This is a genomic window from Domibacillus epiphyticus (assembly GCF_001975785.1).
Classification (GTDB): Bacteria; Bacillota; Bacilli; order Bacillales; family Domibacillaceae; genus Domibacillus; species Domibacillus epiphyticus.
Window position 1 is genome coordinate 1 of the sequence record NZ_MSFI01000031.1, and the last position, 55,935, is coordinate 55,935.

Consider the following 55,935-nt stretch of genomic DNA (forward strand, 5'->3'; position numbering starts at 1 on the left):
CGAATACCTGGCTTTTTTACTATATGGACTTTTTCAGTGCCCTCCGCAATGCACCGTCTCTTCTTTTTATTGTTCCCGCCAAGGTGCCAATTTTTTCTCAAAAATTTTTAATAATTCAGTCAATAAAACGGATAGCACCATCAATACGACGACATACGCTAAATATTCGGCCGTTTGGAACAGTTCTGAAGCATGTCTGATCGCATATCCGATTCCAATATTCCCAGCGAGCATTTCCGCGACCACTACAGCGATCAATGCCCGCCCTATTGCAAGTCGGATACCTGTAATGATAAATGGAATCGCTGAAGGAAAAATGACTTCCTTAAACATTTGCCGTTCACTTGCTCCGTATGAGCGTGCTGCTTTAATTAACGATAATTCCGTCATTTTCACTCCGGCCATCGTATTAATTAAAATTGGGAATATAGATAAAGCAAAAACCATCATGACTTTTGAAAGTGTTTCTAATCCAAACCATAATACAAACAACGGTGTTAGCGCAATCATTGGCGTCGTATAGAGCGCAGTAACGAATGGATCAAAAGCAAGTTCAAGTTTTTTCCAATACCCCATCATTAATCCTATAGGAATCCCGATGAGTGCCATGGCAAAGCCAAACCCCACCTCCATTCCACTAACCGCCAAGTGTGTGAATACTTCTCCGTTTACGAAAAAATTCTTTGCTTCTATAAAAATTCTGCTTGGCCAGCTGAACATAAACGGATCGATTAAGTTTAACCGTCCGCATGCCTCCCAAATAGTTAGAATGAGAACCAATGTGACTGACGGATAAGAAATACTTTGCGGGATCTTCCTTCCATTTTTTATAGTGGCAGAAGAAATTTTCATATTTCCAGATGCTTGTACTTTTTCCATTACGCTTCCCCTTTCCGGTATTGTCGTCTCACTTCTCCTTTAAGGTGATCCCATATCATTTGTTTATAATGCTGGTATTCTGGCAAAGCTTTCGTTTCCAATGTTCTTGGGTAAGGAATGTCAATTTTTACTTCTTCAACAATTTGTCCTGGCCGAACCGACATTAAGAAAATACGTGTTGATAAAAATACTGCTTCATCAATAGAGTGAGTAATAAAAATCACCGTCTTTTTCTCATGAAGCATAATCTTTAAAACTTCCTCCTGCATGATTTCACGAGTTTGTTCATCTATAGCAGAAAACGGTTCGTCCATGAGCAATACTTTTGGTTCAACGGCAAACCCACGCGCAATTCCCACACGCTGCTTCATTCCTCCAGAAAGTTGATGAGGATATTTTTGTTCAAACCCGTCCAATCCCACGAGCTTTATATAGTGCATCACCTTATCACGAATCTCTCTATCATGCTTTCCTGAAAGCCTCAATCCAAACGCGACATTTTGATAAACTGTTTGCCAAGGCATTAGAGCAAAATCTTGAAATACCATTGCTCGATCCCCATCCGGCCCATTAACTGGTGAACCATTTACATAAATACTCCCGGATGTCGGTTTAAGCAAACCGTCCAGCGTATGAAGCAATGTACTTTTTCCACAGCCGCTAGGACCGATAATCGAAATAAATTCTCCTTCATGAATCTCTCCAGAAACATCTTTCAATGCATGAACTTGATTCGGCTGCCCTTCGTTATAAATGACATTGAGCGAATCAAATTGTAGAATTGGGGTTTTCGTTTTTACAATTGTTTCAGTCATTGAACTCACCTCTCTCAGATTTAAGGGTCAAGCAGTTTCTTAATTGGAAGCTGTCAAATTCTCAATTAATTGATCTGTTGTCACATCACCTTTTAGCATGCCTGTTTCTTTCGTAGTATCGATTGCCCACTGTACACCGTCTATGTTGATTTCTCCCTTATCGGCCAATGATGGCAAGACAAAGTCAAAAGATACTTCAGCATCTGCTTGTTCCATTTGCAGTTCTTCCATAATCAGTTGAACCATTTCATCACGATTTTCCGGTTTTTTAGCGTATTCTGTGGCTTCAGCTATCGCCTTCATAAATCCTTTTGCGGCTTCAGGCTGGCTTTTCAAAAATTCACCATTCGCCATCAGCATATTATGGTTATAGGTTTTTAACTCATCGCGCATTAAGGCTAATTTTTTCATGCCAGATGCATCTGCTTTTAAATCAGTCGGCTGACTTAATATCGTTAGCTTAGCCTGACCCGTAAGTAATGACTGTAAACGAGTAGAATTTTCTCCTGCTTCAATAATGCGAACGTCCTTATCAGGTTCTAAACCATTATTTTTTAACCACCAGCGTAATTGAATATCCGTTCCATTTCCGGTTCTATTGGTCGCGACCACTTCCCCTTTTAAATCCTCTGGTTTTTTAATATCCTGTGTACTATATATACTGTACATTGATTGGTAATCCAGCGTACCAATCATCTTTACATCTGCACCTTGCGCCACCCCTGTGATGACAGATTCAGGCAAACTCGAGATGATTTGAAAATCATTCGTCTGTAAGCCCCGCAGTGCGGTTACGCCTCCTTGAACTTTGGAAAATGAAACATCCAGATTTTGTTTCTGAAAAAGTCCCTTTTTATCAGCTACAAATAACGGAAGATAGCTAGCGTTTGATGATGGAAGGCCCATTTTAATGGCCGTCATCCCTTTACTCTCTCCGGAAGCTTCTTTCACTTCATTTTCTGGCTTCGCGTTATTCGCTCCGCTGCAACCGCTTATCAATAATAAAAAGAGAAGAAAAAAAGCAGCTGCACTTGAAATAATTCTTTTCTTTAAATGATTCTTCATAAACCTATCCCCTCCCGATCCTCTTTTCTTTATGATTCAAATTACTTATTAAAAAGACACTTACATTCCAGAGATTAAGTAACCGCTTACAGTTTTGCATGACTTTCAATCTTGATTCTTTTACGACTGCGTAATTCAAAAATTTTCATTATTGCATTTTAATGTATCACAATTAGTTGAAATGAGAAGAACTGTATTCCTTTATAAGCAATACTAAAAAAAACAAGACAGAAATGAGTCATAAGTTACATCTGCACTGAATTAAATTTCGTTAAAAAAGAATATTTTAATGAAACTTTTTAATCATATTGCCGCTCCCCCTTTGTAATAGAATGATCAAATTTGTTTTTTTATTTTCTCACATACAATGGGGATAAAAATATCCCCGTTCTTTCATGCAGAACGATAATATAAGTTTTCATTAAACAGGAAAATAAACTCAAAAAAGCCTGCAGACAAAATTGTCTACAGGAAGAATGAAGAGGCCACTTAAATTAATACCCCATTCCTAACCGCTCTGTAATTAATCGGCTGCAATTTCTCATCTCTCTTACATATTGCTGTACCTGGTCAGGTTTAAAATGAAACTTCGAACCCGTTACACTAATTGCTGCGATCATTTTTCCTAAATCATTATGTACCGGTACAGCGGCAGAAGAAATCCCTTCTCTAAGTTCTTCTCTTGTAATGGCATATCCTTTTTGCTGGATTTCAAGTATTTGATTTTTTAATTGGAGTGGAGAGGTAATGGTTTTGTCTGTATATGCAGGTAAGCTGCCTTCCAAAACCCGATTAATTTCTTGTTCATTTTGATTTGCTAACAGCATTTTCCCTATTGCCGTACAATGACTTGGCGCCCTGTCACCAATTTTTGAAACGGTTCCATTGTCATCATCATGAACTCGCTTACACAAATACACAATTCCGCCATTATCATAAACAGCAAGCCTTGCCACTTTCCGAAGTGTAGATGAAAGCTTTTCTAATATAGGAAGGGCTACACGTCTTAGTTCCATTGAATGGTATACGGTAAATCCTAACTCAAATGCTGCAATGCCTAAATGATATTTTTGTGTCTCCTTATTTTGCTCAACTAAATTAGACTCGTTCAATGTTTTCATGAGGCGGTAAACCGTACTTTTTGCCAAGCCCAAACGAACACTCAGCTCGCTGATCCCTAATTCAGGCTCTGATAACGAGAATGTTTGTAAAATGCGAATTGCATTATGAACGGAAGACAAGACCTCAACTTTCTGTGACATAAAACCCCCCCTGTAAAATTAAAATTTTTATTTCTGAAATATAATTCAGATTATACTAATAATTCAAATTTAACAGAAAAAAATAATTGATTCAATATAGCGCTGGGTTCATTTCGCAAAAACAAAGATCAGCTCATTATTTGATACGTCATTTCATATAAAAGAACATGCAGGTTGTATAGCGTACACGTCTATTTACAATGAACCTATAAATAAATTTTCAGGAGGTGTGCAGCATGAAGAAGTTTACATGGGTAGACCAAGAAACTTGTATTGCTTGCGGTGCTTGCGGTGCAGCCGCTCCAGACATTTTCGATTATACTGATGAAGGCGTGGCATTTGTTTTGTTGGATAGCAATGAAGGCTCTGCGGAAATTCCGGAAGATTTATTGGAAGATTTAGATGAAGCATTTGAAGGATGTCCAACAGAATCGATAAAAATTGCCGATCAGCTTTTCACAGAAAAGATGAAAATATGGTAAACCCATCATAGACCTAACTGACATACAAAACGAAAGGACCATCACAACCAAATGTGGTTATTGGTCCTTTCGTTTTTTAATGAATCTCGTTTGTTTTTTTCGGGGTACTATCGTTTATTTCTTTTTCTAAAGCGGGCAGCTCCTCTGAATGCTGCCCTTGACTTCCTGTCGCGTGTACCGATTCCGCTTCCATCTTTCTCATACGGGTAAAATATGCTCCCAAGAGGAGAACGATTCCACTTGACCAGAAAATAGCCGAGACACCTGCAGCCCTTCCCACGGCACCAAAGAAAAAGGGGGAAACAAATTGAGAAAAACGATTAAAGGTGAGCCGCATTCCCAATACTTCACCCTGCTTGTCCAAAGGGCTTACGTTCATCGCATAGGTGAGACTAAGCGGCTGGCCGAGCCCTAGACCGATACCCAAAAATAAAGCGATTATGCCAAAAACTATGGGTATCGAGGTTAATTGAATACAGATAAAAGAAATTCCACTGATCACTAAAGTCGCGGTTAAAATCTCACCCCTTCCAAACATTTGAACAAGACGAAACTGAATGATCCTAACGACAATAGAGGAAGCCGCCACCAGAGATAAAACAAGTCCAATATCGCTCGCATTCATGCCTGCCTGCGTGCCTAAAATAGGGAAATATGCGACAAATAAGTCTTTTGAGTATAAAACTAGCCCACTGATGATAAGCGCCTTGCGAAGATTCGAGTGTTTTAACATATTCCATGAAGATGATGTATCCATCCTTTTTTTCATCTGTGAAGCAGCTGCACTTTTCCAAAAATCTTTTGGTACTATCATACAGCTGAGCAATGGAAATAAGACACAGATTGCGGCCATCGCAAAAGTAAAGCGAAAACCCATATATTCGTAGCCAAACCCGCTTGCCATGGGGCCAATCAATTCTCCTATTGACCCGGTAAGGCTAAACATCGTAATTAAATTGTCCCGGTTCCCCGGTAAGTTTCCGACCGTTTTTTGCAAGGAAACAAGGACACAAATTTGACAAAACCCCATTAATAATTGAGAAAAAAAGAGTGTCCAAACAAAAGGGAACAGCATTGGACCTACAATAGACACCAGCATGCCTATACTTCCAAGAAGACACATATGTCTAGCCCCATAAACATCAAGCCATTTTCCAGCCTTTACCGCTAAAAGCATTGGGAAAAATGCATAAGCAGATACTAAAAAACCAATCGTCGCTACTGATGCTCCTTGAGAATCAGCAAATAAAGAGACGATTGGCCGTGTACCCTGTACAGCGATTGAATACAGTGTTTGAATGACTAAAAAGTAAGTAAGAACCACTTAAACTCCTTCCTCCTAAATGAACAAGGATAAAAGATTACAAGCTTCAATACCAACTGTATTGAAGCCCGTTACTTTCATTTATTATTTTTATCGTAAAAAACACTATTTGGATACTCTGCGCAAAGATGGATCGGCAGCAACTTGATGAGACAAATATATTTCTTTTCGCTCCCTTGCTGATTCAAGGACAGCCTGGCATACTTCTAAATTTGCTTTTCCCCATCTTCCATCATGTACAGGAGGCTTGCCAAGAACAACGGCATCATAAAGTTCAGCTATCATGACATCTCGACCCGTCACATTTGGAAGCTGAATTTCATATTTTTCATCTTCACCATAAACAAATAATCCATTGGGCGATTGACGAATATCTCCACGCTCACAGCTCACAACCGTCAAGCCAAAAAATGGCTGATGATGTTTTTCTTCAAAGTAGTTTTTTGATTGATTTCCACCATACCCTTTTTGACTTTTTAATGTCCTTTCCTCATCACTGTTTTTTAATTTCTGAATTGCTTTTCTTGAAGCCGCGTATCCTTTTGGTTTTATGGAAGGACCTCCTTCGCCGATCCCAAACGTAAGCTCAGTAGTAAGAAAATGATCGTAACCATTGTATACAGCTGTCGCTGCAGTCCCGTCTTCAAACTCCAAAAAAGCTGCATGTGCTCCTTCCGTCGGGCGCAATTCATCCCACCGGCCTGTCATGGCTCGAACACTTCTGAGCATGCCGCCGCCAATATACCGAATAATATCAAACTGATGGGAGCCTTGACGATACGTGACTCCACCGCCCAATAAAGTGTCAAGTTCTTCCGGCGTTCTTGGGCGATACATCCAATCATTAAAATACCAGTTGTTGATCATGCGTACTTTTCCGAGCGTTTCTTCCTCAATCATTTCTCTCATTTTTCGAATAGGAGGTTCAAAACTAAACGAATGGCCAACAATCAAATGTATCCCCGCACGTTCAGCAGCGTGAATTAGCAAGTCTGCTTCCTCAACTGACACCGCTAATGGTTTTTCAACAATGATATGTTTCTTAAAATGAGTGGCAATTTGCACATGCTCAACATGTAATTCGGTGGGGCTGGCAATGTAAACAGCATCTACCTGTTCACTCCGGCATAAGTCTTCTACACTCAAATGGTAGTCTGCATTATAATCATGTGCAAACTTCTCCAGCCTCTCTTTATTTCTTCCACTTGCAGCTGTCACGATTACATTCTCATGTTTAGCGATGCTTGGCAGCAACGCACTCCCCGCGTTGCCAAGACCGATAATCCCTATTCTCAATTGAAGAGAATTATAATTCATCATTTCACTCCTTATTCAACAGGTTTTATTTTTATTTATTTCATGATACGGAATGCATTTCATTTTTGTTTTAAGAAATTATAGCACCTTTGCTTTTTATTTTCAATATCATTATTTAAATATTCTGAATAAAATGAAAGCACACAAGCCAAAGTAGCGTTTAGTGTGCTTGCTTTACAAAAATTATTTTACAACCTTTTCAGCATAGGGTAGTGACTGTTAACGTCGCTGTTTCCCATCGCTTCCGATATTTTATATGCCGTAAACATGACTGAATGGATAATAAAAGGCCGTCTCTCTTCTGATAAACGATGGATCGGTCCAGCTGCTGTCACACCGCCTATTAACTTCCCAATATGATTAAAGATAGGGGAGGCAATGGCAAATGAGCCTTTTAGACGATCATCAATAGCAAGGACATACCCTTGGCTGCGGATGACATCAAGCTCTTTTTCCAAAACCCCGATCTCCACCGGCAGCTGATGAAGCTTGTTCGCATCTTCTAAAATTCGACAACGTTCAGTTTCTTCCAAATGAGCAAGAAGAATTTTCCCCGAAGCGCCTACCCATAAAGCATTACGCTGCCCTACTTTCACAATATTACGAATTTGTTCGGAACTTTCTACCATTTCAATACAAACTCTTTGCCCTGATTCGATAATATTAAGATCAACTGTTTCTGATAATTCGTCACACAGCTTTTTCATAAATGGCAAGGCAGTATCTCTAAGTGACATATTTCCCGCCACCACTGCTCCTAAATTAAATAATTTGAATCCAAGACTGTACTTTTGCGTTACATCATCCTGCTTAATGTACCCGCATCGTGCCAGTGTTGCCAATAGACGATAAATCGTACTTTTTGAAAGATTCGTTTGGGCTGCCAATTCCCCTAATGTCTGTTGAGGCTTTTCTAAAGTAAAGCACTCCATAATCCTTAACGCTCTTTCCACTGATTGTACTGTTTGCGTTGAATCTTTCATCAATGCCCCCTGATCTTAGCCCTTATCCTTCATTTCCAATACATCTTGGAATATGTTTTCAATTTCTGCATTTGGATATTTAATATCAGACTTTTTGTTACATTGTATCTTACCATGTGTAAACGCTTTTTCAAAGTCCTCTTCACTCCTGACTGCCATTAAAAAATGATCCCGATAGAAAACGAGATCAATTGGTTTCCTTCAAAATTAGTTTTTTAAATCAATTAGCCTCCCGCTTTCATTACAGAAAATAGTAGATTTCAAACCCTACAACAAACGTTAAGTAAATAAATAACGTCACTCCAGCAGAGTATAAAACGGTCATCTTCCAGCTTTCCCCTGAAATCCATTTTAAATAAAGGAACATAGAAATGAGAATTCCCCAAATCATGCTTGTGACATAGACCAGAGAGATAAACAAGATCATCCAGCCGATAAATAGGTACCTCTTTTTAACGATCTCTTTTTCCTCTCTTTCATCTTCTACACGAGCTACCGTATCATTTTGTAAAATCTGTTCTTTTTTCTCTTTCTTCTTTAATCTTTCCTTAATTCCCGGAAACAAATCATATACCATTTGCCAACCAGAAAATAAGACTAAACAAATACTCATAATTTTTGGAATTAGAGCGATATCATTTCTCAATTCAAGCGTAGCGCTAAATATGAGAAGGCCAAATAGAAAAATCGCTATGGAGAATACATTCTTCTCATTTATTCGAGTCATGCTGCTAACTCCCCTTTAATCTGATTTTTCTTTTTTATTTTTTTAATAAAATGCCAAACAAGAGACGTTATGGTCAATATCACTAATGTAAGCGCAATTGGTCTAGTGACAAACCCCTCCGGACCAAATGTAGCCATCGTTTGATGGTAGGAAGACTCCATCAATTTGCCAAGTACCAATGCGATTATTAAGGCTATTCTTGAATAACCGTATTTCACCATATAGTAGCCAATTAATCCAAACAGTAACGCAACCATTATATCTCCAAACTTTCCGTCCGTCCCATATGCTCCAACCAAAGAAACGGTAATAATAGCAGGAGCCATGATTGAGCCACGGATTTTGGTGACAAAAACAAGTTTAGGTCCTAACAGTAACCCAATCAGCATGGCAACAATTTTCCCTACAATAGCTGCTGCAATTAAAAAGTAGGTAATATCCAAATTATTTGTGAGCATGTCGGGTCCAGGTGTCAGACCGTGAATCATGAGCCCGCCGATCAACACGGCCATCGAGGCTCCGCCAGGAATACCAAATGCCAATGTTGGCAAAAGGTTGCCGCCTTCTTTTGAATCATTAGCCGCTTCTACAGCGATTACCCCTTCAATAGCCCCTTTTCCAAACTTTTCTTTATCCTTAGCCATTTGCACAGCTGTTCCGTAAGCCATAAAACTGGCTACAGTACCTCCAACACCTGGGATCATACCCAAATATATACCAATAAAACAGGAACGTAAAAAAAGCCAAAAATTTTGAAAAACGGATTTTATCCCCAGCCATGTTCCTCCCTTTTTTACTTGAACATCATGTGCAATAGCTGTATTTTGTGTAAACAAAGAAAATGCTTCCGTAATCCCAAACATACCGATGATCACAGCAAGAAGCGGAATTCCGTCCCATAGATAATCCATTCCAAATGTAAAACGGTCTGATCCCATAATCGGGTCCGTTCCAATATAAGCAAACATTAATCCTATTAAACCCGATATTAAACCTTTAAACAAGCTTCCTGTGGTAACAACTGCGATAATGGTTAGACCAAAAATCGCTAACATGAAAAATTCAGGATAAGAAAAAGCAAGGATTAGCTTTCTCGCAACGGGGATCATTAAATCCAACACGATTAAACCAATTAATCCGCCAAGTGCGGAAGCGACCATCGCTGCTGCAATGGCCATTCCCGCCTTCCCTTTTTTCGCCAGCGGAAAGCCGTCAAAAGCCGTTGCAGCGTTTGAAGCATCTCCGGGAGTATTAATTAGAATCGACGTTAGTGAACCGCCAAAATTACTTGCTCCGTAAGCGGAGATGAGTAGCACGATTGCTTGTTCAGGCGTTAAATTAAATGTAAGAGGGATCAGCAGCGCCATTGCTATACTCCCTCCAAGACCCGGCAATATCCCAATAATCAACCCATACAAAACTCCCGCAACCAAGAATAGCATCATATCAATTTGCAGCACGTTCTCTACTTGTGATAGAAACCCCATTAATCCACCTCCAGTAGATGGTTCATATTTTCTTTATTCCCCTTTGTCGAAAAGATTTTTTACAATATCGGTATACTGAGAGTAATCATTCAATAACTTTTCTACCCGTTCTTCTGTCTCTTTTGCATTTAAATAGGAAGGTGTTCGATCCATTTTATCAAGGACTTTATGAAACTCTGGGTCGTCCATCGCCTTTTGGATCGCTTCTTCTAACGTGGCACTGACATCCTTTGGCAACCCTGGAGGTGCACCGATCATTTTATACGTATCAAAGATTTGGTCGAATTCAGGATGACCTAATTCGGATGGAATGGGTACATCAGGGTACTTCGGATTTCTCTCTGTTCCGAACCAAATCGCCGGTTTTAAATCTCCTGACTCTATATATTTCTGTTGGCTTTCATAGGAACCAAATAAAATATCAGCATCACCTCTAATAACTGACAAAACCGCTTCACTTGTCGCTTCATGATTCAATGGCTCCCATTTTACCCCCATCTCTGTCAAGCTAATAGCACCCACTATCGAGTCATTAGAAGCGAGTCCTCTTGTCGAAACGATATATTTTGGCTTCTCCTGTTTCAACATATTTTCTGCTGTATTCGTGCCTTTTGCCTGTACCGAGCCTACATTGTTATCAACTGCAACTGTTCCTAGCCATGAAACCTTTTTCAAATCAAATGAATCCGGCCGTGCAAGCTGAGTAGGAGCAAGCCCGTTCACATCATAGAGTCCAATTGTATATCCATCCGGCTTAGCCTTTTGAATATGGCTCGTGGCAATGACGCCCCCCGCACCCGGCATGTTTCTTACTGTCACATTCACCTTATTCGGCAAATGTTTTTCAATAAATGGAGCGATCGCCTGAGCCCATTCATTAAACCCTCCACCCGGCTTATATCCAACAACTAGTTCAATATTTCTCTCGGGATATGTGCTGGCAGAGTCTACTTTATCTGGTGTACTTTGCGATGAGCATCCGGCAGCTGTTAATCCAAAAGTAAAAACCAGCAACACGTTTAATAAAATTTTTGTTGTTTTTCGCATGCGCTTTCCTCCTTGAGTTCTTAATAGTGCCTCAAAAACCTAGACGATGATCACAAAATATATCCATCTATCAAACGATGACTTTTTTCCATTTCACTCCGTACTAGTAAGCGGACAGACTGCTGCACAAACTTCAACTCATTTTAAGGAAACCGCTTTCAAAAATTGCAACTACTTTTTTGCTTTTCTAAATTGATTCAACTACATTCCTCTCCTTCTTCAAGTTCCATCGCCGTAATATTTTTCATTTCAGTCAACTCCCAGCGGAATCCGCAAGAGTGACACCAGCAAAAATAAACGGATTGTTCCGAACTCCAATATTCCACTATAAAACTGCGTGGATCAATCATCGAATGGCCGCACCGATTGCAGAAATGAACAGGAGAAGCCCAGGAAGCTCCTCCCTCACCATTACGAATGAGAGAGGAATCAACCGCAAAATTGCCATTGATTTGCCTGTTGTCGGTCATGTTATTTAACCCCCACTTTACCAAACAGATCCACGACATCATCGATAATAGGAGAGAATCGCGTCTGAAATCTTTTGAACACGCTTTCAAATCCATCGCTGAAATGGTGCTTTTTCCGCTCTAAAGGCAGAACAATGAACTGGTTATCCTTTTCATTCCGTATCGTGCCAATAGGGTCTTCCCCGCGCTCTACTTTTTCTATTTCTTTTTTTAGCATTTGCCGGTAATAAATGATCCCCTTATCCGTTGTACCAAGACGTTCATCCATTCGATCCGCAATGGAACCCTGTGTAAGCCAGCACATAATATCCTGTCCATCAATATAATCCGTAATAAATTCTCCGGTCTCATCTCGATAAGGCACGTTATATAAAGGGATTTCTTTCAAGTGGTCCGGTATTGCCACCTCAGGACCTGGAGCATATGCCATGTACCATACATGCCATGTTGTTTCATCATCAATTGGGACTCTAATTTGGAACTGATAGGACCCTAATCCACCACTGCCGACGGCAAGCATAAATGGAAAGACAACAGGATGTCCAATGCGCCAATCATCACTATCTTCAGATTGACCTTCCAGGAGCCGGCGTTTCACAATGCCATACTCAAACGAATCAAACGCAATCTTGTTATGTTTTCTCTGAAATGCGACCTCTTGTGTTTCTCCTTTTAAACCTGTTACGTACGCGTGATAATGACCGTGCAGCCATTCCGTATGAATAGGATCTAATGAGTTCTCCATAATTTGCAGCCAATTGCAGGGAAGAACCGCATTTCCAATCATTCGAACGGCATTGCCGACGACAAATCCGTCAAAACGGGGCAGTAAAGGTGCGGGATCCGGTCCCATATAGGCAAATATAAGTCCGCCCATTTCTTGAACAGGATATGCCTTTGTTTTAATTCGGTTTTTAAATGTACTTGTCTCTGGCTCATTTGGCTGTTCTGTACATTGTCCATGCTGATTGAAACACCAGCCATGATATTGGCAGCGCAACCCATCTTTTTCCGGCATTCCGTATACAAGTGACACTTTACGGTGCGGACATTTCTCATTTATTAATCCAAGATTACCGGAAAGATCCCGGTACAGAACCAAATCCTCACAAAGAATTCTCACCTTCTTTGTTGCTTTCTTTTCAAGTTCACTTGTTGCAGCGACCGGAATCCAATACCGGCGTAAAAGATTCCCCATTGGCGTTCCTGGTCCTACACTTGTTAACAGTTTATTTTGCTCCTGGCTCATCATATTGATTTCCCCCTCCTCAAATTAAAGCTCAGAATGATATTTAGAAAAACCATGTATCGTTATTGAAGCAACTCTTCTTGCAGATCACCTTCTATTCCGATTAGAGCACCTTCCTTCAATGCTTTTTCTTCGTGATAGGTCCAAACTTTTTGTATAATGCTCGGCTGCCAGGCCGTATCTCTTGTCCGCACCAAATTTTCTCCGTTAAGCACCCTGATATCATGTCTCAAGAGCATGGCATCGTACTGTTTTTTTGCATTTTCTTCGAGAAAAATTGATTTTGCAAAAGCAGCTTTTACACTTTCGCCTACGGTAACGGTTCCATGATGCCTCAGCTGTATCGTTACTTCATCCCCAAGTAATTCAGCTAATTCTGCGCCCATTTCTGCTGTATTCACTAAGCTGGATTTTTCATAAACAGGTACGTTTTTAACAAACGAACCGATACCAAATACCGGCTTCATTGCAACGTCTGCAATTCCAAGTACGGTTTGATAATGTGGATGGTTATGAATAACACATAAAACTTCACTGCGCCTTTTAAAAATTTCTGTATGGATATGGTACTCACTAGGAGGCTCTGAATCCCCCTCCAAAAGCCTGCCATCCATATCGCACATCACGATGTCAGCTGCGGTTACCGATGCTCTGCTCGCCTTTCGTGAATTAATGAAAAATTGGTCTGTCCCCGCTATCCGATAACTGACATGCCCGTTCATATCAAGAAGACCTATTTTTTCTAACATTCGTACCGCTTTAGCAACGTCAAGTTTCACTACATTTTTATCCACTATGCCCATGAGAGCCCCCTTCTTCTTTTAATGAATCTCTTTGTTTCACGATACGGAATGCATACCGTATTGTGGAGTTAATTATACTATCGTATAAAAAGGAATTCAATACTGAAAATAAAATATTTTCAGAATAAATAGTTTTTTATGATGATGAAAATTCACTTCGTTGTTTTTCTCCATTTATCACTAAAAAGCACCCTTTTTCACCGATATAGTTTTTCACTATTGCGATAAGGGTGCTTTTCTTGTCTTTCATACTTCATTTTCTATGCTTTAACGGTCTATCTAATTTTACAACCATGGTGATACCGTGACTAAAAGCGGAGATGGTTCTCCCTCTCCCCCTGCCGTCTTTAGTGCCTGATCGACTTGCTGGAGTCCATAATTGTGTGAATGCATCTTATGAAGTGGAAATTTCTGAGATGAAATAAAATCAGCCGCCATTTTCACCGATTGATAACTATGTCCGCGAACTCCTTTTATCGTCAATGTTTTCTGGATGATTAAATCACTATTAAATTGAGGAATATCCTGATATTTATAAGCGCCAAGGATCACCATACCGCCTTTTTTGGCAATTTCCAAAGATGAGGTAATGGGAGCTGTCCCCCCCGATGTAACATCCAATACAATATCAGCCATTTTACCATTCGTGATTTCATGAATACGTGAAACAAGATCCTCAGTTTGAATATTGATAATATGGTCAGCACCCAGTTCACGGGCTAACTCCAGACGCCGAAGACTTGTCGTCCGGCCAGTGACAATGACTTCTGCACCCGCTGCCTTTGCAGCCAGTGCGCATGCCAATCCTTGCTGGCCTGGACCTTGGATCACCACGATTTTTCCGGGCCTCGCATTTCCTTCAATTATCATCCATTCAAATCCATTAGCTAATGGAAGTGTTAAGGCAGCTTCCACCGCTGGAACATGATCAGCCATTCGATGCACGACTGAATTCGGATGTAGATATAAATATTGGCTGAAACCTCCCCATAATGACGGTTTTAATGAATCGGGGGTTGCTCCATAGCGAATTCCACCCACTCTGGGGTCGGTGTATAAACATGCACGATAATTACCCGTTCGACAATGTTCACATTGGCCACATGGAATATATTCCTCTAAAACAACTCGATCTCCCTCTCGGACATTCCATTTGATTGCAGCAGCTTCACCTATTTTCTCAATATGACCAACAATGTGATGACCGAGAATCCGAGACTCTTGGCGTTTCTGATAATAAGAGACATCTGTTCCACAGACGCCCACTATTTCAACCCGTAAAATACCTTCTTCAGAGGATACATTCGGCATTTCAAATTCTTGAAGCTCTGTTTGCTTTTCACCTACCGCCACAGCCGACAATACTTTATGTTCCAACTTGACTCCTCCTCATACAGTTCATTTCTTTTAGATGAGCGTGTACTCTTCCAATGTTGAAGCCGCAAACAAATCTTCTATTCTTAATTTGTTTTTGATCATTCCCTGCTCGTAAGAATAGGTAACCGCAGCTTCTAATGTTTTCCGATTCTTCTCCAATCCGTATGGCCAGAAGTCATCTCCCATTAGTTTTTTCGTATTTTCCAATTCAGAAACGAACCATGGTAATGTTACTTTCAATGCCGCTGTCTGATTAAAACCTTCATATACTTTTTGCTTAGCTTCTACGAAAGCCTGATATAAATTGGCTGCTGCCCATGGATGCTCTTCTAAAATTTCATCTTTAATTGCTACAACATGCATAATTGGAAAAATGCCCGTCCGCTCATAATAATCCTTTTCAACAGATACATAGTCAGGAAACAGCCGCTGTACGTTGGTCGATCCATTTAAAAAGCAGGAAGGCGCCCGCGGAGCAATTAACGCATCAATTTCTCCATATTCAAGCATTTGATTTAATGTCTGGTCATTTTGAATTGGCTGAATATTTATTTCAGGCGGCAGAGAAAGCTTGATTTTCTCCACTCGTCCAGGCTCTTCTTGCCCACCAGTTAACCAATTCATTTCTTTCGGATGAACACCATAATCATGATGCAAAATTCCACGAATCCATAAACATGCAGTCAATTGGTATTCTGGGATGCCGACACGTTTCCCCCGCAAGTCAGCTGCTTCTTTTATGCCGGAATTTTTATTAATATATATACCGGAATGGCGAAAAAAGCGCGACATGAATACAGGAATTGCCGTGAAGTTTGGATATCCCCGGTCTTTTGCAATCAGGTAGGAAGAAAGTGATAATTCCGAGATATCAAACTCTTGGTAGCGCATCATTCTCCAGAATGTCTCTTCAACAGGCATGTTCAACCAGTTAAGATCAATTCCTTCCGCTTGGACAGTACCATTCGTTAATGATTGAATACGATCATAATCCCAACACCCAAAACTTAAATTTAGTTTTTTCATTTTTCCACCCTTCCCTTTATCTCGTTGTAAGGAGATAATTTATTTCATTATTATGGATTAATTTTTTTTTGATTTAAACGACCGGTTCTCTTATATGGCACATGTTCGTTTAATTTTAAATATTATTTCGATCTACTCATTTATATCTTTATACTTCTTTCTCGAAGGCAGATTTGCATAATAAGATAGCGAGATTACAATCAAACAAAGGTTTACACTCGCCAGATCATACAAGTGCAGCAAAAACAAAAATAGGATATGTATATGTAAGGATAAACAGTGGTGCGTTAAATGTAATAACCAGAGCAGGAAGTAGTAATTGTATTACCAATTACCGCTTATTCACAATCATCTATGAGGATTGTTCATCTTGAAAAAGATTATATTTGTTATGTTTTTGCGGTTATAATGCTGGTCATTACATCGTGCAATTCTGAAGAAACGGCACCTGTAATAGATTAAACAGCTGAGGAAGAAGCTGCAGAGGAAATGTTGAACCTGTTCTAGACAAAGAAAAAGAGGCAGCTTCCGATTATCAGTCCATTACTGACGATCAGCTGGATTTAAGTGAACAATCGCAAAATTTTATCACAACGAATCAAGATATTTTTCCCGCTAACGACAAAAAGCCCGTTTTCACCTACTTCGAAACGGGCTTTTTATTTATACGGCTATCCTTTATGGACTTTCAACATACTCATTCCATAGAATTTATTTTTTCAATTATAAATTAGGTGAACGGGCTATACCCAACAAGAGAAGTTACATATTCTATAGCTAACCGGATACTTTTTTATAAAGGTTTTAAGAAAGGATGGATATTTCCTATGATGAATAGACCAGACGGGCGCGTCAAAATTAACCTTAACGATGAATCGAGACTCTGGATTAATCCTAATTACGGGAAGGATCGAACAAATACTTTGATTGCCGATAAGTCGAAAAGTAGACTTCAACCGGATGAAGACATAAAAAACAATGCTGAAGAGAAAAAGGAAAGAAAGCGTCACGAACTTAGAAATCGAAATAAACGTCATTTCCACCTATGGTAAACTTTTTGTACTGATTCCTTGAGTTACTACGTAATCAAGGAGTTTTTTTGTTGTAGACAGATTTACAGATATAGTACAATCAACTTCTTGATCATTCTTTGTGAGAAAACCCCTTGAATCAAGGGGGAATAGTCTTTACAGGACGAGTTCCATTATTGAGCATTGGCCAGATTACTTTACATTTTAACTATTAGGTCATTTTATAAAATACATTCTTCCGAAATTATGAATAAAAACTTGACTGGATATGTTAAAACTAGAAAGCAGGATTAATTGTTTGCTAAAAACTCTATTTTCTTCCATGGATTTTCCCTAACCTTAATGTAATAGTCTCCAGATATCGGGAATTTAAAAAACTTAATTCCTACTAATTTTAATGGAGTCCAAACTTCCTTCATCTGATACAATGGCATATAATCTCCCTCTCTTTATAAATATTTTGGATGCTTTTTCGATTGGATAGTCTATACATTTAAAATAACACCCAACGTTGTGCACTACCGTGTTAAAAGGCAATGCTATTACTCATAATTCGAAGAATACACCTTTATTATAAATCATTACTCTCCATTTTTATGCAAGTTTTCATCGACAAATAATTTAGTGATGAACCGTGTATTTAAGATATATTTCGACAATGATTGGTTTTACCGCGGATGATAGCGCCCACAAATGCTGACTATTTAAAAAAGTGACCCGCAAGCATTTATTTAGCTCACGGATCACCCGGCATCCGATCAGATAGTTCACGGAACCACTTTTCATCATTGGCTACAATCGCCATATCGATCATTGTTTCCCAATCCTCTTTTGCAAGCGTTAGTCCAATTGGAACAACACTTCTAGTTTCAAATACACCAAGTACCGGCGTGATTCGAGTGATCCTTCTTTTAAAATAAGTCGATACCTGAACGATGTATACTTCATTACGTAATCGAGAAAAATCTCTTATAAATCCAATAATACGATCTGAGCCATTCGCCACAAGTACCCAGTCCCCTGCTTTGAGCATCGTGTTTCCTCCTATACTTCAGTTAATATACCCCCCTCAAATCTGAACACTGTTATTAACAGTAAATGCTCACGGGTAACCTTGTGCGACTGCTTGAGCGGATACAGAGGCTTAATAAATTAAAAATTACTCTGTCCATCTTATCAATAAGTACATAACTGCTCATTTTCAACTAATAATATTTGAATTTAACATATAAAGAATTTTGTTCAATATTTTTCTTTTTACCCACATATCACTGGCGCTTTCATTAAAAAAACCTGCACATGGCGGCAGGTTTTTAGCAAATATTTTGTCAAGCAGCAGCTTATCCTTGTAGTTTTTTCAGTTTATAATGTAACTTCTCTTCTTCTCAAATACTGTTCTAATTTTCTTTTTACACGCTGAATGGCATTATCAATTGACTTTACATGCGTGTTTAATTCTTTTGAAATTTCGATATAGGACCTGCCTTCCACGTATAAAGCCCATACCCTTTTTTCTAAATCGCTGAGAAGCTCGGTCATTTTCATTTCAATATCCAGTGATTCTTCCCTGGTAATGATTAATATTGCAGGATCCATTACGTTGGCTCCTGGTATGACGTCCATCAAAGTTTGGTCTGATCCATCATCATAAATAGGCTTGTCCAGTGAAATGTAAGAATTAAGAGGAGTGTGTTTTTGCCGTGTTGCCGTTTTGATCGCTGTTATGATCTGTCTTGTGATACAAAGTTCCGCAAAAGCGATAAAAGAAATCAGCTTTTCTTCTCGGAAATCACGAATGGCTTTATAAAGACCAATCATCCCTTCTTGCACAATATCTTCTTTATCTCCGCCAATTAAGAAATATCTACTTGCCTTTGCACGTACAAAATTCCGGTACTTGTTAATTAAAAATTCCGATGACTCCCTGTCTCCATTGTGAACTAATTCTACTAAATCCTCATCTTTTAATTTCTCATAATGATCAATCAGCTTTACTTCGAAGTTTATACTCACTCATATACCTCCGTGAAATTCAGTTGAGTTTTGATGTTTAATAGCTGCTTGCCCTATTCCTTAATTTAAAGGGCTTTCAGAATTAATAAACAACTCATCATTGTTATTCGCAAATTTATTTTAACTTATTTTTGTGTTGAAAGATATTTACAAATGTCGACTATACCTTACAGTCTGCGTCATAATTTTATCTATTAAATAGCAATTCTTTTATTTGCGTGTCACATTTCAATCTGATGTGATACTTGTTGTCGAGAAAAACTTTCCATACGCCACTTTTTTTACGAAAATGCGTGGACAAGAAGGTCGTATTTAATGGTGATTCTGATATTCTTCTTTCAAAACATAGTTTTTTAATTATGTGAACAAATGAATCCATTTTCATCAAGAATTTTTGTATAGGTTCGTCACCGCATCGACAAAATAAACAAGAGGTGAATGACATGCAAACCATCTTTTCCGGATTGCAACGAACGAGAACAAAACATAGCGCTGGCGGTAAACGCTGTTTACGCGTAGCGATTCAAAAGAAAGCAAAATGAAAATAATAAAGCCCATGCTTTTAACATCTGATGACAACGTTTTTTCTGATGCTGATTGGATTTTCGAACCTAAATATGATGGTTATCGCTTGTTGGTTGGAAATAAGTACTCTTATACAAAGTTTGGGACCGTTACAACGACCCGCCTTCCTGAATTGCAATTCGATCTGGGTTATGATGTCTTGTTGGATGGGGAATTAATAACGCCAAGTACAAATGCGCCGGATAATCATGCTGGCTCTACTTCTCGTTTTCATGGCAATATGGAACAGCCTATTTACTTTATGGCTTTTGATTTATTAGAGCAAGATCATGCCTCGATTATGACACTTCCCATTGAACGGCGAAAGGAGCTGCTTTCAAAAGTAATACGGGATATTAATTCCCCTTATATTAAACAGATCCTGCATATACCTGAAGAAGGAGAGCGATTGTTTTCGGTTATGAAAGAAAATAATATGGAAGGAATGATAGCGAAGAAAAAAGGGACTCCTTATTTACCAGGTATCCGGTCGCCTGATTGGCGGAATATTATCTGTTGGACTCAACATGATGTCTTTATTAAGAAAATCACACTTCGGCCTTTATCCGCACAACTTTTTGATTCACAAAGTAACTATATTGGAACTGTATGGGATGGATTTACAAAAGAGATAAAATCGGAATTGTATTCTAAATCACCTCCTTTTTCCTGTAAAGTGAAAGCAAGAGGCTGGACTTCCGGTCATCAGCTCCGGTTGCCACAAATCATCGAGATATATTAACTTTTAGAAAAAGAACCTTTTATGTGTAAATAGGGCCGCTCATATTGAGCAGCCCTTATCATTTTGTTCATATTTTTTATTGTGAATCTCCATGAGCCTTCGTCATCATTTATGGATTTGAACCGGTGTACCAACAGGTGCCATGGAAGAAAGTTCAAGAACATCATTATTATACATTCTGATACATCCATGTGATACATCTTTACCAATAGACGAAGGATTATTCGTTCCATGTATGCCATAATGAGGTTTCGATAAACCCATCCATAATACGCCAAAAGGACCGCCGGGATAAAGCTGTTTATTTATTATTTTAAAAACGCCAAAAGGTGTAGCAGTGACTATTTTTCCTACAGCAATCGGATATGTTTTTACCAGCCGATTCCCATCCAGCACCTTTAATTGATGTTTTTTGGTAGATATATCGATTTTGGGCTTCATAAAACCGCCTCCAAATAAAACAATTTTGTTTTTGTTTTATTGTATGAAGGGTTCTTATTTTTACGAATGTTTACCTTATTTATAGTCGTATTACTTTTTGTTTTGTATCATTTACACATCTGATTCACGCCAATCCCAATACAACGGATTAAATGTTCCATACGCTAGAAATTTACCGTTTTTATGAAACTCCATAAACCCATGCCGTTCCAGCCAGCGATAGGCTTCTCTTCTTTTCTCGTCATCGAAGCCAACAAATAAGTACTCATTGGGCTTTAACCGGTATCTAAATTGAAGGATGATATCTAAAGCCTTCTTTAAGCCTTCGAGGCCCCCTTTACCGGATGATATTTGCTTATTGCCTTTCGGATTGTGATTTTTCCATCGGTTTGCCTTTTTCCGAGAATCAGTGATGATAATCCCTGCATTCCACACATACACTACTCGACTGGAAACACTTTGTTTTTCGCGCCAAAAATACACGTGAAGCGATTGACCATTACTTAATGATTCGCAGTAACGAACTTCACTTTTTCTGTTCTTCACTAAATCACGCAGTTCAATCATCTCCCATTTTTAATGATTATCATTTATCTTCCCCTCCACTTTTTAAATCATTTATCTCCATAGACCCCCCTGTCTTTTTTTAAAAAAAGGGGCGAACCATTTAACCGGAGTTCCAGACTTGACCGCCCTGCTTAATCAAATTCCTTATATACTTTCCCAAATTTCAGCACTTCATAAATGCTTTGCCATCACTCGGATGTCCATAATCAACCGGGATTAAAAAAATAAACCTAGAGGTAGAAGAGGATATGCGCATGAAGGCAGCCTACATGAATAAGTCCGTTTATCAACAAATTGACAAGATATTGATTGCCGGTCCTACCGCTTACATTAGTGCATGTTTCCATCTCCGGTCATGCCGAATTTTATTATAACGACATGAAGCGTCTGTAAAATAGAACTTTCGGTTTTCAATTCTTTTTATCTTAACCAGCATGCTGCGGTGTCCGTTTGTTAAAGAGGTTTTCCCCAAAAACAAGGGCAAAAAATGCATGTCCGCTTGTATGAATGAAAAGAGTCAATGGAAGAGTGATAAAGAACGTCCACGCAAACGTCCCCATACCGTTTAACATAAACATGCAGTATCACTCCTTTACAGTTAATCTAATGCTACGGAATGGAGTTTCCCTCATGCGGAGTAATAAAAACGCAGGAAATCAATATTGTTAATAAAGTAATTTCTTTGCTTAACTTATGCAAGATTAACATTCATTTCGACTTTTTCGTATATTTTATTCAAAGATGGTTAAACTATAACTGTTCGATAATATCTCTCAACTCTCTGTAATTCCTTCCGATCCTATTATAGCCAGGGCAGCCTGGCCTTTTTTGCGTTAACCACCATACAGCGTATCCTTTTAAAAACTTGCTAAAATAAGGGACTTGCATCCGCAAGTCCCTTCATTATTCCAAACTATATTTTATATGCAATTTTTTTTAATATGGATCCGCTTCATGCCCCATTTTTCTAGCCTTATCAGCGGCTTTGTCTGCTTCAAATGAGCTGACGTGTTCATTAGAACCCATCTCTTCCCTGGCTTTAGCGAGCCCTTCTGATACACGTCTTCCATATTCTTTGTCCGCTTTTGTAAAATTTTCGATCATTTGATTCTGAATTCTGGGATCACAAATTTTAAGAGCATCCACCAGATTGCTGATCAATTCATCTTTTTCCCATTCTTCAAAATTGCGGTATGTTTCACCGGCTTGACCAAATTCATTCTTCCGGTCGATTGGTTCCCGAACTAGCTTGTCGTTGTAATGCGGCTGGTGTACCTTTCCAATTTGTTCAGCTTCCTTTAAGCCACCAAGAATTGAAGGCTCATAATTCACATGCGGATTTTGACCAGGAGCCATGTCTACACGATACGCGCTTTGACCATCACGCTGGTTGGTTGCAACTCGTTTTTTAGGAGAGTTTATCGGCAGCTGTAAATAATTAGCTCCAACACGGTACCGCTGTGTATCGGAGTATGAGAATGTGCGGCCTTGGAGCATTTTATCATCCGAAAAATCAAGGCCATCTACAAGGACGCCCGTTCCAAATGCAGCTTGCTCCACTTCTGCAAAATAGTTTTCCGGATTTTTATTTAGCACCATTTTTCCTACTGGAAGGAACGGGAACTTATCCGTCGGCCACAATTTTGTGTCATCCAATGGATCAAAATCAAGCTCTGGGTGTTCTTCATCACTCATAATTTGTACACAGAGCTCCCATTCAGGATAATCTCCTTTATCGATCGCCTCATATAGATCTTGAGTGGCATGACTCGTATTTATCGCTTGAATCTCGTTTGCTTCTTTTTGGGTAAGATTTCGAATTCCCTGCTTTAGCGGTTCCCAATGGTACTTGACTAAAACAGCTTCCCCTTTATCGTTTACCCATTTGTACGTATTTACTCCAGAACCCTGCATTTGGCGATAGTTGGCCGGGATGCCCCAAGGAGAGAATAGAAATGTAATCATATGAGTTGTCTCCGGCGACTGTGAAACAAAATCAAACATTCGTTCTGGATTCTGCACATTCGTCACCGGATCAGGCTTGAACGCATGAATCATATCTGGAAATTTCAGCGGATCACGAATAAAAAAGATCTTTAAGTTATTTCCTACAAGATCCCAGTTTCCATCTTCCGTATAAAATTTCACTGCAAATCCACGTGGATCACGAGCAGTTTCAGGAGATTCTTTCGCTCCAGCAACAGTTGAAAAACGGACAAATACTGGTGTCTTTTTCCCAGCTCCTTGAAATACCTTAGCACGGGTGTACTTCGAAACATCTTCATCTCCCGCTTTCCCGTATGTTTCAAAATAGCCGTGAGCACCTGCTCCACGTGCATGGACGACACGTTCTGGAATCCGTTCACGGTCAAAGTGCGAAATTTTCTCCAAAAAATCGTAATTCTCCAGTGTCCCTGGACCACGATTCCCCACCGTTCTTATATTTTGATTATCAGTGACCGGATGCCCTTGACGATTTGTTAACGATTCTTCATTTTCCCCGGTTCCTTTACGGCTGCCGTAGTCTTTTTTTTCATTATCCATTGTTTATCCTCCCAGGTGTAAAGTGAAAATCTCTATAATATTCATGCCCTTATGGAAAAGGAAGTAAACATTAGAATTAAATTCCCTTTAATACCGATAAGGAATCTTTGACCTGCTTATGGAAACATCAGATAGCCCGTTAAGAATTAAAAAATGTTTCAACCCTTCTTCTGCTATATCGAGACTGTTTTTCGGTCCAATCGTTATCCCTTTAATCGGCATATTAGTCCCGTGGTTTGAAATTGGAATTTTGATATATGGAATAAAAACGCCGTTGCTCAATCGGCATTGGTATGGGGGTTTTTCATTTTTATATGGATGAAAAACAGCGATTCGGAACTCTTCTTCCTGATGAAAACTGTGGTCTTTAAAAAAAATGGAATAGCATACGATATTGGCTAAAATTCTTTTCCCTTTTTGAAATTGAAATTGTTTTTCGCCGTTACAATAGTCGTAGAGAAACAATTTATACAAATTAATGATTTCTCTTTTCAGTAAATGAATTTGATCCTGTTTGTTGTATATCACAAAATACGGATAAACGGAAAATTCTTTATTGGGATAAACCATTTTTAAATTCTCTATAAAAATTTTACCAATCTCAGGGTAGCTAAACTCGATATTGTACCCATCATTATTTGAATAATTGGACCAAAGAAGGTTGGAATCACCATTTCTGCTGAAAGAAAGGGTAAAGATTTCAAAGGAAAATAAATCTTGTTCCATCATTTGTTTAAACCATTTGCTAAAAAGCAGCTCTTCATTATTCGGTTCAGGGGACAAAAATTCCTGTATTATGGACAATACGAGGTCTAGCGTATATTTTCTTTCCAGCTTGTCATTTAAAAATTCACTTTTTGACAGCCATATTTCCCTATTTTCAACAATACTTTTTACTCCATTTCCATTACTGTAGTGAAAAAGAGAGCATGAGCCCTCCAATAAAGGGAGCTGGTCCGCTTTAAGTGAAGAAAGAAACAAATGAATATCATCAATCCGCTTTATATCAGAAAATTTTTTTTCCAACATCCTCTCTCCTTCTCAGCTCAACCATATTATGCACCAAATGAGGCGCAAATATTGGCTGCAAGAGAGATCTCATTATTTATAAATAAAAAAACTTGCTAGGCAAGTTAGCGCCAGCGAGTTATACGGTAAAGGCTTTTACCTCTTTCTGTTAGCATTAATTAACGAATGTTTTCTACCTTTGCATTTATTTTACACGAACGGGTAAACTGTTTCTTGATTGGTTATGTTAGCTGCTTCTCTTGCCAACAGATGCCTTTCAAGCTTTAAGCCGGGATTCTCCCGGCTTTTTAATACATTTTTCTCAAAAAAGATCTTATTCTTTCATTTTCATTTTCCTAAAAACGAGCCTCTCTCGTTTTTTTAACAAATTTTTATTTAATCAGGGGACACCATTCCGCCAGATCCGGTTGAAGTAATATCAGATTGAACCTGAACACCGGCCTTTTTGATTGTCACACCTTCTTGCAGCATCTTGTTTTGTTCCGGAAGGTTATTCGTCAACCCGTTTACTTTTATTCCATGTTCTTGTAGTGCCTCTTTTACAATCGTTTCAATATCACCAGATTGTTTCATTTCATCAACTGTTAATTCTGCATATACTGTTTTCATTATTATTCCTCCTTTAAACCTTTTTAAAGAGACTATTCCCATTTTATTGATATGTAAACTCTTCCGTTATCATCGTTTTTCTGACAATCATTTTATAAAATTGAAGCCATTGGCTTCGCGTCTATTTTTTGAGTGAACAAAAAGAATTTTCAAGCGATTTATTTGAATGATTCTATACCCATCGACAAATATTAAAGACAAACAACAGAGGTGGTGAAGATCATGTCTAACTCACGAGGCAGCCGAAATCAATTGATTGTCCCCGGGGCAGAAAGAGTTCTTGAGCAATTCAAATTCGAAATAGCTGAAGAATTCGGAGTGACACTAGGCGCAGACACAACCGCCCGTGGCAACGGTTCAACCGGTGGCGAAATTACCAAGCGTTTAATTCGTATGGCTCAGCAAGAGCTCCGTGACCGTTAACGATTCTTTTTAAAATCCATCCCTTGCCGGGTGGATTTTTTCATGAAAAAGTCCCGTTCAATTGAACAGGACGTACTTACATTTTATTCTTTCTCTTCTTTATCCGTATACGGGTCATGTTCATATCCTGGCAGATCCCCATATGATGTCATGATTCCTTCTTCATCCAATTCATCTTCATACTGTTCATGTTGTTTATTTGGATAAACCCGAATATTTTTTCCGTTTATATCTACTCCAACAAAGTTCTCAAAATCTTCAACATATCCAACGTTCTCTCCTGCCTCTACATACATGTCATCATATTCCTTTGGCGGATCGGCAAAATCTGAAGGGGATTCAGACGTTCCATAATTTGCAACATCCTGCCACGAATCTTCAGAATCATACGCTACATTTTCGTCTTCCTCATCTAAATCAAACTTTCCAAACGGAGGGGTTAATACCTCTTCTTCAATGGGGCGATGGCGTGAGATTTCTTGATCCGATGTATGCTTTACACAGAAAAGTGCTGTTGGAATTGCTTCTAAACGTTCAAGCGGTATGTCTTCATTGCATGTTTGACATTTTCCGTATTTCCCATTTTTAATCGCTTCTAATGCTTTGTCAATTTCTTGAAGTTCCAGCATAGAATGTTCATTTAGCGCGATATCTTTTTCCCTCTCATATAACTCTGTTCCAATGTCTCCAGGGTGGTTGTCATAAACGGATAGTTCTCTCATGGAATCAGAAAGGCTTCTTTGTAAGTTATAATGATCATTATCCTCAAAGCGGTTCCCTAATTCTTTCTTCCTTTCAAGTAACTCAGTCTGAAGATTTGATAGTTGTTCTTTTGTCAGCATGTCATTCCCAACCTTTTCTCTGTCGTATTTATGTGATTACTTTATTTTCTGTTTTATGGATGAGCATCATGCATTTTTCTTCGCTTTAGATTGCCGCTTTCTCGGGGCAGGAGTTTTCTTCTTTGTTTTGTCAAGGGAAGCTTGAAGAGCTGCCATTAAATCGGTAACATTTGATGCTGCTGGCTGTTTCCCAATCGACGTTACCGTTTCCTTGCCCGCTTTTTTCTCCTCGATTAATTCCATTAATGCCGTTCGGTAGTCATCGTGATATTTTTCAGGTTCAAATGTGGTTGTTAACTGTTCAACTAACATAAGAGCCGTATCAAGCTCTTTTTTATTGACCGATGGATTGCTCGGGACATTCGGCACATCTTGAACATTCCGAACCTCGTCTGGAAAATGGATTGTTTCCATTAACAACGTCTCTTTATATACCCGGACAACTGCAAGCTGCTCCTTTGAACGAATCATGATTTTGGCAACACCTATTTTTCCAGATTCGACTAGTGCCTTCATTAAAAGCGAATAGGCTTTCCCTCCGCCAGTATCTGGAGCTAAAAAATAGCTTCGTTCAAAGTAAATAGGATCAATTTCTTCCAGTTTTACGAAATCGATGATTTCAACAGCTTTATCTTCATTTTCTTTTTTTAGTTTTTCCAAATCATCTTCATCCAGCACGACAAACTTTCCTTTTGTATACTCAAAGGCCTTAACTATATGCTCATCTTTTACTTCTTTTTCACATCCAGGACAAACTTTTTGATAATTGATTGGTGTATGACATTCTTTATGAAGCTGCCGCAGTTTAATGTCTTTATTTTCTGTCGCAGTGTGCAGCTTTACAGGTATATTAACAAGTCCAAAGCTAATGCTTCCTTTCCATACAGTGTGCATTTTCTCCACCTACTTTTTTCTTTTACTATGCAAAGATTTCTTCATATTTATGTATAGGAGCGAGAAATAATCAAACCATAAATACAAAACATATGGAGAGAAGGTTAATGTGATTGAAGCCAATGCTTTTAACTGCTGCAACTGAGATCCCCACAGGCAATGACTGGCTGTATGAAGCGAAATATGACGGTTTTCGCTGCGTCCTGGAATGGGAAAAGAACACACCCATTCTAAAGAGCAGGAACGGAAAAATTCTTAATCATGCATTTCCTGAAATCATTAGCTTCTGCCATGACATTTATGATAAAATGATCCCTTTTTTACCATTATCGCTGGATGGTGAATTGGTGTTTTTACGAAACAATTATCAAAGTCACTTTTCTACGGTTCAGTTGCGTGGCCGAATGCGAAAACGTAGTGTCATTACAAATCATGTTCAAAAATTTCCTTGCCATTACGTTATTTTTGATCTTTTAACATTAAAAGGCCAGAAATTAAGTGATTTTCCATTAACAATACGAAAGCAGAAGCTGAATAGTCTTTTTAAAGCAGCTGGTCTTCCATCTTACGTTAATTATGAAGATCCTAAGCGGTTACAAGCGATTAATGTGTATGAAGACAGCAGACGAATATGGAAGAATATTACCGTAAACAATGGGGAAGGAATTGTAGCCAAAAAAAAAGCAAGCACCTGGAACATTGATAAAAGAACCATTCATTGGTTAAAAATTAAAAATTGGCGATATGTCACTGTCATCCTGACAAAATATGATCAAAAAAATGGATTCTTTCATGGAGGTATATATAAAGGAACGACCATTAAGGAGATTGTTGTCTTCCGGCATGGTCTTACGAAAGAAGAGGAAAAAACATTAAAACAATTGTTTCAATCTAAAGGGAAACAAGTAACCAAAATGAGCTGGGAGATTGAACCGTCTATTTGTGTCGATATCGCCTGTATTGATTTTGATGGAGTGCAAGTTAGAGAACCTTTATTTCATGCGTTTAATTTTGAGATAGAACCGGAAGAATGTCATTGGCAGCACATGCAGCGTCAGCTCTTCCCTCTTCCGGAAACAGTACCGGTGACACATCCAGAAAAACCGATTGTGCCTATTCTAAACATACAAAAAAACGATTATTTATTATATTTACAAAACGCAGCACCGGCTCTTTTGCCCTTTTTACATGAAAGACTGCTTACTGTTATTCGATATCCACACGGCGTCATGGAAGAACACTTTTATCAAAAAAGCTGTCCGGATTATGCACCTGAATTCGTTACAGCGGAACAAGTGGATGATATTCGTTACATTATATGTAATGATATGGAAACGCTGCTATGGCTGGGAAATCAACTTGCACTTGAGTTTCACATCCCTTATCAAACTAGACATACCGTTAATCCGACGGAAATTGTTTTTGACTTGGATCCTCCTTCCGTAAACGAATTTCCTTTAGCCATCAAAGCAGCCTTGCAAATGAAAGCTATTTTTGATCAATTTGAACTTCGATCTTTTGTGAAAACCTCCGGGGGAAAAGGTCTGCAAGTCTATATTCCATTACCCGCAAACACTTTTTCGTATGAAGAAACACGTCTTTTCATAAAATTTGTATGTACTTTCCTATGTGAACAGGAGCCACATTCGTTTACGACTGAGCGGTTGAAGAAAAACCGTCAAAACAAATTGTATCTTGACTATATCCAGCATGATGAAGGAAAGACAATTATAGCGCCCTATTCTCCGAGAGGTAACAAACGCGGTCTTATTGCCACACCACTTTACTGGGAAGAAATAAATAGCTCGTTAAAACCGGATTTGTTTACAATGACTGCTGTTTTAGATCGATTAAAAAACGAAGGAAATCCTTTTCGTTCCTTTTGGGAAGCAGCAGAGACACAACGATTTAACAATGTAGTAACTCAACTAAAGGAGTTAACAAAATAAGATATGGAAACCTCGTAATATGTTTAGTGATGTATTTTTATTCAGAAAAAAATGGACATATACGAAAGACCTGATTAAAATATTCTTATGACATTACTTTTTAACCAGAATGGGGATTTAACATATGAGATTGGACACGATTGATATAAAAAAATTAGAAGAAATCGAGGTGTTTTTACTTATTAAAGAAATTGGCAGGTTACTAACAGATTACGGAAAATGTACAGACGAAACAATTAGAGAAAGAATTCATCAGGATATTTTACTTTTAAGCAGCGTGATCAATGTCAATTGCGAACAACATAATTGATTTCTAAAAATAAACCTTACACTCCTTCCTACTATACTTCATACGGTACAACGATAAGCTTTTGATACTTCATTGCCGATACCCTTGAACGGACAACATTGTTATTAACGAACCGCAAACCAATTGAATTATTTCGGAGTCATTCCGCAGGGGGGTGTTCAGCCCCCTTGCAGTGACTTCGTTCTGACAGGCATAAAAATCTACCCTTTTAAAATATTAATACAAAAATAGACCGCCAGCTGTACACAGCAAGCCCCTGCCAGTATATCCATATTGAACAATTATTCCATTTATCAGGAAACTTGGATGGATGGTATTGGATTAGCCTATTGTTGTTTTCTAACAACCAAAAAATGCAATTTGCTTTTGTTAGTATGGAACATATATTTAAGTCAATCTGGATTGCTATCTCCGCAAGTTCAGGTCTTATACCATTTATAATGGTGCGCATATCTAATAATTTCATCACACTATTTCCCTGCAATTATCATAAGATAATCCATTTTTGTATAAAATTTTTCTGAATTTGCCATACTGTTATTGTTCGATTCCCAGCCCTTTCCATGGGCACTATCATTTTTTGAGCCGGGTCTAACCGGCTTTTTTTATCAAGTTTTCTTTTTCCCACTAGGGAATTTAACTATGACATCTTCAACGATAACAATAGCCAGTCATTCTGCATTTATTTTTATGCAGTTAGCAGCCATAGGGTTTCATATTTCCATACCTGATGTCTTCCTGCAAAAAAACTCAACTTCAGTTGTTAAAAAGTAAAAAAGCCAGGTTTCCCTGGCAAAAAGACAAAACAATTATAATTTAAATTTCCCGACTACACTTTGCAGCTGTTCTGCCGTTACAGCTAAAGCACCCGCTGATGAATGGATTTCTTCTGTAGAAGCCAATTGTTCTTGCGTCGCTGCCGAAACATTTTGTGCGCCAGAGGCAGATTGCTCAGCAACCCTATTCACATCCTGAATGGAGTAAGACACTTGTTCAATTCCAGCCGATAGCTGCTGTACGGCAGATGTTATTTCTGTCATTTGATCAGTTACAGCATTTACGGCCTCTTGAATATGGGTAAATGTATCTCCCGCTCTATTTACAACTTGAATCCCATTTCCAACTTCATCCGTTGCAGAAGCCATTGAGTCGATAACGTCATTCGTATCTGCTTGTATTTGCAAGATCAAATTTGTAATATGGCTGGCTGAAGCAGAGGACTGTTCAGCCAAGTTCCTCACTTCATTAGCAACTACTGCAAATCCGAGTCCATGCTCTCCTGCTCGAGCAGCTTCAATGGCAGCGTTAAGTGCCAATAAATTCGTCTGATCGGAAATAGCGGTAATCACCTGCGTAATTTGTTCAATTTCCTTAGAACGTTCGCCAAGCCCCCGTATAGCACTTGATAAGTTTGTAACTTTGTTATTGATCGCAATCATCTGTGTAATGGAGTCTTGTATCGCACGGCTTCCTTCTTCTGATTGCTTCGCGGCCTCTATTGAATTATCAGAAATTTCCAGTGAGTTTTCAGCAATTTTTTGTGAACTTGCTGAAATTTCTTGTATAATTCTTGAGCTTTCTTGTACACTTTGCACTTGATTTTCGGCTCCTGCTGCTAACTCTTGGATGGTATAAGAAATGTTTTCTGCTGCTTGACTGCTTTGTTCAGAGCTTGAATTTAATTGCTCTGATGACGCTGCTACTTGTTCAGACGTATGGTTCACAGTAGAAATTATTTCCTTCAGTCCTTGAATCATCTTATTAAAAGAAAAGCTTAATGAACCAATTTCATCATTCGATTGATAATTGCTTTTTGCGGTCAGGTCACCAGCTGCAGCTTTCGTCATTAATCCTTCTATTTCTTTCACTGGGTTTGCTATGCTTTTGACAATAAGCCCTCCAACTACAACTGATACGATTATCCCAGCTAATGTAACGCTAGATAAAATAATAATTGAATTCTGTACATCCTCTTTATTCTCATTATTGACTTGTTTTGCATCATCGGAATTATATATCACAAGCTCCTGTATGACGTTTTCTAATTTATTTATTGAAGACGAAACTTCTTCTGTATAAATTTGATAGGCTTCTTCGTTTTTGCTATCCGCGCTTAACTTGATTACTTGATCTCTTATTGCTATGTATTTAACGACAATTTGATCCATTTCCTTAAGCTTTTCTAATTCATACGGACTATCTGTTTGGTACTGGCTTCTCAAAGCTCCGTTCTCTTCTGCGAGCTTTTCAATTTCGGATAACAACCTATCATGTTCACTCTGTTCTTTCGTCAGCATCATCTCTAATAAAGTTGCTTTAACCGATTGTTCATTCTCTTGAATCATCAGCAATTTCTCTATAGGAATTAATTTGCTATCATACATCTCCTCTAGTTTCTTTTGCATAGCAAGTTCCTGACTAATAGCTGTAAACCCAACGACAATGACGCTAATTGCTGAAATAAGAATCAGAACCATTAATTTTTGTGCGATCTTTAAATTTTGTATCATGTTCATCTGTCTACTCCTCTAATATTTTATATTATAATTATTATTAATAAAAATTAATTACAAAAAACCTTCGACCAATTATACATTCAATTAGGCATTATGTCTATTGGTAAATAGGTACAATTAACTATATTTCTATTTCCGTTTCAAAACCACTCATTCTGTAAAATTCATTGGACTAAAAATCTTATAAAAAAAAGACAGAAAAGCTTTTACCTAATAAAAGATAAAAGTTTTTCTGTCTACTTAAAATTCTATAATTATCCTTGATTCATTATTTAGTTGTTATTTCGACTGTTGGATCTTCCGCCTTTTTCGCCGATCTCCTCATAAAATTCTCTATCGTGATTTCTGGATGTAGCTTCTCCGCCTTTTTGACCGATTTCTTGATAAAATTCTTTATCATGGTTTTTTGACGTAGCTTCTCCGCCCATGCGACCTGCTTCCTCGCGACTCATTTTACCTTCATTATCGTTCCTGTTTGCCATCTTACATTCCTCCTTAGTGAGTATGATTGTGACACACTAGTTGGATTCCCGATTCTAAAAAGAATAAACTCTTTTTTAAATTTTAGTATTAGTTTCCCAATAATTATTTATTTTAATTCAATTAACTTACTAAGCTAATTTACCAAAAGTGGTGTATAATAGGGTTGTACTATTCTTTTTCTAATTTATATATTTAAGTATTGAGGAGAAAAAATGGAGAGAAATTTAACGAGTACGGTTCACGACGTAGAAATTGCCCCAAAAAACATATCCACTCTTCCTGCCGTTGTTCAGCATTTGCTCGCCAAGTCGGACAGTTCTGTTTCAGTTAAAATTGAGCGATCTCCTAACCGAAACACAATTGCCGGTGGAAAATATAGTTTATCAAATAACTGTATTACACTTTATCTAGATGGTATTCAAAAGCAATGCGAAATTCTTTATGGATCACTTAAACCGTATGAAAAGCATCTCGCCGCTGTCTTCGCCCACGAACTTGGCCACGCGGAAGATAAGGAGTTAACCGCGCTTTCCGAACAGCTGGAAAAGACCGTAGATCCATTGGAAAAAAAACGGATCGCGTTACGAATTGAAACAAACGCATGGCGCTATGCCAATCAATTGTTGAATAGTGAAAATGAAGATTTCATGAAGCTCCTTATGCATTTTTCATTGGAGCCATATCATGCTGCTTGTTAATTAAAAAATCTAAGCAAGACATAATGAAAGCAAGTTCTATAAAGTACCTCTCAAAGAAAACGAATAATCCGCTGTCGAGTTGACAGCGGATTATTCGTTTATGGGGTTGTTATACCGTTACTGTTTGACCGCCGTTTGAAAAGGAGGATATTTCGCATACATGCTTTCTCTCCGGGTCCTGTCGTAAAATGTTGTTGCCGCTCCTGACTTACGATTTTTATAGAGCTCATCAATATCAACTGTTCCTGTAATCACCGTATTTTGATTTGTACCCGCTTCTGTAACAACTCCATTGTATGGAAATGCTAGATCGCAAGGACTCAAAATTGAAGCCCTGCCATAGCCAGCCGCCGATACAGGAATAGCTGGATCACCAACTGTAGGACAATGAACAAAATATACTTGATTTTCAATGCTCCGCGCTTGCGCACAATGGCGCACTCTCCAAAAACCTGCTTCTGAAAACGTATAAGACGGGCAGAAAATAATTTCGGCGCCCTTTAAACTCAAGATTCTTGAGATCTCAGGAATTTCAGCCTCATAACAGATGGCGATCCCAATCTTTGCAGGTCCTATATCATACACTTCCAGCTCATTGCCTTCGCTCGTTTGCCAATCGGCTTCAGCCGGGAAAATGTGCGTTTTCTTATGTTCAATATTACGACCGTCTTTGTCGAACACATAACAAATATTAAAGTACTTATCCTCTCTTCTTTCCAGGTGGGATCCCGCAATAATGACTTGCTTTCTCTGGATGGCCAAATTCCTAAACAAGTTTTTATAGTCGTCTGTATACTCTGAGACTCTTACGAGGTCACTCGCTTCGAATTGATCTGAATTCGGAAAGCTATTTAAAAGACCTAACGTAACTAGCTCAGGAAATATGACATAATCCGATTCTTCCGGTACTTGATTAATCATCGACTTCACTTGAGATGCAAATTCCTCAAAATTTGTTAGCGGTTTAAGCTTAAGTTGACAAGCGGATATTTTAACGTTTCGCACGCCTGATGCCTCCTTATTTATCTAAATGTGCTATAGGCTTCCCGGCCCGTGAAAAACTTGTACAATTCTTCTACTTTATTAAGAATAATCAAATTTGAACTTCAAAGGATGTGCCTTTATAGGAACGATCCTCTACGAAATTATCATTGATTTCTCCTAGCGTGCAGAACCATGCACCTCGAGATTCCATATGGTTAATTAATTTTTCCAATCTTGTAATCATATGCGCACGCCCAATGGTTTGCGGATGAGTGGTCAGGACGACACAGGCACCTTCTTCATGATCAACCGCATAGTTAAATATATCTTGCCAGCGCTGGAACATTACATCCGGATCTGCTAATCCATCCATCGAACCAAATACAAGTTCTTGTGTTGGAAAATCATCTAAGTACCAGGAAACCGGTATTTCTAATATACTACTAGGCTCGCCATATTCACTCGCTTTATCCATATGAGGGATGATTGGACGCGGGCGGTATGGATGTAAATCGTTCGCCATTAAACTACTGTCATATTCAAACCCATACTTTTCAAGAATTGAAAGTGTATTCCGACTGTAATCCCAAGCAGGAGATCGATATCCTCGAGGCTTTACTCCAATTCGATCTAATGCTTCCAATCCTTTAATCATGATCGCTTCTTCTTCTTTATATTTCATATTCGTCGGGTTTTCATGTGCGTATCCATGATGCGTAATTTCATGCCCATGTGCGACAACTTCTTTACAAATATCAAAAAACGTATCAATCGTATGACCTGGAATACACCAGTTTCCTTTAATATGGTACTTGTCCATTAATTTGAGTAATCTTGGTGCCCCAACTGCTGCCCCAAATTCCCCTCTATGCAAATAGGATGGAGAAAATTTATTAAGTGATCCCATCCACACGGAATGTGCATCGAAATCTGAACCGATGTTTACCGCTACTTTCTTCCCGGGTGGCAGTTTGATTTTCCCTGAAACTTGTTTCATAAATGGTTTCCTCCCATTAATGGATTGGCACTACTAAGCAACATTATATTGATTGCCATCGTTTTATATGAGCAATTTTTTAAAAATGGCAGCGTTTCTCATTACTATGTTTGAAACAAAAAAAACCTGATGAATTTTCATCAGGTTAAATGCTAAAATCATTCTATCGTTGTCTTTCGGTCCTCCCGGCATTTTTCACAAACATGGAGGCTTCTCGAATGGCTCATTTCCCCATCTTGTTCATCCAATTCATCGATAGCGCCGCATATTTCACATACCTTCATTCTGGTTCACCTCTTTTGATAAATTTAATGGATCTTTTGAAATGCTATCGTTAAAGTCAATCCCAAAACCCGAATCCAGGACCGCTTGCTCGAAATCATGGGAAGAGGCCATACGTTCATCATAAGTAATCAATGCTTCGCTTTTTTTTAAGTTTATTTCTGCTCTGCCAATACCCCATACGCCGAGCAATGCATCCAATACTTTGTCCGCATCTTGCTGGTTATTCATGCCTTTCACTACGATTACGCCAGATTCCACTTCGATCATCCTTCCATTACTGGCTTTTGTTCCGGTTTTTTAAAAAAGCTTCTCCCATCCCTTCCATGAAATCAATCATAGTTGTCATGGCGGCTCTAATTTCCGGACTTTGAAGCCTTTTTCTCATTTTCCAAATGCTTTGCTTTTCTACTTGTTGACCCGTTTCCGACAGCCGTTTAAGACCTAGTCCCACACCAGCCATGATCGTATCCATTTGCCCGGGCTGGAGAGCACCGAGAAATTTTACACCGCTCATGCCATTTTTAATGACATTATGCATCGCCGGCTGATTCATTTGCTGGATGGCAATTGCCCCTACCTCAGTACGGTTATCTAACATGCCTCTTACCGCATCATATATCCCCATTTCCTGCATACCCTTCATCAACTGAATAGCGGCGATCACCGCATCTTTATTATTCGACAATTCCTTCATAATTTCTGCCGTGGCCTGATCCTGTTCTTCTTTTTGATTAGGAACTTCTTTTTTGATTTTCCTGATAGCCTGTGCCATTTTCATCCTCCTTTTGTTCGAGCAATTCATTAATCGAAGTAAAGTCTGGACGGTTCCATTTTTCCTCTACCTTAACGCTTATTTGTGGAACCCTATTCCCATACCGGTGGTTATGTTTTGGAAGCGGCGGTTCGCCTTTTTGCTCAAGCACTTCCATTTTTACTCCCATTTCTTTATAAGCCGGTGTATGAGTAATGAGATCATGATAGCTGCTCGTTAAGTAGTTCACAGCTTCATTATCCTCGCGTGTATTCATTGGCAAGTATAGTTCATTTCCTTTAACCCGGTCTGTGACAATCACCTTTACTTCCACATATCCGTATGGTGAAGTCAGCCCAACTAACGTTCCGTCTTCAAGATTGCGTTCTTTGGCAAGCTCATGTGAAACCTCCAACCATACTTCCGGTACTTTATGAGTCAGCCCCTCATTCCGATACGTCATATTGCCCTCATGGAAGTGTTCCAATATGCGTCCATTGTTCAGGTGTAAATCATATTCAGGACCCGCCTCAAATGGAGGTGTCCAGTCTACTGGTACGAGCCTTGCCTTTCCATCTGGAAATGCAAACTTCTCTGTATACAATAAAGGCGTATCTTTGCCATCAGCAGAAACAGGCCATACAAGTGATTTAAACCCTTCCAGCCGCTCATAACTTACACCTGCAAATAATGAAGCGAGACTAGCAACTTCATCCATGATTTCACTCGGGTGTTTGTAATTCCATTTTGCCCCAAACCGATTTGCCAGCTCCTGAAAAATTTCCCAGTCCGGTTTAGAATCACCTAGAGGCTCAAGGACCTTATAGAAACGCTGAATCCTCCGTTCAGTATTCACAAACGTTCCATCTTTCTCCAAGCTCGGAGCGGCCGGCAAAATCACATCCGCGTATTGCGCCGTTTTGCTGAAGAAAATGTCCTGGACAACAAAGAACTCCAATTTTTCAAAGGCAGCTTGAACGAAATTTGAATTGGCATCCACTAACGCCATTTCTTCTCCAAAGAGATAAAGTGCTTTTAGTCTGTCATCATGCATCGCTTCCACCATGTGGTGGTTATCATGCCCTGGTTCTGTTGGGAGCTTTGTTCCCCACGATTTTTCATACCGTTCACGCACCTTTGGATCCTGTACAGGTTCATACCCTGGGAACCATGCCGGCATCGTTCCAAAATCACAAGCCCCTTGAACATTGTTATGTCCGCGCAGAGGATAAGCTCCTGTGCCCTTGCGGCCGTAATTTCCTGTAATTAACAAGAGATTGGAAATAGACGTGCTTGCATCCGTTGCACCCTTATGCTGCGTAATGCCCATTGCCCAAAGAACACAAACCGATTTCGCTTCATGTATCATTGTTGCGATTTGAATTAATACTTCCTGTGATATACCGGTTTTTTCTTCCGCATATTGTAACGTGAATTTATCTAATGACTTTGCAAAATCCTCAAATCCATTGACCCTGTTCTGCAAAAACTCTTTTGCTTCCCATCCATTGTCAAGAATATACTTTGTTACCGCACTAATCCAGATAAGATCCGTACTTGGCTTAGGATGAACAAGTAGATCAGCCCGCTGCGCCAGTTCATTTTCCCTTAAATCGACGACTATTAATTTTTGCCCATTCAGCTTGTGCGCACGTTTCACACGTGTGGCAAGAACCGGGTGAGACTCAGCCGGGTTTGCCCCGATAACAATGATAAGTTCTGAGGAGGCAATATCATGGATCGTTCCCGCGTCTCCTCCATGGCCAACCGTCCTCATTAAGCCAGCTGTTGCAGGAGATTGACAATAGCGTGAACAGTTATCTACGTTGTTAGTCCCCATGATGCCGCGTGCGAATTTCTGGAATAAATAGTTTTCTTCGTTGGAACATTTGGACGACGCAATATATCCAATTGAATCAGGACCATACTTCTCTTTAATGCCGCCAAGTTTTTCAGCAACAAGATCAAGTGCTTCTTCCCACGTCGCCTCTACAAATTCGTCTCCTTTACGGATTAATGGTTTTGTTAAACGCTCCTCATGATTGACGTAATCCCACCCCCATTTTCCTTTAACGCAAGTGGAAATTCCATTCACTGGCGCCTCTTCAAGCGGCTGAACCCGTAAAATATCCCGGCCCTTTGTCCACATTTCAAAACTGCAGCCAACTCCGCAATACGTACAAACCGTTTTTGTGCGCTTAATTCGTGACTTCCTCATGGCCGCTTCCACTTCAGAAATTGCAAAAATTTCTTTATAACCCGGCTCAACCTCTTTCGTCATATCGATCATAGGCCCAAGAATCTTTGGCGGTATTCCTGTTAAATACCCCGCCTCTCCGAGCATTGATTTTTCCATTAATGCATTGCATGGGCATACATTTACACAATGGCCGCATGAAACACAGGATGATTCATTAATAGGCACGTCGTTGTCCCAAATTACCCTTGGGACTTCCCTGCTCCAATCAATCGTTAACGTTTCGTTTACCTGTAAGTCCTGACATGCTTCTACGCATCTGCCGCATAGTATGCATTGGTCAGGTTCATATCGGTAAAAAGGGTGAGAATTGTCAGGTGCATATGGTTTTGCTTCAAACGGATATTTTTGATGAGCAAGACCCATATGCTCCACTGTATTGTGAACCGTACAATTTCCGTTATTATTATCGCAAACCGTACAATAGAGTTCGTGATTTTTTAAAATGCGAGACATTCCTTCATATTGCGCTTCTTGCACAAGTGGTGATTCCGTGTCGACGACCAAACCCGGTATTGCCTTTGTCACACAAGATCTAACCAATTCGCCTCCCGCATTCACGTAGCAGGTGTCACATGTTTGAATGCTGCCAAGGTTAGGTGTATAACAAATTCCAGGTATAAAGACATCACTCGCCCTTGCAACATCCAGGATTGTTTGCCCTGGCATAGCGCTATATGTCTTTCCATTAATCTCAATTGAGAAAGATGATTCATTCATTCTATCGCCTCCATTTTTCTATTTGAATATTATGCTTTGTATGTTGCTTTTTTATTTGATAAGGTTGGCGAATCGGCCTTCAAATATGCGATCCAGTAAATCATGGCGACAAATAAAGATCCGCCGACCGCATTCCCTAAAAAAACAGGAATGAAGTTCTGGAAATAATCCATCCAGTTTCCATGTCCTGCAAAAATCGCTGCAGGAATGATAAACATATTCGCAATGACATGCTGAAAACCAATGGCTACAAAGCCCATAATCGGAAACCAAATCGCCAATATTTTCCCACTTATATCCTCTGAACCATATGAAAGCCAGACAGCCAATCCAACAAGCCAATTACAACCGATACCAGAAAAGAAACATTGCCAGAAATTTTCCTCTAATTTATGTTCTGCTGTGGCAATGGTCTTTGTTAAGTATGGATCAGTTTCTGTCAGCCCAACTAAATGTCCAAAAACATAAGCGACAAAGAGAGCGCCAATAAAATTACTAACTGTAATCCAGAACCAGTTGGCAAGCAGTTTATGTACCCTCACTTTTTTAGCCAAACAAGCGATCGTAACAGCCACCATATTGCCCGTTAACAGTTCCGCGCCAGCAACGACGACTAAAATTAGACCTAGTGGAAATACTGCTGCACCTAAAAATGTTCCGAATGACCCCCAATCCTCCGGCAAATTACCCGTGACCCTAATCGCCAAGAGATAGCCGATCGCAATAAATGCGCCTCCAAGAAATCCAAGAAGAAGCATGCTTTGCAGCGGGAGTTCCGCTTTGGTTTTACCAGCTTCTACCGCCAAATTCGCCATTTTTTTCGGGGGATGATAGCCCATTGATGACCCCTCCTAATCTTTTCATGCAATATTATTTACCTTTTTGGGGAAAATTATTTCATGTTACGAATCTTTATTAAAGAAAGAGGGATCCCATTGGATAAAGAAAAATTATTAAGCCGTGCACAATCCATGATTATGTCATCTAGTAAAAATCCTAAATATATGACCATATCCACTGTGAAAACAGCTGACCTTTTTGGCGTAGATCCATCTGAAATTGATCAAGGGTTAAACGAATTGGTAAAGGAAGGACGCTTAAAAAAAGAGAAAATGTCTAAACCTCCCCACCATGAAGTGTACTTATTGCCCTGACAATTGGCTGGACATAAAAAAACAGCACTTAAAAACTTAAATAAGTTTTTAAGTACTGTTATATAGCTTGTACCATATTAAATTAAAAGGAGACTAAAGGATTTTGATTATGAATGATAAAACCGTATTCAAATTGATCGTCTTTAAAATCAATATCCGTGTTTTTAATTAGATGAGTGTCAGCTGGATTAATTAATACACTAAAGCCATCAAAATCAATCGCAATATCCTGATCGTTTTTATTTGCAGATATACTTAATTCATATTTTAATTCACTACAGCATTCACTTTTAATACCATATCTCAAAAATGATTCTCCACCTGCTTTAGTTATCATTTCTCTAATTTTCTCTTGAGCTTTATCGGTAATAGTAAACATCGTTCTGCTCCTTTCATGAATGATCATTATTCTTGACACATAAAGGCAGTCATGAGTGCCTGACCAAACACCGTTTAATAAAAAAAGCAGGAGGATCATCCTCCCGCTCCGCAATTAACATACCAAAAATGGATGATCCGTTATTTTTATGAACCATTAGCCGCCAATGTATGACATATCAATTTTTGTACGATTCCGCACCGTTTGCTCGGTCCGTTCGTCCGAATAACGGTCTTGGCGCTTTTCCCACACGTCTCGAATAACAGAAGCAAGTTCTGCGTCTTGTGCATTTGATCTGATGAGTTTCCGAAGATCGTATCCAGATGCCGCAAACAAGCATGTGTAAAATTTTCCGTCTGATGATAGACGGGCTCGCGTGCATGATGAACAAAAAGACTCTGAAACAGACGTGATGAATCCGACTTCCGCTCCCTCATCCTCATATCGATAGCGGCCGGCCACTTCACCGAAATAATCCGCACCAACCGGAACAAGCTTATGATTTTCCTGAAGTTTTTCTAAAATCTCTTTTTTCGTTACAACCTGCTGAAAACTCCACCCATTGTCATTCCCGACATCCATAAATTCAATGAATCGAAGCGTGATACCGCGCTCCTTAAAATAAGAGGCCATCTGAACGACTTCATGATCGTTCACACCTTTTTGAACGACCATGTTAACCTTCACTTGAAAACCGATCGATTTTGCGTAATCAATATTGCTTAAAATCAATTCTGGTCCAATACCTCGTCCGTTCATTTTGCCAAACGTCTCTTTGGACAGTGAATCAAGGCTCACATTCAAACGGCGCAAACCAGCGTCATACAGTGCTTTGCCATGTTGCTTCAACAGTAAGCCGTTTGTCGTCAAACCAATATCTTCAAGACCGTCAATTTCACAAAGCATACGAATCAAATCTGGCAAATCTCTGCGAAGAAGCGGCTCTCCACCCGTTATGCGTATTTTTTTCACACCGAATGAAACAAAGATCTTCGCAAATCTTGTCATTTCTTCAAATGAAAGCAACTCGCTTTTTGGCATAAATTCATAATCATCACCAAATATTTCTTTCGGCATGCAATACGTACAGCGAAAATTGCACCGGTCTGTGACCGAAATACGCAAATCGCGCAAAGGACGCTTAAGCAAGTCGGTTACATGATGATTGGTCATTGCTATCAGTCCTTTTTAAAATAATTTTATCCTCCGCTGACAGGTGGAATAAACGCAACATGATCACCCGGTTTCACGGGTTCTGTTTCAAGAACATACTCTTCGTTGATTGCAATCTGCACACTTGAAAAATCAAAGGATGGATACGATTTTTTCGCCCATTTCAGTACATCTGCTGCTGTTCCATCTACCCAGTCAATGTCTTCTTCCGCTTTCCCTGCCACTTCTTTAATTCCTGCAAAATAATGAAGATGAATCAATATTGCTCACCTCCTGGTTTATACGCTTGGTCTCCTATCCATTCTTCCCCATCTTCCCATATTTCTTTTTTCCATATCGGGACAACCCTTTTGATCTGTTCAATTGCATATTCATTTGCTTCATATGCTGCTTTCCGATGTGGCGATGAAACGGCAATCACAACCGCTATATCCGAAATGGCCAGCGCTCCAATACGGTGAACAATTGCCACACGAGAGTTTGGCCACTTCTCTTCAATTTCTGATCCGATCTCAGCCAGTTTTTTTTCCGCCATCGGTTCGTACGCCTCATACTCTAAATGCATTGTCCGCTTTCCGTTCGTCCACTCACGAACGGTTCCGGCAAACAATGTTACAGCTCCCGCTCCAGGGTGAGTTACATATTCCATGTAACGAGCTGGTTCAAGAGGCTTTTTCGTCACTTCAAATGGTTTTATTAATCCAGCATCCATTGTTCCACTCCTTCTTCTGTTCCCAATAGCAGCACATCGACTTCATCACCTTTTTGAAAACCTCGCGTACCTCCCGGCAAGACGATAAACGAATTTCCGCGTGCAATGGATGTGACTGCATTTGATTTATTAAAACCGGCCGGCTTTACAAAGGCGCCGTTCGGTGTTGATTCGTAAACCGCCCGGATAAAACGGCTAAATGGATTGGCTTTTGTAAAATCTTCTGTCAAAATGGCTTTTTCATATGGCAAATATGGCTTATCACAGCCCATCATCAAAAGAAAAGCCGGACGTGCAAAAAGCTCAAAGCCTGTAAAACAGGCGGAAGGATTGCCTGATAAACCGAATAAGAATGTATTATTTACATGTGCAACAGTTGTCACACTGCCAGGGCGCATTGCAACTTTATTAAATAACACATCTGCACCCAGCCGTTTGTAAATAGCCGGCAGGAAATCAAAATCCCCGACTGAAACCCCGCCTGTTGTGATGACGGCATCGCATTCATCAACCGCTTTTTTGACCAGTTCATAACAAGCTTCCTCATCATCAGGCAATGTGCCGAGGAGCCGATATTCAATTCCCATACGGGCGAGCTGTGCCGCTATCATCGGTCCGTTTGAATTGCGAATTTTACCTGGTTCAAGCGGATCGCTTACTTCTAACAACTCAGTACCTGTTGCAAGAAGACCCACTACTGGTTTTTTTGACACGCTCACTTTCGCATAACCGAACGTAGCCATTACGGCGATGATACCAGGGTGTATGTATGTCCCTGCTTCGACAATCATTTCACCCTCTTTTGCATCTTCTCCTTTTAATGATACATTTTCAAGCGGAGAGAATGACTTGCGGATTGTGAATGTGTCTCCATCAATCACGGTCTGTTCCAGCATCACTACTGCATCTGCCCCATCCGGAAGCGGTGCACCCGTCATAATGCGAACGGCTTCCCGTTCTCCTATCGTATGCATCGATACAGTGCCTGCGCCAATATGGTCGACAACTTTAAAAGATATGCGAGAGTCTCCAGAGGCACCATTCGTATCTATAGAACGTACTGCAAAGCCATCGTATGGAGACCGATCAAAAGGGGGTACAGAATGACTTGCAATAATCGATTCAGCTAAAATGCGTCCGTAAGCGAGATCGAGCGGGACAATTTCACTATTTAACGGTCTGGCCCGTTCCATCACTCTCTCTATGGCTTCCTTTACGGGAATCGGCTGGCGTTTTTCTACCATACTAAAACGCCTCCTTTCTTTTCATGATATACTAAATGCATCTTCTACTTGAAAGGATGACTTTTATGTCTGAATTAACACATTTTAACGAGCAGGGACGAGCTAAAATGGTCGATGTCTCCAATAAATCTGAAACTGTACGGACAGCTATTGCACACTCATCAATTGAAGTGAATGAAACCATTTATAATCAAATTGCTTCCGGCACGAATAAAAAAGGAGATGTCTTCGCTGTCGCACAAGTTGCAGGCGTTATGGCAGCCAAGCAAACATCATCCATTATTCCGATGTGCCATCCCATTCCACTCACAGGTGTAAACATTATGTTTGAATGGGATATAAATTCTAAAGACGGCCATTACGTCATTTACATACAGGCAGAAGCAAAAACGAAAGGCGTCACAGGCGTAGAAATGGAAGCATTAACGGCTGCATCGGCTGCGGCTTTGACCATTTATGATATGTGTAAAGCCGCTGGAAAAGAGATGGTCATCGGTCCAACCTACTTAATGAAAAAATCAGGCGGGAAAAATGGCGACTACGAACGCGCACGCGATTAAGCGGCGTGTTTTCGTTTGTCTGCATATGTGAGAACATATAAAAAAAGCGCTGAAATGATCACACTGATCATCACGTACATCCACGCGGTCAAGTCTTCCCCTTTTTCAAATGCGGTATAAATCGCTGTCGGCATTGTCAGCGTTACACCCGGGATATTTCCGGCAAACATAAGGGTTGCTCCGAATTCCCCTAGTCCTCTTGCAAAGCTTAGCGTGAAGCCTGAAATGAGTCCATAACGAGCTGCTGGAATGTATGTGTAGCGCAGCAAATCAATCGGATTGTTTGTATATTGCTTCGTCACTTCTACATAACTTTCCGGCACAGCTAAAAATCCTGCTTTTGCAGCTTGGTACATTAGTGGAAAGGCAACAACAATGGCTGCCATAACCGCTGCTGTTACTGTAAACATGAACGAAATATTCAGCTGTTCATATAAAAAGGTGCCAATCAAGCCTGTCCTGCCGAACAACTTTACAAGTAAAAAACCAATAACCATTGGCGACAGCACAATTGGCAGCATAAATAACGTTTCCCACAACCACTTTACAGGAATATTATAATTTGTGAATAAAAAAGCAAAGATAATAGCGGTAAAAAAAACAACGAATGATGCCGAAGCTGTGACAAAAATAGATAATAAAATCGGTTCAAAAAATGTCATTTAAAAGATTCACCACCTGCGTCAAACCCGTACTGTTTAAATAGACGGATTGCTGTTTCTGACGTTAAAAACGCCTCAAATGTTTTCGCAGTTGAATGATTTGATTGAACGACTGTTCCTGCATTATAGACGATTTCATCATGGGAATGTTCTGGGAATACATAGGAAATACGAATCTCTTCAGATGATTTTGCATCTGTTTCATATAGAATACCCGCATCTGCTTCACCAGATGACACCCACATTAAAACTGAAGATGCATCCTTTGCATAAACACGTGTCCCTGTCCAGTTACTCTCACGCAAGGCTTGTTCTGCATAGGTTCCTACCGGTACTGCTCCAGGTGTTCCCATCACAAGAGTTTCTGCATCCATCCATATTTTTTTCTCCTGAACCGGCTGCACAACGACGAGGCGATTCGTTAAAAAACCAGTTGGATACTCCATATCAATAAGCCTCTGTTTTTGAAGAGAATCCGCTTCTTTTTTTGAAGCAAGCATAACGACGTCAATCGGCGCATGTGCCTCCACTTGGCGCGCGATCATACCCGATCCGCCTGTATGAAAGCGAAGGTCTACGTTCGGATAACGTTGTTCAAATGCCCTCTCTAGTTCAGTCAGCACCGGATTGAAGCTTGCCGCCGCACCGACAATGAGCAGCGATTCATCTTGTGCTCTTGTCTGAGCAATAAACCCGGTGATAAATATAAAGGAGAATGCAATTAGAATGATTGCTTTTTTCATTACTTTCTCGCTTCATTAAGAAGATGCGCTGCTTCTGGCAAAATAAGTTTCCTCATCGCGAGACTCACGGCACCACGTGAACCGGGTAAAGCAAAAAGGAGTTTACGTCCGGTAATCGTTCCCGCAATTGCTCGTGAAAGCATCGCCCTTGTCCCTATATCTTCTGTTAAGCTTAAATAGCGGAAAAATTCACCAAAACCTGGTATTTCTTTTTGCAGAAAAGGTTTTACCGTTTCAATCGTCACATCACGAGGCGCAATCCCTGTCCCGCCAGTCGCAATAATAAGATCGACCTCACCATCCGCTATCCATTCACGAATTTGTCCGCCAATTGCAGCCTGATCATCTGGCACAATCGCATAATGGATTACTGTATGCCCCGCCTGCTCCAATAATTCTATAATATGAGCACCACTTTTATCCGTTAGATTTGTTCGAGTATCACTTACGGTCAGCACGGCGGCTGAAAACGAAAGTTCACCGGAAAATTCGACTGACATATGAATGCCCCTCCGATTTAGCTAAATAATTGGTTATACAATTTTATCGCTTTGTTTACATCGTGCATCTCATGAAAAAAAAGCCGGCCGTTTTCAAATAATACAATTCGGCTGTCCTCATACTCTAGTTGTAAAAAGTATGGTGTTCGTGTTCGCTTTAGCTGGCGTTTTTCAGCCATCTTTTCAGCGTCATCCAGCGTTATTGACCTTCCAGCCAACGGGGTTAATTGTATGGTATTTCGACCGCACAATACAACTGCTTTTGTTTCTTCTGATTGATTTAATGATGGATATGCACGGTTTCCCCCGCAAGAGGGACAGTCCGGACGCTTCATTTTGTTCATGCCGAACTGGTTCATTTCATTCATCCACACGTCAACGCGGAGCAGTTCTTTTCTCATCGCATTTTGGTTTCCCGTCAGCCATTTGATAACTTCAGCACATTGATAAGATGCCGTAATGTGTACAGCAGGTGCGATCACACCTGCTGTATCACACGTTTCAGCTGACGACGGCAGCACCGGCAGCAAACAGCGAAAGCACGGACCTTCGTCAGGAATAAAAGGCATCACTACACTCGTTCCCCCGACACACGCCCCATACACCCAGGGAACATTATGTTTTAGACTCGCGTCATTGATGGTTAGGCGTGTTTCAAAATTATCAGTCCCATCAATTATGATATCACTAATGGCCGCAAGCTTCTCAATCAAAGCCGCATCCGCATGATCCATCCATGTTTCCACATTTACACTGCTATTCACTTTCAACAATCTTCTCTTCGCCGCGATCACCTTAGGAACCATATCAATGGCATCTTGCTCCGTATAAAGAGGCTGTCGGTGTAAATTTGATGCTTCGACATAATCCCGGTCTACGATCAGCAATGTTCCGACCCCTGCCCTCGCAAGCATATCTGCAGCAGCCGAACCTAGTGCGCCGCATCCAATAATCGCAACTGTTGAAGAAGAAAGCTGTTTCTGTCCTTCTTTGCCAATTGGAGAATACTTTTGCTGTTTTGCAAATCTATTATCCACTTAAAAACCTCCTTCCTATATGATTTTCAAGTTAAAAAATATTTCTGGACAGCCTTAAGGCTTCCCATATACAAACTCAAATGTTTAATTATTTACTAAAATGCGCTCTGGATGGGTATACACGTTTAAAGAATCATTCCGTATAAAGCCAACCGTCGTAATTCCGAGTTCTCCCGCCAATTGAAGCGCAAGTTCTGTCGGAGCCGATTTTGACAGGACCATCTCACAGCCGATTTTGGCAACTTTCAATAAAATTTCAGATGAAATTCGTCCACTGAAAACAAGCACTTTATCGCGGATTGAGATCTCATTTTTCAAACAGTATCCATATATTTTATCAAGAGCATTATGCCGTCCGATATCCATTCTCATTAATACAATACCATTCCGGTCGCATAGTGCCGCATTATGAACGCCTCCAGTTTGCTGGAACGTCTCCGCCGATTCCTGCATCTCACGCATCAATCGAAAACAATCTTCCGGTGATAGTGCTACACGAACATCGTTCATTTTTTTTGCTGTCAATTTATCATTTACAAAAACAAATCCTTGTCTGCTTGCCCCGCAGCATGATGTAATATATCGTTTATTTTGGAATTTTGCATAATATGGATTCGGTTTCTCTGTTTTAATATGGACAAACCCTTCGTCTTCCTGCACCCATAAATCATCGATCTCGTCATACTTGCGAATGACCCCCTCTGATGCCAAGTAACCGACTGCCATATCTTCGATGTATTCCGGTGTGCACACCATTGTAACAAACTCATCACCGTTGATTTTAATTGTCACCGGATACTCGGTAACAATCCGGTCTTCTTTATATTCGGCTTTCCCATTTGTATAATGAAGTATCTCTCTTTTCACTTCTGACTTATTCATCTCTATTTTCTCCATCCATCACGTAATATTTTTATCGAATACAAAGACGGAAACGGCAATATCTTCCTCCACCTTTATATCTGAAAATAAATTGATTAATTTTGCCCCAATTAACTCTTCCATTCCTTCTGGGGGAGCTTTTGAATAAACATCCTGAATCAGTTTTGTCCTTGCCGCATGAACCATTTCCCTTCCTTCCGGCGTCTGTGCAATAAACTTTTCCGTTGGTGTTAAGTTTCCATACAATGTAGCGATCGCCATATTCTCAACAAACACGCTGTGTATACGTTCCGGACCCTTTCCAAGCAGATCTTTGCGCAGCTTTCTAATCATGTCATTAAATTCATGAATCTTTTTTGACATACAAAAAGTCTCTCCATTCTTCAAAATTCATACAATTTCCTCACAAGATATTGTTTATTCTGTCGGTTACTACTATAATAGCATTGATGGAATTGTAGCAAAGCATGTTATGATCCTATCTCTACTTATAAACATGGGCTGGTTATTTAGTATGATCTACTAAAAAACTATTTCCACCATGACTACACACTGCTTATTATACAGCTATGTGTCTTCAAGGTGGATTTTTTTTGTGTGTTTACTTAAAAAAAGGAGGGTGCATTATGTCCGAAAAGCTGATGACAATTAGTATAAACGGCAAACAGCACGAAGCAACAGCTAATTCAACAATCTTAGAAATTATTAATCAAAACGAAATTGCCCATCCGCAAATTTGTTATGTTCCGGAAGTTGATCCGATCCAAACGTGCGATACGTGTATCGTGGAAGTGAACGGTGAACTTGTCCGGGCTTGTTCAACAAAAGTAACTGATGGAATGAATGTCCTATTAAACTCTCCACGTGCGAAAGAAGCACAAACAGAAGCGATGGACCGTCTATTGGAAAACCATTTACTTTACTGCACAGTGTGCGATAACAACAATGGTAACTGTACATTACATAATACAGCGGAATTGATGGGAATTGAACATCAAAAATATCCGTATGAACCTAAATGTGATGTCAATGCAGTGGACATGTCCCACCCGTTTTACCGCTATGATCCGAATCAATGTATTGCCTGCGGTCAATGCGTAGAAGTATGTCAAAATCTTCAAGTTAACGAAACACTTTCTATCGATTGGGAAGCTGAAAGACCACGCGTTATTTGGGATGATGGCGTTGCAATTAATGACTCTTCATGCGTCAGCTGCGGCCAATGTGTCACAGTATGCCCATGTAATGCACTAATGGAAAAATCAATGCTTGGTGAAGCTGGCTTTATGACTGGCCTAAAACAAGACATGCTTGATCCAATGATCGATCTTATTAAAGAAGTTGAGCCTGGTTACAGCGGCATCTTCGCCGTGTCAGAAGTGGAAGCAGCAATGCGTGACACACGCACGGAAAAAACGAAAACGGTCTGCACATTCTGTGGTGTCGGCTGTTCATTCGAAGTATGGACAAAAGATCGTAAAATTTTAAAAGTACAACCAGTTTCAGACGCGCCTGTTAATGCGATTTCGACATGTGTTAAAGGTAAATTCGGCTGGGATTTCGTCAACAGTGAAAAACGTATTACGAAGCCATTAATCCGTAAAAACGGAGAATTTGTTGAATCATCATGGGAAGAAGCGCTTGACCTAGTAGCAAGTAAATTAGGTTCAATTAAACAACAGCACGGCAAAGGTTCTGTTGGCTTTATCTCTTCTTCAAAGATTACAAATGAAGAAAACTATGTGATTCAAAAATTAGCACGTCAAGTATTTGAAACAAACGATGTCGACAACTGCTCTCGTTACTGTCAATCACCTGCTACAGACGGCTTGTTCCGCACAGTTGGTATGGGCGGTGATGCTGGTACAATTAAGGATATTGCACAAGCAGGCCTTGTTATAATCGTTGGTGCAAACCCAGCTGAAGGCCACCCTGTATTAGCTACACGCGTTAAGCGCGCTCATAAGCTTCATGATCAAAAACTAATTGTTGCCGATCTTCGCAGAAACGAGATGGCTGAGCGTTCTGATATCTTCATTAGTCCAAAACAAGGAACAGACCAAGTATGGCTAATGGCTGTAACGAAATACATCATCGACCAAGGCTGGCATGATCAGAAATTTATTGATGAAAATGTGAATTTCTTTGATGATTACAAAACAGTTCTTGAGAAATATACGCTTGAATACGCTGAAGAAATTACAGGTCTTTCAAAAGAAACGATAATTGAAATTGCGAAAATGGTTCGCGATGCAGATGGTACATGTATTCTTTGGGGAATGGGCGTAACACAAAATACAGGTGGTTCTGATACATCAGCTGCTATTTCCAACTTGCTTCTAGCAACAGGAAACTACCGCCGTCCAGGTGCTGGTGCCTACCCTCTTCGCGGCCATAATAACGTACAAGGCGCTTGCGATATGGGTACTCTTCCAGGCTGGCTTCCAGGCTATCAGCATATTACAGATGACGAGGCACGTGCGAAGTTTGAAAAAGCGTACGGTGTCAAAATCGAAGGTAAACCAGGTCTTGATAACATCCAAATGCTTCAATCAATTGATGAAGGCAAGATGAGAGCTATGTACCTTGTTGGTGAGGATATGGCACTTGTCGATTCAAATTCAAACCACGTACATGATGTATTATCAAAACTTGACTTCTTTGTTGTTCAAGATATCTTCCTTTCTAGAACAGCTCAATACGCTGACGTTGTATTACCAGGTGTTCCTTCACTTGAGAAAAATGGAACATTTACGAATACAGAACGCCGCGTTCAAAGATTGTATCAAGTACTTCCTGAACTTGGGGATGCAAAACAAGACTGGTGGATCATCCAGGAAGTTGCAAACCGTCTAGGTCAAAACTGGAATTACAGCCATCCAAGCGAAATTTATGCAGAAATGGCAAGCTTGTCACCAATATTCTCAGGTGCTAACTATGAAGTGCTTGAAGGCTGGAACAGCTTCCTTTGGGGCAGCCATACAGGAGAAAGCACACCGCTACTTTATGTAGACGGATTTAATTTCCCTGATAAAAAAGCACGTTTTGCCCTTGCGGATTGGGTTCTTCCTGCTGAATTCGATGAGGAATTTGACCTTCATATTAACAATGGCCGTATGCTTGAGCATTTCCATGAAGGAAACATGACAAATAAATCTAAAGGTATTCAGTCGAAAGTGCCTGAAATTTTCGTTGAAGTTTCACCTGAACTCGCTAAGGAACGTGGCGTGAAGGATGGATCAATCGTACGCTTAATCTCTCCTTTCGGCGCATTGAAATTACCAGCGTTAGTCACTGATCGCGTGAAGGCAAATGAATTGTTCCTTCCAATGAACTCGGTCGATAAAGATTCAGCAATCAATTTCTTAACAGGCCCTGCCGTTGATCAACGGACAAATACGCCTGCCTATAAACAAACAAAAGTACGCATGGAAGTATTGATTAAAGACGGCGGTGAAAATCCACTTCCAAAAACGAATCCTCGTAATAAAAAACGCCACCCGCAAAATGGCGTAGAGGTCAATCGTAAATGGAACCGTCCAGGGTATGAACATTTAACAACAAAATAATATAAGGAGGTAAAACCATGGCAGCACCAATTACATCAATTACAAAACAAGTACTAACTCCTGAAGAACAGCAGCAGCAAAAGCTTGCTGAACTTCAGACGCTACTGGCCGATAACGATGAGGCCATCCAAAAGATTCTCGGCATTGCCGGTGAATTAAACAGTATCGGGATCCTCGATGCAGCAGATTCGATGATTCAAGCGAAAGAAAAAATCGCTCATATCGCGCTGGGACAAGTTTCTCGTGAACCTGTAACAAACCTCATTAATCATTTAATGAATGCAAGTGCTGTAGCGACGAGAATAGATCCAGAATTAACGACAAAACTCGTCGGCAGTATGGAAAAAGGAATTAATGAAGGAATTGACTTTTTACAAACCGATCAAAAAACAAGTGTATTTGATCTCGCAAAGTCATTAAAGGATCCGGACATTAACCGCGCAATTGGATTCGGTCTTCATTTCTTAAAAGGTATGGGGAAAGGCTTAAACGAATAAAATATTACTTTTTAAGGTAAAGAAAAGGGGCTTCTGATATCCAGAAGCCCCTCTTTTCTTATCTATTCTTTTAATCAAACGATTTGTTTTTTAGTAATTCAAGCAGGAAATTGATATATTTCCCCTCATCATGAATGTTGAAAACGGGATACTCAACTTTATTTAACTCCACCCAACTGATTATGCATTGAATATTTTCAAGTTCAAGGAGCGGCATATCCTGTTCAGTCCGGATTAGCACGACTTTGGGATACATTTCTTTTTTGTACCCTTCCACTAAAATAAGATCAACGGGAAATGACTCGTACATCGCAAGAATCTCCTTAAGCGTCCAACTATCTCGCTTTATGTTTAGCTGCAGTGTTCCGTCCCCTTCTACACCTGCGATGATTGCACCAGCCTTCTGGTGGCGCGTGCTGTCTTTTGTATCCGGCTTTCCGCCGTGCCCATGATGTTTAATGGACGCTACATGAAAGCCATTAACTGACGCAGTATAAATGAGTTTTTCCATTAATGTAGTTTTACCGCTATTTTGATACCCGACGACTTGAAAAATCTTTTTCATTTTTTATTCCTCCGACGTTATAATAGAAATGGGAGTGTGAATTTGATGACTATTGCAGGAGTTGTGCTCGCCGGCGGACAATCGTCCCGCTATGGTGAGCCGAAGATGTTTGAACAGTACAATGGTAAACCGTTTTATCAATACAGTGTCAATGCACTCGCGCAAAATCATTTGTCTCCAATTATTATTTCAACAAATGAACTGCTCGCAACAGCCTTTCATGACTCACGTGCAACGCTTCTTATTGAAACTCAGTTTCATAACGGCCCCCTTTTTGCACTTCATAATGTAATGAGTCATACACCCGGACCAGAGTGGTTTTTTGTATTATCCGCTGATATACCTTTCATAACAGCTGATTTTATTTCCGAAATGATCGAGCTCATTCAACCTGGTTTTCAAGCCGTTGTTCCTAGGCAGGGAAACAAACTGAATCCTCTACTCGCTCTCTACCATTGCAGCTGCTTGCCTATGATGAATACGCTTATAATGGAAAATAAACGCAGTATGATGGCATTGCTGAATCAAGTAAAATTCAAAACGATTCAGTATGATCATCAAGAACGTCTATTCACGAATATCAATTCAAAAGATGATTTTAAAAAATACATTGGTGAATAATCTTTTTTATTTAAACTCCAATTGAGTCGAGGCAATTCCTGGTTGTTTTTTTGTATTGAAAACACTTGATTTACAAAATAAAGGTTTTTCACAGGGTAAAAGAACTTCCAGTTACAATTGATAAAAAACCCACTCGCTCGTGTATAAAAATCATTGGAAAGGGTATTCTATTTTTGTAAGTACAGTACTTACAACTCCATTAACTGTCAAGTTTTTATTTACCGGGGCTTCCCGGTTTTTTTAATTCTTTCATTTGATGATTAGACGATTATTAGACATCGAATCATTAACTGCCATCTTGATAAATCTTGGGATAAAGGTATCCTTCCCGACACTGTATTCCGTTTTCAAAAAATTTCTTCTGAGTAGTGCCTAATGAAAAAATCTCTGTCAACACCAATGATTCTAAATCCATATTTTTGATACCAGTTGACCTACACTAAAATTTCCTATGCCAATATTAATGGTTTTGCACCCTTTGAACCTTGCTTTTAAATCACATCGTTCAATAACTGTTTTCCTATCCCTTTACCTCTGTGATCACAGCAATATTAACTCCACCTTTTCGGGTTATAGGAAGCACATAAACCCCGATGTTACTGAAAGACCTTTTTCATTTTCATCACCTTTATAATTAAGATAACTTAATTTAAAGATGTTCTGCAATTCCAAATGAATAATGGTAATCAAATACCGTTTCGAAAAGTGGATGTGTATTAAAGAACCTATCGCCACCCGATAGTAGTTCCATATTATAAAATTCGCACATTCATAAATTCCATAAAGTATTGTTCCTAACTTTTTTTGAAATGCTCTCCTCTTGTTTCTGAATAACTGTTTCTTATATGTTGATACTATATATAATATAGCATTTAAAATTTCTAGAGGTGGTTAGATCATTGTATTTGGCATTTAACTGATGTACATGGCAGTATATTTATTCGTTATTAATATAACGCGGGTATTGTTGAAACTGGTCGGATCTTCAACTTCTAATGTAGTAAGCTGTAAAATCCATGTCTTATAGTCACTCCATGCTTGGCTCCCCAGGGGGAAGTTGAACACTTTTACTCCTCCCCTTCTTACTGAAAGAATCCCATTACTCCTAATAATCTTCCATTTATTTCATTATATCAGGGCTATATTGATTCAAACATCATGTGAAATAAGAATGAAAATTAAGGATTTTTTTATAAATTATGGATTCATTATTTATATTGTGGTAAATTCAAGCTTGTCGTTGCTTCTTACTTTAAAGGGGGAATTAACTTGGAACATAAAACACCAAGTATAAAAAAACAAAACCACGGGACTGTCACAATAAAAAAAGCTTTTGAATCATTTGGATTTATTCTTTTACTTTTGGCAAGCACCACTTCTCTTGGTTATGCCAGCAAGGCTGAAGCTTCTGAATTAAATGTTACTACTGAAAAATCAAACATAATTAGCTCCAATATGGAAGCGCATACCGTTGAAGGGAAAACGAAAACACTTCTTGATTTAGGTGTTGGAGTTGACATAAAAGTCCCAGTTGTAGGAGAAGTTGTTTTAGAGATTGAAATCGGTAATCCTTCTTCAGAAGAAGGCCAACCTTCTGAGGGGGACACTGGTTCTGATTCTCCTGCTGGCGGGGATTCTGGTTCGGGCTCTCCTGCTGGCGGGGACTTTGGTTCTG

The 55,935-nt window shown here is 39.6% G+C and carries 57 protein-coding genes and 1 pseudogene; 13 read left to right on the forward strand and 45 right to left on the reverse strand.

Annotated elements, in window-relative coordinates; genetic code table 11:
• Positions 1-66: 66 nt before the first annotated feature.
• The 4 genes from BTO28_RS15705 to BTO28_RS15720 all read right to left on the reverse strand — a co-directional run bounded on the left by BTO28_RS15705 (position 67) and on the right by BTO28_RS15720 (position 4,021).
• A complete protein-coding gene (locus BTO28_RS15705; protein ID WP_076768025.1) occupies positions 67-879 on the reverse strand; it encodes an ABC transporter permease in 813 nt (270 codons plus the stop codon).
• On the reverse strand, positions 879-1,694 hold the full coding sequence (locus tag BTO28_RS15710) for an ABC transporter ATP-binding protein (RefSeq protein WP_083711700.1): 816 nt from the start codon (positions 1,692-1,694) through the stop codon (positions 879-881). The genes BTO28_RS15705 and BTO28_RS15710 overlap by 1 nt, the downstream gene beginning before the upstream one ends.
• Positions 1,695-1,733: 39 nt before the next feature.
• On the reverse strand, positions 1,734-2,759 hold the full coding sequence (locus BTO28_RS15715) for an ABC transporter substrate-binding protein (protein WP_076768028.1): 1,026 nt from the start codon (positions 2,757-2,759) through the stop codon (positions 1,734-1,736).
• A 494-nt stretch (positions 2,760-3,253) separates the two neighbouring features.
• A complete protein-coding gene (locus BTO28_RS15720; protein WP_076768030.1) occupies positions 3,254-4,021 on the reverse strand; it encodes an IclR family transcriptional regulator in 768 nt (255 codons plus the stop codon).
• Between the two features lie 236 nt (positions 4,022-4,257).
• Here BTO28_RS15720 and BTO28_RS15725 point away from each other — a divergent pair, with 236 nt between their 5' ends.
• Positions 4,258-4,503 carry a ferredoxin gene (locus tag BTO28_RS15725; RefSeq protein WP_076768033.1) on the forward strand — a complete coding sequence of 82 codons (246 nt, stop codon included), beginning with the start codon at positions 4,258-4,260 and terminating at the stop codon, positions 4,501-4,503.
• Positions 4,504-4,579: 76 nt separating this feature from the next.
• Here BTO28_RS15725 and BTO28_RS15730 read toward each other — a convergent pair whose 3' ends face one another.
• The 11 genes from BTO28_RS15730 to BTO28_RS15780 all read right to left on the reverse strand — a co-directional run bounded on the left by BTO28_RS15730 (position 4,580) and on the right by BTO28_RS15780 (position 16,313).
• The gene (locus tag BTO28_RS15730; RefSeq protein WP_076768035.1) at positions 4,580-5,827 is read right to left on the reverse strand and encodes an MFS transporter; all 1,248 of its coding nucleotides are present in this window, start codon (positions 5,825-5,827) and stop codon (positions 4,580-4,582) included.
• A gap of 105 nt (positions 5,828-5,932) precedes the next feature.
• A complete protein-coding gene (locus tag BTO28_RS15735) occupies positions 5,933-7,144 on the reverse strand; it encodes a Gfo/Idh/MocA family oxidoreductase (protein WP_233129903.1) in 1,212 nt (403 codons plus the stop codon).
• A 188-nt stretch (positions 7,145-7,332) separates the two neighbouring features.
• Positions 7,333-8,127 carry an IclR family transcriptional regulator gene (locus BTO28_RS15740; protein ID WP_076768039.1) on the reverse strand — a complete coding sequence of 265 codons (795 nt, stop codon included), beginning with the start codon at positions 8,125-8,127 and terminating at the stop codon, positions 7,333-7,335.
• Positions 8,128-8,368: 241 nt separating this feature from the next.
• Entirely contained in the window at positions 8,369-8,854 is a 486-nt protein-coding gene (locus BTO28_RS15745; RefSeq protein WP_076768041.1) for a tripartite tricarboxylate transporter TctB family protein, read from the reverse strand.
• Complete coding sequence (locus BTO28_RS15750; RefSeq protein WP_076768043.1) at positions 8,851-10,341, reverse strand: tripartite tricarboxylate transporter permease; 1,491 nt, start codon at positions 10,339-10,341, stop codon at positions 8,851-8,853. The genes BTO28_RS15745 and BTO28_RS15750 overlap by 4 nt, the downstream gene beginning before the upstream one ends.
• Positions 10,342-10,374: 33 nt before the next feature.
• On the reverse strand, positions 10,375-11,388 hold the full coding sequence (locus tag BTO28_RS15755; protein ID WP_076768045.1) for a tripartite tricarboxylate transporter substrate binding protein: 1,014 nt from the start codon (positions 11,386-11,388) through the stop codon (positions 10,375-10,377).
• A gap of 197 nt (positions 11,389-11,585) precedes the next feature.
• Positions 11,586-11,858: a hypothetical protein gene (locus tag BTO28_RS15760; protein ID WP_076768047.1), complete on the reverse strand. Its 273-nt coding sequence runs from the start codon at positions 11,856-11,858 to the stop codon at positions 11,586-11,588.
• Position 11,859: 1 nt separating this feature from the next.
• Complete coding sequence (locus BTO28_RS15765) at positions 11,860-13,110, reverse strand: Rieske 2Fe-2S domain-containing protein (RefSeq protein ID WP_076768049.1); 1,251 nt, start codon at positions 13,108-13,110, stop codon at positions 11,860-11,862.
• A gap of 59 nt (positions 13,111-13,169) precedes the next feature.
• The gene (locus BTO28_RS15770; protein WP_076768050.1) at positions 13,170-13,910 is read right to left on the reverse strand and encodes a class II aldolase/adducin family protein; all 741 of its coding nucleotides are present in this window, start codon (positions 13,908-13,910) and stop codon (positions 13,170-13,172) included.
• 285 nt (positions 13,911-14,195) lie between these two features.
• Positions 14,196-15,287 carry a zinc-dependent alcohol dehydrogenase gene (locus BTO28_RS15775; RefSeq protein ID WP_076768052.1) on the reverse strand — a complete coding sequence of 364 codons (1,092 nt, stop codon included), beginning with the start codon at positions 15,285-15,287 and terminating at the stop codon, positions 14,196-14,198.
• Between the two features lie 30 nt (positions 15,288-15,317).
• The gene (locus BTO28_RS15780) at positions 15,318-16,313 is read right to left on the reverse strand and encodes a PhnD/SsuA/transferrin family substrate-binding protein (RefSeq protein WP_076768053.1); all 996 of its coding nucleotides are present in this window, start codon (positions 16,311-16,313) and stop codon (positions 15,318-15,320) included.
• An 827-nt stretch (positions 16,314-17,140) separates the two neighbouring features.
• On the opposite strand from BTO28_RS15780, the gene BTO28_RS17215 reads away from it, so the two are divergent.
• Positions 17,141-17,365 (forward strand): hypothetical protein, encoded by a 225-nt coding sequence (locus tag BTO28_RS17215; RefSeq protein ID WP_076768056.1) that lies wholly within the window; start codon positions 17,141-17,143, stop codon positions 17,363-17,365.
• Positions 17,366-18,080: 715 nt separating this feature from the next.
• On the opposite strand, the gene BTO28_RS15790 is transcribed toward BTO28_RS17215, so the two are convergent.
• Positions 18,081-18,377 carry a hypothetical protein gene (locus BTO28_RS15790; RefSeq protein WP_076768058.1) on the reverse strand — a complete coding sequence of 99 codons (297 nt, stop codon included), beginning with the start codon at positions 18,375-18,377 and terminating at the stop codon, positions 18,081-18,083.
• A gap of 329 nt (positions 18,378-18,706) precedes the next feature.
• A complete protein-coding gene (sigH, locus tag BTO28_RS15795; protein ID WP_076768060.1) occupies positions 18,707-19,357 on the reverse strand; it encodes an RNA polymerase sporulation sigma factor SigH in 651 nt (216 codons plus the stop codon).
• Positions 19,358-19,895: 538 nt separating this feature from the next.
• Between sigH and BTO28_RS15800 the strand changes: the two genes are divergently transcribed.
• Positions 19,896-20,663, forward strand: coding sequence for an ATP-dependent DNA ligase (locus BTO28_RS15800; protein WP_076768062.1), 768 nt, complete (start codon positions 19,896-19,898; stop codon positions 20,661-20,663).
• A gap of 105 nt (positions 20,664-20,768) precedes the next feature.
• Here BTO28_RS15800 and BTO28_RS15805 read toward each other — a convergent pair whose 3' ends face one another.
• From BTO28_RS15805 to BTO28_RS15825, 6 genes are all read right to left on the reverse strand, one after another.
• A complete protein-coding gene (locus BTO28_RS15805) occupies positions 20,769-21,104 on the reverse strand; it encodes a L,D-transpeptidase (protein WP_076768064.1) in 336 nt (111 codons plus the stop codon).
• Positions 21,105-21,215: 111 nt separating this feature from the next.
• On the reverse strand, positions 21,216-21,671 hold the full coding sequence (locus BTO28_RS15810) for a hypothetical protein (RefSeq protein ID WP_076768066.1): 456 nt from the start codon (positions 21,669-21,671) through the stop codon (positions 21,216-21,218).
• 425 nt (positions 21,672-22,096) lie between these two features.
• Entirely contained in the window at positions 22,097-22,249 is a 153-nt protein-coding gene (locus tag BTO28_RS17220; RefSeq protein WP_158068838.1) for a hypothetical protein, read from the reverse strand.
• 358 nt (positions 22,250-22,607) lie between these two features.
• Entirely contained in the window at positions 22,608-24,215 is a 1,608-nt protein-coding gene (locus BTO28_RS15815) for a catalase (RefSeq protein WP_076768068.1), read from the reverse strand.
• An 87-nt stretch (positions 24,216-24,302) separates the two neighbouring features.
• Positions 24,303-25,241 (reverse strand): DUF2971 domain-containing protein, encoded by a 939-nt coding sequence (locus BTO28_RS15820; RefSeq protein ID WP_158068839.1) that lies wholly within the window; start codon positions 25,239-25,241, stop codon positions 24,303-24,305.
• Positions 25,242-25,619: 378 nt separating this feature from the next.
• A complete protein-coding gene (locus BTO28_RS15825; RefSeq protein ID WP_076768072.1) occupies positions 25,620-25,853 on the reverse strand; it encodes a hypothetical protein in 234 nt (77 codons plus the stop codon).
• Positions 25,854-26,075: 222 nt separating this feature from the next.
• Between BTO28_RS15825 and BTO28_RS15830 the strand changes: the two genes are divergently transcribed.
• Positions 26,076-26,276 (forward strand): small, acid-soluble spore protein, alpha/beta type, encoded by a 201-nt coding sequence (locus BTO28_RS15830; RefSeq protein WP_083711702.1) that lies wholly within the window; start codon positions 26,076-26,078, stop codon positions 26,274-26,276.
• Between the two features lie 83 nt (positions 26,277-26,359).
• On the opposite strand, the gene BTO28_RS15835 is transcribed toward BTO28_RS15830, so the two are convergent.
• Together BTO28_RS15835 and ku are read right to left on the reverse strand one after the other, a co-directional pair.
• The gene (locus BTO28_RS15835) at positions 26,360-27,118 is read right to left on the reverse strand and encodes a TraR/DksA C4-type zinc finger protein (protein WP_076768073.1); all 759 of its coding nucleotides are present in this window, start codon (positions 27,116-27,118) and stop codon (positions 26,360-26,362) included.
• A 66-nt stretch (positions 27,119-27,184) separates the two neighbouring features.
• The gene (ku, locus tag BTO28_RS15840; protein ID WP_076768075.1) at positions 27,185-28,012 is read right to left on the reverse strand and encodes a non-homologous end joining protein Ku; all 828 of its coding nucleotides are present in this window, start codon (positions 28,010-28,012) and stop codon (positions 27,185-27,187) included.
• A 113-nt stretch (positions 28,013-28,125) separates the two neighbouring features.
• Between ku and BTO28_RS15845 the strand changes: the two genes are divergently transcribed.
• A complete protein-coding gene (locus BTO28_RS15845) occupies positions 28,126-29,961 on the forward strand; it encodes a DNA ligase D (protein WP_076768077.1) in 1,836 nt (611 codons plus the stop codon).
• A 124-nt stretch (positions 29,962-30,085) separates the two neighbouring features.
• Positions 30,086-30,271: a hypothetical protein gene (locus BTO28_RS15850; RefSeq protein WP_076768079.1), complete on the forward strand. Its 186-nt coding sequence runs from the start codon at positions 30,086-30,088 to the stop codon at positions 30,269-30,271.
• An 809-nt stretch (positions 30,272-31,080) separates the two neighbouring features.
• On the opposite strand, the gene BTO28_RS15855 is transcribed toward BTO28_RS15850, so the two are convergent.
• Complete coding sequence (locus BTO28_RS15855) at positions 31,081-32,787, reverse strand: methyl-accepting chemotaxis protein (protein WP_076768081.1); 1,707 nt, start codon at positions 32,785-32,787, stop codon at positions 31,081-31,083.
• Between the two features lie 275 nt (positions 32,788-33,062).
• A pseudogene (locus BTO28_RS15860) lies at positions 33,063-33,269 on the reverse strand (KGG domain-containing protein); the annotation flags it as partial.
• Between the two features lie 213 nt (positions 33,270-33,482).
• Here BTO28_RS15860 and BTO28_RS15865 point away from each other — a divergent pair.
• On the forward strand, positions 33,483-33,968 hold the full coding sequence (locus tag BTO28_RS15865; protein ID WP_083711704.1) for a hypothetical protein: 486 nt from the start codon (positions 33,483-33,485) through the stop codon (positions 33,966-33,968).
• Between the two features lie 117 nt (positions 33,969-34,085).
• Here the strand turns inward: BTO28_RS15865 and BTO28_RS15870 are convergent, their stop codons facing one another.
• The 6 genes from BTO28_RS15870 to BTO28_RS15895 form a co-directional block, all read right to left on the reverse strand.
• Positions 34,086-34,973, reverse strand: a complete 888-nt coding sequence (locus BTO28_RS15870; RefSeq protein ID WP_076768084.1) for a nitrilase-related carbon-nitrogen hydrolase — start codon at positions 34,971-34,973, stop codon at positions 34,086-34,088.
• Positions 34,974-35,061: 88 nt separating this feature from the next.
• A complete protein-coding gene (locus tag BTO28_RS15875) occupies positions 35,062-35,949 on the reverse strand; it encodes a polysaccharide deacetylase family protein (protein ID WP_076768086.1) in 888 nt (295 codons plus the stop codon).
• 270 nt (positions 35,950-36,219) lie between these two features.
• On the reverse strand, positions 36,220-36,501 hold the full coding sequence (locus BTO28_RS15880; protein ID WP_144289500.1) for a heavy-metal-associated domain-containing protein: 282 nt from the start codon (positions 36,499-36,501) through the stop codon (positions 36,220-36,222).
• A gap of 7 nt (positions 36,502-36,508) precedes the next feature.
• Positions 36,509-37,006: a DUF1641 domain-containing protein gene (locus BTO28_RS15885; RefSeq protein ID WP_076768090.1), complete on the reverse strand. Its 498-nt coding sequence runs from the start codon at positions 37,004-37,006 to the stop codon at positions 36,509-36,511.
• The gene (gene fdhF / locus BTO28_RS15890) at positions 36,966-39,962 is read right to left on the reverse strand and encodes a formate dehydrogenase subunit alpha (RefSeq protein ID WP_076768092.1); all 2,997 of its coding nucleotides are present in this window, start codon (positions 39,960-39,962) and stop codon (positions 36,966-36,968) included. The genes BTO28_RS15885 and fdhF (BTO28_RS15890) overlap by 41 nt, the downstream gene beginning before the upstream one ends.
• A 29-nt stretch (positions 39,963-39,991) precedes the next feature.
• Complete coding sequence (locus BTO28_RS15895; protein WP_076768094.1) at positions 39,992-40,801, reverse strand: formate/nitrite transporter family protein; 810 nt, start codon at positions 40,799-40,801, stop codon at positions 39,992-39,994.
• Between the two features lie 96 nt (positions 40,802-40,897).
• On the opposite strand from BTO28_RS15895, the gene BTO28_RS15900 reads away from it, so the two are divergent.
• Positions 40,898-41,116: a hypothetical protein gene (locus tag BTO28_RS15900; RefSeq protein WP_076768096.1), complete on the forward strand. Its 219-nt coding sequence runs from the start codon at positions 40,898-40,900 to the stop codon at positions 41,114-41,116.
• Between the two features lie 82 nt (positions 41,117-41,198).
• On the opposite strand, the gene BTO28_RS15905 is transcribed toward BTO28_RS15900, so the two are convergent.
• From BTO28_RS15905 to BTO28_RS15925, 5 genes are all read right to left on the reverse strand, one after another.
• Positions 41,199-41,495: a HesB/IscA family protein gene (locus BTO28_RS15905; RefSeq protein WP_076768098.1), complete on the reverse strand. Its 297-nt coding sequence runs from the start codon at positions 41,493-41,495 to the stop codon at positions 41,199-41,201.
• Between the two features lie 156 nt (positions 41,496-41,651).
• Complete coding sequence (gene moaA / locus BTO28_RS15910) at positions 41,652-42,668, reverse strand: GTP 3',8-cyclase MoaA (RefSeq protein WP_076768100.1); 1,017 nt, start codon at positions 42,666-42,668, stop codon at positions 41,652-41,654.
• Between the two features lie 26 nt (positions 42,669-42,694).
• Positions 42,695-42,928 (reverse strand): molybdopterin converting factor subunit 1, encoded by a 234-nt coding sequence (gene moaD / locus BTO28_RS15915; RefSeq protein ID WP_076768102.1) that lies wholly within the window; start codon positions 42,926-42,928, stop codon positions 42,695-42,697.
• On the reverse strand, positions 42,925-43,380 hold the full coding sequence (locus BTO28_RS15920; protein WP_144289501.1) for a molybdenum cofactor biosynthesis protein MoaE: 456 nt from the start codon (positions 43,378-43,380) through the stop codon (positions 42,925-42,927). Before BTO28_RS15920 ends, moaD begins: the two co-directional genes overlap by 4 nt.
• On the reverse strand, positions 43,365-44,624 hold the full coding sequence (locus tag BTO28_RS15925; protein WP_076768104.1) for a molybdopterin molybdotransferase MoeA: 1,260 nt from the start codon (positions 44,622-44,624) through the stop codon (positions 43,365-43,367). The genes BTO28_RS15920 and BTO28_RS15925 overlap by 16 nt, the downstream gene beginning before the upstream one ends.
• 65 nt (positions 44,625-44,689) lie before the next feature.
• On the opposite strand from BTO28_RS15925, the gene moaC reads away from it, so the two are divergent.
• Positions 44,690-45,184, forward strand: coding sequence for a cyclic pyranopterin monophosphate synthase MoaC (moaC, locus tag BTO28_RS15930; protein WP_076768106.1), 495 nt, complete (start codon positions 44,690-44,692; stop codon positions 45,182-45,184).
• Here moaC and BTO28_RS15935 read toward each other — a convergent pair.
• The 6 genes from BTO28_RS15935 to BTO28_RS15960 all read right to left on the reverse strand — a co-directional run bounded on the left by BTO28_RS15935 (position 45,181) and on the right by BTO28_RS15960 (position 49,371).
• Positions 45,181-45,846: a molybdate ABC transporter permease subunit gene (locus BTO28_RS15935; protein ID WP_076768108.1), complete on the reverse strand. Its 666-nt coding sequence runs from the start codon at positions 45,844-45,846 to the stop codon at positions 45,181-45,183. The two genes, moaC and BTO28_RS15935, sit on opposite strands and share 4 nt — an antisense overlap.
• On the reverse strand, positions 45,843-46,589 hold the full coding sequence (gene modA / locus BTO28_RS15940) for a molybdate ABC transporter substrate-binding protein (protein ID WP_076768110.1): 747 nt from the start codon (positions 46,587-46,589) through the stop codon (positions 45,843-45,845). Before modA ends, BTO28_RS15935 begins: the two co-directional genes overlap by 4 nt.
• A complete protein-coding gene (locus BTO28_RS15945) occupies positions 46,589-47,089 on the reverse strand; it encodes a MogA/MoaB family molybdenum cofactor biosynthesis protein (protein ID WP_095532697.1) in 501 nt (166 codons plus the stop codon). Before BTO28_RS15945 ends, modA begins: the two co-directional genes overlap by 1 nt.
• A gap of 17 nt (positions 47,090-47,106) precedes the next feature.
• Complete coding sequence (locus tag BTO28_RS15950; protein WP_076768114.1) at positions 47,107-48,126, reverse strand: ThiF family adenylyltransferase; 1,020 nt, start codon at positions 48,124-48,126, stop codon at positions 47,107-47,109.
• 84 nt (positions 48,127-48,210) lie between these two features.
• Positions 48,211-49,008: a formate dehydrogenase accessory sulfurtransferase FdhD gene (gene fdhD, locus BTO28_RS15955; RefSeq protein WP_076768116.1), complete on the reverse strand. Its 798-nt coding sequence runs from the start codon at positions 49,006-49,008 to the stop codon at positions 48,211-48,213.
• Between the two features lie 18 nt (positions 49,009-49,026).
• A complete protein-coding gene (locus BTO28_RS15960) occupies positions 49,027-49,371 on the reverse strand; it encodes a DUF2294 domain-containing protein (protein ID WP_076768118.1) in 345 nt (114 codons plus the stop codon).
• 263 nt (positions 49,372-49,634) lie between these two features.
• Here BTO28_RS15960 and fdhF (BTO28_RS15965) point away from each other — a divergent pair, with 263 nt between their 5' ends.
• Both fdhF (BTO28_RS15965) and BTO28_RS15970 read left to right on the forward strand, forming a co-directional pair.
• Complete coding sequence (fdhF, locus tag BTO28_RS15965; RefSeq protein WP_076768120.1) at positions 49,635-52,577, forward strand: formate dehydrogenase subunit alpha; 2,943 nt, start codon at positions 49,635-49,637, stop codon at positions 52,575-52,577.
• Positions 52,578-52,594: 17 nt separating this feature from the next.
• Entirely contained in the window at positions 52,595-53,074 is a 480-nt protein-coding gene (locus tag BTO28_RS15970) for a DUF1641 domain-containing protein (protein WP_076768122.1), read from the forward strand.
• Positions 53,075-53,144: 70 nt separating this feature from the next.
• Here BTO28_RS15970 and mobB read toward each other — a convergent pair whose 3' ends face one another.
• Positions 53,145-53,639: a molybdopterin-guanine dinucleotide biosynthesis protein B gene (gene mobB / locus BTO28_RS15975; RefSeq protein ID WP_076768124.1), complete on the reverse strand. Its 495-nt coding sequence runs from the start codon at positions 53,637-53,639 to the stop codon at positions 53,145-53,147.
• Positions 53,640-53,684: 45 nt separating this feature from the next.
• Here mobB and BTO28_RS15980 point away from each other — a divergent pair, with 45 nt between their 5' ends.
• Positions 53,685-54,260, forward strand: a complete 576-nt coding sequence (locus tag BTO28_RS15980; protein WP_076768126.1) for a molybdenum cofactor guanylyltransferase — start codon at positions 53,685-53,687, stop codon at positions 54,258-54,260.
• A 1,269-nt stretch (positions 54,261-55,529) separates the two neighbouring features.
• Positions 55,530-55,935 (forward strand): hypothetical protein (locus BTO28_RS15985; RefSeq protein ID WP_198936787.1); only part of this gene is annotated, 406 nt, incomplete at its 3' end.

What these genes read in the sequence shown, in the direction of transcription:
- BTO28_RS17215 (WP_076768056.1), top strand. Translation starts at nt 17,141, where the DNA reads ATGATGAATAGACCAGACGGGCGCGTCAAAATTAACCTTAACGATGAA.
- BTO28_RS15880 (WP_144289500.1), bottom strand. Translation starts at nt 36,501, where the DNA reads ATGATCGAAGTGGAATCTGGCGTAATCGTAGTGAAAGGCATGAATAAC.
- BTO28_RS15750 (WP_076768043.1), bottom strand. Translation starts at nt 10,341, where the DNA reads ATGGGGTTTCTATCACAAGTAGAGAACGTGCTGCAAATTGATATGATG.
- BTO28_RS15800 (WP_076768062.1), top strand. Translation starts at nt 19,896, where the DNA reads ATGAAAATAATAAAGCCCATGCTTTTAACATCTGATGACAACGTTTTT.
- BTO28_RS15905 (WP_076768098.1), bottom strand. Translation starts at nt 41,495, where the DNA reads ATGTTTACTATTACCGATAAAGCTCAAGAGAAAATTAGAGAAATGATA.
- BTO28_RS15715 (WP_076768028.1), bottom strand. Translation starts at nt 2,759, where the DNA reads ATGAAGAATCATTTAAAGAAAAGAATTATTTCAAGTGCAGCTGCTTTT.
- BTO28_RS15830 (WP_083711702.1), top strand. Translation starts at nt 26,076, where the DNA reads ATGTCTAACTCACGAGGCAGCCGAAATCAATTGATTGTCCCCGGGGCA.
- BTO28_RS15945 (WP_095532697.1), bottom strand. Translation starts at nt 47,089, where the DNA reads ATGTCAGTCGAATTTTCCGGTGAACTTTCGTTTTCAGCCGCCGTGCTG.
- BTO28_RS15925 (WP_076768104.1), bottom strand. Translation starts at nt 44,624, where the DNA reads ATGGTAGAAAAACGCCAGCCGATTCCCGTAAAGGAAGCCATAGAGAGA.
- BTO28_RS15865 (WP_083711704.1), top strand. Translation starts at nt 33,483, where the DNA reads ATGGAGAGAAATTTAACGAGTACGGTTCACGACGTAGAAATTGCCCCA.
- BTO28_RS15740 (WP_076768039.1), bottom strand. Translation starts at nt 8,127, where the DNA reads ATGAAAGATTCAACGCAAACAGTACAATCAGTGGAAAGAGCGTTAAGG.
- BTO28_RS15705 (WP_076768025.1), bottom strand. Translation starts at nt 879, where the DNA reads ATGGAAAAAGTACAAGCATCTGGAAATATGAAAATTTCTTCTGCCACT.
- fdhF (WP_076768120.1), top strand. Translation starts at nt 49,635, where the DNA reads ATGTCCGAAAAGCTGATGACAATTAGTATAAACGGCAAACAGCACGAA.
- fdhD (WP_076768116.1), bottom strand. Translation starts at nt 49,008, where the DNA reads ATGAATAAGTCAGAAGTGAAAAGAGAGATACTTCATTATACAAATGGG.
- BTO28_RS15885 (WP_076768090.1), bottom strand. Translation starts at nt 37,006, where the DNA reads ATGGCACAGGCTATCAGGAAAATCAAAAAAGAAGTTCCTAATCAAAAA.
- BTO28_RS15810 (WP_076768066.1), bottom strand. Translation starts at nt 21,671, where the DNA reads ATGATTGAACTGCGTGATTTAGTGAAGAACAGAAAAAGTGAAGTTCGT.
- moaC (WP_076768106.1), top strand. Translation starts at nt 44,690, where the DNA reads ATGTCTGAATTAACACATTTTAACGAGCAGGGACGAGCTAAAATGGTC.
- BTO28_RS15850 (WP_076768079.1), top strand. Translation starts at nt 30,086, where the DNA reads ATGAGATTGGACACGATTGATATAAAAAAATTAGAAGAAATCGAGGTG.
- BTO28_RS15935 (WP_076768108.1), bottom strand. Translation starts at nt 45,846, where the DNA reads ATGACATTTTTTGAACCGATTTTATTATCTATTTTTGTCACAGCTTCG.
- ku (WP_076768075.1), bottom strand. Translation starts at nt 28,012, where the DNA reads ATGCACACTGTATGGAAAGGAAGCATTAGCTTTGGACTTGTTAATATA.
- moaA (WP_076768100.1), bottom strand. Translation starts at nt 42,668, where the DNA reads ATGACCAATCATCATGTAACCGACTTGCTTAAGCGTCCTTTGCGCGAT.
- BTO28_RS15780 (WP_076768053.1), bottom strand. Translation starts at nt 16,313, where the DNA reads ATGAAAAAACTAAATTTAAGTTTTGGGTGTTGGGATTATGATCGTATT.
- BTO28_RS17220 (WP_158068838.1), bottom strand. Translation starts at nt 22,249, where the DNA reads ATGTTTATGTTAAACGGTATGGGGACGTTTGCGTGGACGTTCTTTATC.
- BTO28_RS15790 (WP_076768058.1), bottom strand. Translation starts at nt 18,377, where the DNA reads ATGCTCAAAGCAGGGGACTGGGTACTTGTGGCGAATGGCTCAGATCGT.
- BTO28_RS15970 (WP_076768122.1), top strand. Translation starts at nt 52,595, where the DNA reads ATGGCAGCACCAATTACATCAATTACAAAACAAGTACTAACTCCTGAA.
- BTO28_RS15755 (WP_076768045.1), bottom strand. Translation starts at nt 11,388, where the DNA reads ATGCGAAAAACAACAAAAATTTTATTAAACGTGTTGCTGGTTTTTACT.
- BTO28_RS15960 (WP_076768118.1), bottom strand. Translation starts at nt 49,371, where the DNA reads ATGTCAAAAAAGATTCATGAATTTAATGACATGATTAGAAAGCTGCGC.
- BTO28_RS15825 (WP_076768072.1), bottom strand. Translation starts at nt 25,853, where the DNA reads ATGAAAACAGTATATGCAGAATTAACAGTTGATGAAATGAAACAATCT.
- BTO28_RS15875 (WP_076768086.1), bottom strand. Translation starts at nt 35,949, where the DNA reads ATGAAACAAGTTTCAGGGAAAATCAAACTGCCACCCGGGAAGAAAGTA.
- BTO28_RS15815 (WP_076768068.1), bottom strand. Translation starts at nt 24,215, where the DNA reads ATGGATAATGAAAAAAAAGACTACGGCAGCCGTAAAGGAACCGGGGAA.
- BTO28_RS15835 (WP_076768073.1), bottom strand. Translation starts at nt 27,118, where the DNA reads ATGCTGACAAAAGAACAACTATCAAATCTTCAGACTGAGTTACTTGAA.
- BTO28_RS15895 (WP_076768094.1), bottom strand. Translation starts at nt 40,801, where the DNA reads ATGGGCTATCATCCCCCGAAAAAAATGGCGAATTTGGCGGTAGAAGCT.
- BTO28_RS15710 (WP_083711700.1), bottom strand. Translation starts at nt 1,694, where the DNA reads ATGACTGAAACAATTGTAAAAACGAAAACCCCAATTCTACAATTTGAT.
- BTO28_RS15735 (WP_233129903.1), bottom strand. Translation starts at nt 7,144, where the DNA reads ATGAATTATAATTCTCTTCAATTGAGAATAGGGATTATCGGTCTTGGC.
- BTO28_RS15980 (WP_076768126.1), top strand. Translation starts at nt 53,685, where the DNA reads ATGACTATTGCAGGAGTTGTGCTCGCCGGCGGACAATCGTCCCGCTAT.
- BTO28_RS15720 (WP_076768030.1), bottom strand. Translation starts at nt 4,021, where the DNA reads ATGTCACAGAAAGTTGAGGTCTTGTCTTCCGTTCATAATGCAATTCGC.
- BTO28_RS15805 (WP_076768064.1), bottom strand. Translation starts at nt 21,104, where the DNA reads ATGAAGCCCAAAATCGATATATCTACCAAAAAACATCAATTAAAGGTG.
- BTO28_RS15765 (WP_076768049.1), bottom strand. Translation starts at nt 13,110, where the DNA reads ATGATGAGCCAGGAGCAAAATAAACTGTTAACAAGTGTAGGACCAGGA.
- BTO28_RS15725 (WP_076768033.1), top strand. Translation starts at nt 4,258, where the DNA reads ATGAAGAAGTTTACATGGGTAGACCAAGAAACTTGTATTGCTTGCGGT.
- BTO28_RS15920 (WP_144289501.1), bottom strand. Translation starts at nt 43,380, where the DNA reads ATGGATGCTGGATTAATAAAACCATTTGAAGTGACGAAAAAGCCTCTT.
- BTO28_RS15770 (WP_076768050.1), bottom strand. Translation starts at nt 13,910, where the DNA reads ATGGGCATAGTGGATAAAAATGTAGTGAAACTTGACGTTGCTAAAGCG.
- modA (WP_076768110.1), bottom strand. Translation starts at nt 46,589, where the DNA reads ATGAAAAAAGCAATCATTCTAATTGCATTCTCCTTTATATTTATCACC.
- mobB (WP_076768124.1), bottom strand. Translation starts at nt 53,639, where the DNA reads ATGAAAAAGATTTTTCAAGTCGTCGGGTATCAAAATAGCGGTAAAACT.
- fdhF (WP_076768092.1), bottom strand. Translation starts at nt 39,962, where the DNA reads ATGAATGAATCATCTTTCTCAATTGAGATTAATGGAAAGACATATAGC.
- BTO28_RS15855 (WP_076768081.1), bottom strand. Translation starts at nt 32,787, where the DNA reads ATGAACATGATACAAAATTTAAAGATCGCACAAAAATTAATGGTTCTG.
- BTO28_RS15760 (WP_076768047.1), bottom strand. Translation starts at nt 11,858, where the DNA reads ATGACCGACAACAGGCAAATCAATGGCAATTTTGCGGTTGATTCCTCT.
- BTO28_RS15745 (WP_076768041.1), bottom strand. Translation starts at nt 8,854, where the DNA reads ATGACTCGAATAAATGAGAAGAATGTATTCTCCATAGCGATTTTTCTA.